The 50,537-nt window shown below is 69.5% G+C and carries 32 protein-coding genes and 5 pseudogenes; 24 read left to right on the top strand and 13 right to left on the bottom strand.

The window, feature by feature from the left end:
• Nucleotide 1 precedes the first annotated feature (1 nt).
• On the top strand, nucleotides 2-1,192 hold the full coding sequence (gene tuf, locus Q0V34_RS13580) for an elongation factor Tu (RefSeq protein WP_297512752.1): 1,191 nt from the start codon (nucleotides 2-4) through the stop codon (nucleotides 1,190-1,192).
• A gap of 319 nt (nucleotides 1,193-1,511) precedes the next feature.
• Here tuf and Q0V34_RS13575 read toward each other — a convergent pair.
• Nucleotides 1,512-4,839 (bottom strand): annotated as a pseudogene (locus tag Q0V34_RS13575) (TonB-dependent receptor).
• Between the two features lie 194 nt (nucleotides 4,840-5,033).
• Between Q0V34_RS13575 and Q0V34_RS13570 the strand changes: the two are divergent.
• Genes Q0V34_RS13570 through Q0V34_RS13560 form a run of 3 tightly spaced genes read left to right on the top strand, consistent with a single transcriptional unit; the run spans nucleotide 5,034 to nucleotide 10,737 of the window.
• Nucleotides 5,034-6,554: an efflux transporter outer membrane subunit gene (locus Q0V34_RS13570; protein ID WP_297512750.1), complete on the top strand. Its 1,521-nt coding sequence runs from the start codon at nucleotides 5,034-5,036 to the stop codon at nucleotides 6,552-6,554.
• Nucleotides 6,551-7,621, top strand: coding sequence for an efflux RND transporter periplasmic adaptor subunit (locus Q0V34_RS13565; RefSeq protein WP_297512747.1), 1,071 nt, complete (start codon nucleotides 6,551-6,553; stop codon nucleotides 7,619-7,621). The genes Q0V34_RS13570 and Q0V34_RS13565 overlap by 4 nt, the downstream gene beginning before the upstream one ends.
• Entirely contained in the window at nucleotides 7,621-10,737 is a 3,117-nt protein-coding gene (locus Q0V34_RS13560) for an efflux RND transporter permease subunit (protein WP_297512746.1), read from the top strand. The genes Q0V34_RS13565 and Q0V34_RS13560 overlap by 1 nt, the downstream gene beginning before the upstream one ends.
• On the opposite strand, the gene Q0V34_RS13555 is transcribed toward Q0V34_RS13560, so the two are convergent.
• Nucleotides 10,734-11,729: a sensor histidine kinase gene (locus Q0V34_RS13555; RefSeq protein ID WP_297512744.1), complete on the bottom strand. Its 996-nt coding sequence runs from the start codon at nucleotides 11,727-11,729 to the stop codon at nucleotides 10,734-10,736. The genes Q0V34_RS13560 and Q0V34_RS13555 overlap by 4 nt on opposite strands.
• A gap of 170 nt (nucleotides 11,730-11,899) precedes the next feature.
• Between Q0V34_RS13555 and Q0V34_RS13550 the strand changes: the two genes are divergently transcribed.
• Nucleotides 11,900-12,658 carry an AraC family transcriptional regulator gene (locus Q0V34_RS13550; protein WP_297512742.1) on the top strand — a complete coding sequence of 253 codons (759 nt, stop codon included), beginning with the start codon at nucleotides 11,900-11,902 and terminating at the stop codon, nucleotides 12,656-12,658.
• 82 nt (nucleotides 12,659-12,740) lie between these two features.
• Nucleotides 12,741-14,198, top strand: a complete 1,458-nt coding sequence (locus Q0V34_RS13545) for a S41 family peptidase (RefSeq protein ID WP_297512739.1) — start codon at nucleotides 12,741-12,743, stop codon at nucleotides 14,196-14,198.
• Nucleotides 14,199-14,205: 7 nt separating this feature from the next.
• Here the strand turns inward: Q0V34_RS13545 and Q0V34_RS13540 are convergent, their stop codons facing one another.
• Both Q0V34_RS13540 and Q0V34_RS13535 read right to left on the bottom strand, forming a co-directional pair.
• Nucleotides 14,206-15,327, bottom strand: coding sequence for a hypothetical protein (locus tag Q0V34_RS13540; RefSeq protein WP_297512737.1), 1,122 nt, complete (start codon nucleotides 15,325-15,327; stop codon nucleotides 14,206-14,208).
• Between the two features lie 228 nt (nucleotides 15,328-15,555).
• Nucleotides 15,556-16,782, bottom strand: a complete 1,227-nt coding sequence (locus Q0V34_RS13535; RefSeq protein ID WP_297512735.1) for a TetR/AcrR family transcriptional regulator — start codon at nucleotides 16,780-16,782, stop codon at nucleotides 15,556-15,558.
• Nucleotides 16,783-17,090: 308 nt separating this feature from the next.
• On the opposite strand from Q0V34_RS13535, the gene Q0V34_RS13530 reads away from it, so the two are divergent.
• From Q0V34_RS13530 to Q0V34_RS13510, 5 genes and pseudogenes are all read left to right on the top strand, one after another.
• The gene (locus Q0V34_RS13530) at nucleotides 17,091-18,317 is read left to right on the top strand and encodes a serine hydrolase (protein WP_297512733.1); all 1,227 of its coding nucleotides are present in this window, start codon (nucleotides 17,091-17,093) and stop codon (nucleotides 18,315-18,317) included.
• A gap of 558 nt (nucleotides 18,318-18,875) precedes the next feature.
• Nucleotides 18,876-20,966, top strand: coding sequence for a 3-hydroxyacyl-CoA dehydrogenase NAD-binding domain-containing protein (locus tag Q0V34_RS13525; RefSeq protein WP_297512732.1), 2,091 nt, complete (start codon nucleotides 18,876-18,878; stop codon nucleotides 20,964-20,966).
• A gap of 25 nt (nucleotides 20,967-20,991) precedes the next feature.
• Nucleotides 20,992-21,075: pseudogene (locus Q0V34_RS13520) on the top strand (hypothetical protein); the annotation flags it as partial.
• Between the two features lie 55 nt (nucleotides 21,076-21,130).
• Nucleotides 21,131-22,662 (top strand): annotated as a pseudogene (locus Q0V34_RS13515) (class I adenylate-forming enzyme family protein).
• Between the two features lie 128 nt (nucleotides 22,663-22,790).
• A complete protein-coding gene (locus Q0V34_RS13510; protein ID WP_297512730.1) occupies nucleotides 22,791-23,786 on the top strand; it encodes a DegT/DnrJ/EryC1/StrS family aminotransferase in 996 nt (331 codons plus the stop codon).
• A 97-nt stretch (nucleotides 23,787-23,883) separates the two neighbouring features.
• Here the strand turns inward: Q0V34_RS13510 and corA are convergent, their stop codons facing one another.
• The 3 genes from corA to Q0V34_RS13495 all read right to left on the bottom strand — a co-directional run bounded on the left by corA (nucleotide 23,884) and on the right by Q0V34_RS13495 (nucleotide 26,967).
• Entirely contained in the window at nucleotides 23,884-24,852 is a 969-nt protein-coding gene (gene corA, locus Q0V34_RS13505; protein WP_297512728.1) for a magnesium/cobalt transporter CorA, read from the bottom strand.
• A gap of 10 nt (nucleotides 24,853-24,862) precedes the next feature.
• Nucleotides 24,863-25,897: an adenosine deaminase gene (locus Q0V34_RS13500; RefSeq protein WP_297512726.1), complete on the bottom strand. Its 1,035-nt coding sequence runs from the start codon at nucleotides 25,895-25,897 to the stop codon at nucleotides 24,863-24,865.
• A 173-nt stretch (nucleotides 25,898-26,070) separates the two neighbouring features.
• On the bottom strand, nucleotides 26,071-26,967 hold the full coding sequence (locus tag Q0V34_RS13495; protein ID WP_297512725.1) for a pirin family protein: 897 nt from the start codon (nucleotides 26,965-26,967) through the stop codon (nucleotides 26,071-26,073).
• A gap of 107 nt (nucleotides 26,968-27,074) precedes the next feature.
• On the opposite strand from Q0V34_RS13495, the gene Q0V34_RS13490 reads away from it, so the two are divergent.
• Both Q0V34_RS13490 and Q0V34_RS13485 read left to right on the top strand, forming a co-directional pair.
• Nucleotides 27,075-27,527, top strand: a complete 453-nt coding sequence (locus Q0V34_RS13490; RefSeq protein WP_297512723.1) for a hypothetical protein — start codon at nucleotides 27,075-27,077, stop codon at nucleotides 27,525-27,527.
• 19 nt (nucleotides 27,528-27,546) lie between these two features.
• Nucleotides 27,547-27,627 (top strand): annotated as a pseudogene (locus tag Q0V34_RS13485) (hypothetical protein); the annotation flags it as partial.
• A 52-nt stretch (nucleotides 27,628-27,679) separates the two neighbouring features.
• Here Q0V34_RS13485 and Q0V34_RS13480 read toward each other — a convergent pair.
• Nucleotides 27,680-28,177, bottom strand: a complete 498-nt coding sequence (locus Q0V34_RS13480) for an Lrp/AsnC family transcriptional regulator (protein ID WP_297512721.1) — start codon at nucleotides 28,175-28,177, stop codon at nucleotides 27,680-27,682.
• A gap of 142 nt (nucleotides 28,178-28,319) precedes the next feature.
• Here Q0V34_RS13480 and Q0V34_RS13475 point away from each other — a divergent pair, with 142 nt between their 5' ends.
• From Q0V34_RS13475 to Q0V34_RS13455, 5 genes are all read left to right on the top strand, one after another.
• Nucleotides 28,320-31,760: an indolepyruvate ferredoxin oxidoreductase family protein gene (locus Q0V34_RS13475; RefSeq protein WP_297512719.1), complete on the top strand. Its 3,441-nt coding sequence runs from the start codon at nucleotides 28,320-28,322 to the stop codon at nucleotides 31,758-31,760.
• A gap of 194 nt (nucleotides 31,761-31,954) precedes the next feature.
• Nucleotides 31,955-32,230 (top strand): hypothetical protein, encoded by a 276-nt coding sequence (locus Q0V34_RS13470; protein WP_297512717.1) that lies wholly within the window; start codon nucleotides 31,955-31,957, stop codon nucleotides 32,228-32,230.
• Nucleotides 32,227-32,514, top strand: a complete 288-nt coding sequence (locus tag Q0V34_RS13465) for a type II toxin-antitoxin system RelE/ParE family toxin (RefSeq protein WP_297512715.1) — start codon at nucleotides 32,227-32,229, stop codon at nucleotides 32,512-32,514. Before Q0V34_RS13470 ends, Q0V34_RS13465 begins: the two co-directional genes overlap by 4 nt.
• Complete coding sequence (locus Q0V34_RS13460) at nucleotides 32,511-33,626, top strand: NAD(P)/FAD-dependent oxidoreductase (RefSeq protein WP_297512713.1); 1,116 nt, start codon at nucleotides 32,511-32,513, stop codon at nucleotides 33,624-33,626. Before Q0V34_RS13465 ends, Q0V34_RS13460 begins: the two co-directional genes overlap by 4 nt.
• A gap of 269 nt (nucleotides 33,627-33,895) precedes the next feature.
• Complete coding sequence (locus tag Q0V34_RS13455; protein WP_297512712.1) at nucleotides 33,896-37,177, top strand: S41 family peptidase; 3,282 nt, start codon at nucleotides 33,896-33,898, stop codon at nucleotides 37,175-37,177.
• Nucleotides 37,178-37,238: 61 nt separating this feature from the next.
• On the opposite strand, the gene Q0V34_RS13450 is transcribed toward Q0V34_RS13455, so the two are convergent.
• The 4 genes from Q0V34_RS13450 to Q0V34_RS13435 all read right to left on the bottom strand — a co-directional run bounded on the left by Q0V34_RS13450 (nucleotide 37,239) and on the right by Q0V34_RS13435 (nucleotide 42,819).
• Entirely contained in the window at nucleotides 37,239-38,312 is a 1,074-nt protein-coding gene (locus Q0V34_RS13450; protein WP_297512711.1) for an acyltransferase, read from the bottom strand.
• A gap of 60 nt (nucleotides 38,313-38,372) precedes the next feature.
• Entirely contained in the window at nucleotides 38,373-39,761 is a 1,389-nt protein-coding gene (locus Q0V34_RS13445) for an L-serine ammonia-lyase (RefSeq protein WP_297512710.1), read from the bottom strand.
• Nucleotides 39,762-39,890: 129 nt separating this feature from the next.
• Entirely contained in the window at nucleotides 39,891-41,546 is a 1,656-nt protein-coding gene (locus tag Q0V34_RS13440) for a M28 family metallopeptidase (protein WP_297512708.1), read from the bottom strand.
• Nucleotides 41,547-41,628: 82 nt separating this feature from the next.
• A complete protein-coding gene (locus tag Q0V34_RS13435; RefSeq protein ID WP_297512706.1) occupies nucleotides 41,629-42,819 on the bottom strand; it encodes a DSD1 family PLP-dependent enzyme in 1,191 nt (396 codons plus the stop codon).
• On the opposite strand from Q0V34_RS13435, the pseudogene Q0V34_RS13430 reads away from it, so the two are divergent.
• A pseudogene (locus tag Q0V34_RS13430) lies at nucleotides 42,807-42,953 on the top strand (hypothetical protein); the annotation flags it as partial. The gene Q0V34_RS13435 and the pseudogene Q0V34_RS13430 sit on opposite strands and share 13 nt — an antisense overlap.
• A gap of 4 nt (nucleotides 42,954-42,957) precedes the next feature.
• Here Q0V34_RS13430 and Q0V34_RS13425 read toward each other — a convergent pair.
• On the bottom strand, nucleotides 42,958-43,935 hold the full coding sequence (locus Q0V34_RS13425; protein ID WP_297512704.1) for a threonine/serine dehydratase: 978 nt from the start codon (nucleotides 43,933-43,935) through the stop codon (nucleotides 42,958-42,960).
• Between the two features lie 100 nt (nucleotides 43,936-44,035).
• Between Q0V34_RS13425 and Q0V34_RS13420 the strand changes: the two genes are divergently transcribed.
• From Q0V34_RS13420 to Q0V34_RS13400, 5 genes are all read left to right on the top strand, one after another.
• A complete protein-coding gene (locus Q0V34_RS13420) occupies nucleotides 44,036-44,659 on the top strand; it encodes an acyloxyacyl hydrolase (protein ID WP_297512702.1) in 624 nt (207 codons plus the stop codon).
• A gap of 113 nt (nucleotides 44,660-44,772) precedes the next feature.
• Nucleotides 44,773-46,059 (top strand): adenylosuccinate synthase, encoded by a 1,287-nt coding sequence (locus Q0V34_RS13415; protein ID WP_297512700.1) that lies wholly within the window; start codon nucleotides 44,773-44,775, stop codon nucleotides 46,057-46,059.
• A 179-nt stretch (nucleotides 46,060-46,238) separates the two neighbouring features.
• Nucleotides 46,239-47,915: an ATP-binding protein gene (locus Q0V34_RS13410; protein WP_297512698.1), complete on the top strand. Its 1,677-nt coding sequence runs from the start codon at nucleotides 46,239-46,241 to the stop codon at nucleotides 47,913-47,915.
• Between the two features lie 234 nt (nucleotides 47,916-48,149).
• Nucleotides 48,150-49,298 (top strand): hypothetical protein, encoded by a 1,149-nt coding sequence (locus tag Q0V34_RS13405; protein WP_297512696.1) that lies wholly within the window; start codon nucleotides 48,150-48,152, stop codon nucleotides 49,296-49,298.
• A 194-nt stretch (nucleotides 49,299-49,492) separates the two neighbouring features.
• Nucleotides 49,493-50,239 (top strand): response regulator, encoded by a 747-nt coding sequence (locus Q0V34_RS13400; protein ID WP_297512754.1) that lies wholly within the window; start codon nucleotides 49,493-49,495, stop codon nucleotides 50,237-50,239.
• Nucleotides 50,240-50,537: the final 298 nt, after the last annotated feature.

Raw genomic sequence — 50,537 nt, 5'->3', positions numbered from 1 at the left:
GATGGCCAAGGAAAAGTTCGAACGCACTAAGCCGCACTGCAACATCGGCACCATTGGTCACGTTGACCATGGCAAGACGACGCTGACGGCGGCGATCACGATCGTGCTGGCGAAGACGGGCGGCGCGACCGCCAAGAACTACGCCGACATCGACGCCGCGCCGGAAGAAAAGGCCCGCGGCATCACGATCAACACCGCGCACGTCGAGTACGAGACGCAGAACCGTCACTACGCGCACGTCGACTGCCCCGGCCACGCCGACTACGTGAAGAACATGATCACGGGCGCGGCCCAGATGGACGGCGCGATCCTGGTGGTGTCGGCCGCCGACGGCCCGATGCCGCAGACCCGCGAGCACATCCTGCTGGCCCGTCAGGTCGGCGTGCCGGCCCTGGTTGTGTTCATGAACAAGGTCGACATGGTCGACGACGAGGAGCTGCTGGAGCTCGTCGAGATGGAAGTTCGCGAACTCCTCTCGTCGTACCAGTTCCCGGGCGACGACATCCCGATCACCAAGGGCTCGGCCCTGGCCGCGGTCGAAGGCCGTGACGCCAACATCGGCGAAGAGAAGATCCTGGAGCTGATGGCTTCGGTCGACGCCTACATCCCGCAGCCGGAGCGCCCGGTCGACCAGCCGTTCCTGATGCCGGTCGAAGACGTGTTCTCGATCTCGGGCCGCGGCACCGTGGTCACCGGTCGCGTCGAGCGCGGCATCGTCAAGGTCGGCGAGGAAGTCGAGATCGTCGGCATCCGTCCGGTCCAGAAGACGACCTGCACGGGCGTGGAAATGTTCCGCAAGCTGCTGGACCAAGGTCAGGCCGGCGACAACGTCGGCGTGCTGCTGCGCGGCACCAAGCGTGAAGACGTCGAGCGCGGCCAAGTGCTGTGCAAGCCGGGTTCGATCACGCCGCACACCAAGTTCGTGGCCGAGGCCTACATCCTGACCAAGGAAGAAGGCGGCCGTCACACCCCGTTCTTCACCAACTACCGTCCGCAGTTCTACTTCCGCACGACCGATGTCACCGGCATCATCAAGCTGAAGGAAGGCGTGGAAATGATCATGCCGGGCGACAACGCCGAGCTGGACGTCGAGCTGATCACCCCGATCGCCATGGAAGAAAAGCTGCGCTTCGCCATCCGCGAAGGCGGCCGCACCGTCGGCGCCGGCGTGGTCGCCAAGATCGTCGAGTAATCTCGAACGATCTTCAGCACACGCTGAACTGAGCTAAGCGAAGGCCCCGGAGGAAACTCCGGGGCCTTTTGCTGTGAGGCGGTTCCGGAGATGTAAGACCCTCCCCCTTCGATGGGCGAGGGCAGGGTGGGGGTGACGCGGCGTCCGAGGCCGCGCGCGGCCTGACCTCCGCGGGTCACCCCCATCCCCGGCCCCTCCCCCATCAAGGGGGAAGGGAGAGCTTATCGCCTCAAATCCTCGGGCGCCGTCCGACGCGCAAGAAGACGGCGCGTCCCTGGGGGAGGACGCGCCGCAAGTCCCACACAAGACCGCCGAGGAACTAGAACTTCTTGCGCAGGCCCACCTTGTAGGTGCGGCCCAGCGGGTCGCCGGTGAACGGGTCGTAGCCCAGGTCGAGGCGGGCGTAGGACGGGGCCTTGTCGAAGATGTTGGTCACCGCCAGGGTCATGGTCGTGTCCCACGGCAGGAAGACGCGATACGAGAGGTCGGTCAGCACCTGCTTCTCGATCGTCTTGCCCGCGCTGACCGTCACCCCCGCGCCCGTGGTGTCCTTATAGGCGTTGGCCGCGAACGGCGCGGTGCGCTGGTCGGTGTAGCTGCCGATATAGTGGACCGTCAGGCGCAGGTTATGCGGCCCCTTGTTCCACTCGACATAGGCGTCGCCCTTCCATTTCGGGATCGGCACGACGGTGGTCTGGTAGTTCAAGAGGCCGACGGCGTCGAAGGGCTTCTCGACGGTGATCCCCTCCACCTGGGTGGCGCCCACCTCGTACTTCTGGACGTAGGTGGCGGTGCCGCCCAGGGTCACGTCGCCGCCCATCACGTCGCGGAAGCGATAGTCGGCCGTGAAGTCCAGGCCCGCGTTCTTGACCGCCGCGCCGTTGATATAGTTGGTCCGCAGGCGCGCGATGCTGGTCGTCGGCGTGCCGCACGCGCCGTTGAAGGTGAAGCGCGCCACCAGGGCCGCATAGGCCGGATCGGCGCAGTTGTTCGCTCCGGCCGCGCCGTTCGGATAGAGCGCGCTGACGATGCCCGCCACCGGCTCGGCGACGATCGGGTCCTTGAAGTCGAAATAGAAGTAGTCGACGCTGGCCTTGAACTCGCCGGCGTTGAGCAGCACGCCCGCGTTGAAGGTCTTGGCCTTTTCCGGCTTCAGCTTCGGATTGCCGTAGATGTCGACGGCCCGGAACACGCCCAGAATGCCCTGAAGCGAGGTCACCGAGGTGTTGGTCGTCACCGGGTCCGGCGGCCCGCGGAAGGTCGAACCGGCCGAGGCGCGGAACGCCAGCCACGGGGTGGCCTGCCAGCGCACCGAGGCCTTGGGATTGAAGGTCGAGCCGATCGCGCCGCCGTACTTCTCGTAGCGGGCGGCCAGCTGGGCCTGGAAGGTCTCGGTGATCGGGATCGACAGTTCGCCGAACCCGGCCATCACGTCGCTCTGATTGTCGGCCGGGGTGCCGACGCCCAGGAACATGAACGGGCCGTTGCGCGTCGAGCCCGTGCAGGTCGTGACGCCGAAGTCCGGCGTGTTGACGCACGGATTGATCAGGGCGTTGCTGATGTCGTTGTAGTCGGCCTTGAAATAGGTGCGGCGATACTGGACGCCGGCGGCCCAGGCCACGTCGCCGCCGGGCAGGCTGATGGTGGTCTTGCCGTTCAGCACCGCCTCGCCGACGAACAGGCGCGAGGACTGCTTGGTCGACAGCTTCTTGAAGAACCAGTCGACCAGATCCTTGTTGTTGGCCAGGGACGACGTGTAGAGCGGATTGGCCGTCCCGGTGATGGCGTTGCTGGGGATCGCGCTGGCGAAGGGGTTGTAATACATACACTGCCCGACGCCGGGCGTGCCCTGGATGCCGGGCGTGTTCTTGTCGCTGTCGCACAGCGGACCGCCCAGGCCCTGCAGCGCCAGGGCGAAGCGGTTGACCAGGGTGTCATAGCCGGTGCGGATGCCGACTTCCTGCGAATAGGTCAGGGCGACGTCCCAGCCGATGCCGTTGTCCCACTCGCCCGACAGGTCGGCCGAGACGCGGAAGGCGTCGAACGACCGCGACCCGATCGAGGGGCCGTAGCCGAACTTCGGATTGCCGCCCAGGCCGAACGGCCGGTTGGCCGCGTTGATGGCCCCGAAGGCGAAGACCGAGCTGGGCACGGTGGAGACCGAGCCGTTGACCAGGCTGGTCAGCTGCACCGTCGGATTGGCCGCCATGAAGGCGATCAGGCCGGGGTTGCTGGCCGGCACGATATAGCGGCCGGGGATCGGCGAGGCTTCCGCCGTCGGGGTCGCCAGCGCCGCGTAGGACGGCGAGGTGTTCCAGTCCGGAACGTCGGTGTGCGAATAGAGCACCTCGGCGTGGAACTTGGTCTTGGCCGACAGGTCCGCGTTGGCCTCGGCATAGGCCTGCACCGCGTTGGACTTCTCGACCAGGTTGTCGAACGGCGTGTAGTGCCAGTAGCAGACCGGCGTCAGGCCGGAGAAGCCCGGGAACCCGCCCAGGCCCGAACAGCCGGGGTCGCGCATGCCGTTGGTGGTGCTGGCCAGCGGGATGAAGGTCGAGGGATTGCCGGCCGCCGACCAGCCGGCCTCGGGGTTGCTCAGATACGGCCGGTTGGCCCAGTCGCGCTTGGCCACCGACAGCTTGGAGCGGTGCTGCCAGCCGACGCTGGCCAGGACGTTGCCGTTCTCCCAGACCTGCCCCCAGGTCAGGCTGCCGCCGTAGTCGCCCTTCGAGCCGTCGATGTGGCGGTAGTCGGCGCCCAGCTCCAGGCCCTGGAAGCTCTTCTTGGTGATGAAGTTGACCACGCCGGCGATGGCGTCCGAGCCGTAGGTCGCGGCCGCGCCGTCCTTCAGCACTTCCAGGCGGCCGATGGCGGCGGCGGGCAGGATGTTGGTGTCGACGATGCCGGCGCCGGCCGCGGCCAGCGGGTTGATGGCCAGGCGCCGGCCGTTCAGCAGCACCAGGGTGCGCTGCGAGCCCAGGCCCCGCAGGTTCACCGAGCCCGAGCCTTCCGAGCCCTGGGCGCGGCTGTCGAACTGGTTGGTGTCGCCCAGAACGCCGCTCGAGACCGACAGCGCCTTGATCAGCTCGACCGTCGAGGGCGAGCCGCGCTTTTGCAGTTCCTCGGCGCCGATCACCTTGACCGGCAGGGCCGCGTCCTCCGGCGTGCCCTTGATGAACGAGCCGGTGACGATGACTTCCTCGACCTGGGTCGGATTGTCGGCCGGCTTCTGCTGGGCCTGAGCGGCGCCGGCCATCGCGAGCACTAGAGCCAGGCCCGTGCCGCCCAACAGGGCGCTGTGTGGTTTCATGATCTTCCCTCCCTCGATTGTTGCTTGGACGGGCCTCGTTCGAGCGGGCCCTGTGACCGTGCGCGGTGTGGTGGCTAGCTGGGCGGCGACCTCCCGCGCGCGGCGGTGACGCGCCCCCGCGCGATCGCGTTGGCGACCCGCGCGAAGCGTTCGTTTTCGAAACCCGGTGATGCGTCTTCGAGCGCCGACAAGCCTTGGTTCCCCCTGGGCCGGACGTTTGAAAAGCCACGCATACTTCGTCGGTCTGGTAGCCGACGCGGGCGTCGACGATTGAGGTCGAACACCTGTTTCGATGATGGGGTATGTTTCGCGGCCGCGTCAACCGTCGCTCGGGCAGGGCGAGGCGGGCGCGGCGTCACGTCGCACGGCGACAGGGTATGGCGTCCACGACGTCCGGGACCCGACGAGACGCACACAAGCTGCGCTAAAGCGTTGCGCGGGGGGTTTTCGATCGGGGCTCGGGCGCCTAAGTGGGAGACCACTGGTCGCCAGAAGCCTGCCCGACGGCGGGGACAATTGGGTTTGAACTGAATGCGTCTCGCCAAGACCGGCGCCGCCGGGCGTCCTGGCCGGCCTGCTGGCTCCTCCGTGATCCTGCTCGCCTCGACCGTCGCCTTGGCGGGCGCGAGCCTGTCGGCCTGCACGACCCCGCCGCGCAAGGTCGATGTGCGCCTGCCCGCCGCCTATGAGGCGCCGGCGGGCCAGGCCCTGCCGTCCCAGACGCTGGACACCTGGTGGACCAGCTTCGACGACCCGGTCTTGAACGATCTGATCACGACCGCCCTGGCCCAGAGCCCCGACGCCCGCCTGGCCGCCGCCCGACTCGCGGAGGCGCGCGCCGTTCGCGAGGGCCAGCTTCGCCAGATCTATATCCCGCAGACGCCCCTGACCGGCTCGGCCAAGCGCACCGACACCCACATCATCGACCAGACCGGGGCCGGCGGCTTTACGCAAGGCGGGGTCAGCAAGAGCTACGCGGCCAATTTCGACGTCTCGTGGGAGCTCGACCTGATCGGCCGGCGCGGCGCCGCCCGCCGCGTGGTCGACAACGATCTGGCCGCCGCGCGCTTTTCCTATGAGGGCGCCCGCGCCGCCTTAGCCGCCAATGTCGCCCAGTCCTATTTCGAGGCGCGCGGCTACGCCGTGCAGCTGGAGGACGCCCGCGCCAACGCCCGCATCGCCGAGAGCCTGTTCAAGGTCGCCGACGAGAAGGGCCGCCGGGGCCTGTCGGCGACGTCCGAGGGCGACCGCACCGCGGCCGACCTGGCCCAGGCCCAGGCCCAGGCCGCCGCGCTGGAGGCGCAGCTGCGCGCGTCGCGCCGCAGCCTGCTGATCCTGGTCGGCAAGGGCGTCGACCCGCTGGCCAGCCTGCCGGTCGAGGCGACCCTGGCCAAGGCCCCGCCGGTCCCGGCCGCCGCTCCGGGCGAGCTGCTGGCCCGCCGGCCCGATGTGCGCGAGGCCGCCGCTCGGCTGGCCTCGGCCTCGGGCAATCTGAACATCAACGAGCTGGCCCTGTTCCCGACCCTGACCCTGACACCGGGCTTCGGGATCCAGAAGTCGATCAGCCCCAGCTTCCTGCAGTCGGGCGGCACGGTCTCGACGACCAGCTCGGCCTGGACCCTGGGCGCCAATCTGTCGACCCCGGTGCTGAACATCCCCAAGCTGCTGTCGGACATCAAGGCGCAGGGGGCGCGCGTAGAGCAGGCCGCCGTCACCTACGAGCAGACCGTCCAGCGCGCGTTCGGCGAGACCGAGAACGCGCTGACGCAATACGACGCCGACCAGCGCCGCGTGGCCCTGCTGGCCGCCGGCGAGCGTCGCGCCGCCGCCGCCTACGAGGCCAGCCGCAAGGGCTACGCCGCCGGCCTGACCGACCTGACCACGGCCCTGCAGGCCGAACAGGCCTGGCGCGGGGCCCGCACGGCCCTGACCGGCGCCCAGACCCAGGCGCTGCAACGCGCCGTCCAGACCTACAAGGCGCTCGGCGGCGGCTGGTCGCCCGAGTCCGTTCCCTCCAAGCCCGCCGATTTCGGCAAGCCTTCCGCCCGATGAGACCCGCCCCGATGACGACCCGCCATCTGATCGCCACCGCCCTGGTCTGCTCCGCGGTGGGCCTGACCGCCTGCGGCGGCAAGAAGGACAAGCCCGCCAGCGCCGCCGCCGCCCAGGCGCGCGCCGTCAGCGTCGGCACGGTCGAGACCCGCCCGCTCGGCAGCGGGATCGAGGCCTCGGGCCTCTTGGTCTCGCGCGAGGAGGCGGCCGTCGGCTCCGAACTGACCGGCTATCGCGTCGCGCGGCTCTATGCCGACGAAGGCGACTGGGTCCGCGCCGGCCAGCCCCTGGCCCAGCTGGACGACACCCTGCTGCGCGCCCAGATCGACCAGCAGGCCGCCGTCACCGCCCAGGCCCAGGCCGAGGCGGCGCGCGTCTCCGGCCTGGACGGCCAGGGCGTGCTCAGCCAGGAGCAGATCGAGACCCGCCGCTACCAGGCCAAGGCGCAGGAGGCGGCGCTGAAGGAGCTGCGCACCCGCGCCGGCCGGATGACCATCACCGCCCCGGTCAGCGGCCGGGTGCTGTCGCGCGGCGTCCAGCCCGGCCAGATCGCCGGCGGCGGGACCACCCCGTGGTTCAGCATCGCCCGCGACGGCCTGGTCGAACTGGACGCCGAGGTCAACGAGGCCGATCTGGCGGGCATCCGCGTCGGCCAGACGGCCCAGGTCTCGCTTCCCAGCGGCCAGCTGATCCCCGGCGTGGTGCGGCTGATCAGCCCGCGTGTCGATAGCACGAGCCGCCTGGGCAAGGTGCGCGTGCGCCTGCCGGTGCGGCCTGACCTGCGCCCCGGCGGCTTCGGCCGCGCCAATTTCGGGGCCTCGGGCGCGGCGGTCACCGCTATTCCGGAGTCGGCCATCCGCTACGAGGCCGACGGCCTCTTCGTCATGACCGTGGACAGCAACAACCGCGCCCATCAGGTCGGTGTGAAGATCGGCCAGAAGGGCGGCGGCTGGGCGCAGCTGGTGCAGGGTCCGCCGGCCGGAACCCGCATCGTCCTGGGCGGCGCTTCGTTCGTCACCGACGGCGACGTCGTTCGTCCCGCTCCGGCGGCTCAAGGCGCCCGCTAATGATCGAGGACCACAAGACCGGCGGGCTCCAGGTCTCGGCCTGGGCGATCCGCAATCCCATCCCGATCGCGGTGGTGTTCATCGCCCTGCTGATCGCCGGCATCGGCTGCTATCTGACCCTGCCGATCAAGCAGTTCCCGAACGTCGAGTTCCCCGCCGTGACCGTGACGGTCACCCAGAGCGGCGCGGCCCCCGGCGAGATGGAGACCCAGGTCACCCGGCCCATCGAGGACGCGGTGGCGGGCATCTCCAACGTCAAGGACATCAGATCCTCGGTCGTTCAGGGCGCCTCGACCACGACCATCCAGTTCAATCTCGGGGAGGACCTGCAGAAGGTCACCGACGAGGTGCGCTCCAAGGTCGACCAGACCCGCGCCATCCTGCCGCGCGAGGTGGACGCGCCGATCGTCCAGCGGCTGGAGATCACCAGCGCGCCGATCATCACCTACGCGGTCACCGCCCCAAACATGAGCCCGACCGAGCTGTCCTGGTTCATCGACGACACGGTCACCCGCGCCCTGCAGGGCGAGAAGGGCGTGGCCCAGGTGGCGCGCGTCGGCGGCGTCGACCGCGAGGTCAACGTCCTGATCGATCCCGATCGCATGGCCAGCTTCGGCGTCACCGCGCCGCAGCTCAGCCAGGCCCTGGCCAATTTCAGCGTCGACGCGCCCGGCGGCCGCGCCAATATCGGCGGCCGCGAGCAGACCCTGCGCGTCCTGGGCGCGGCGAACACGGTCGAGCAGCTGCGCGCCATCACCATCCCCGTCGGCGGCGGGCGCTACGTCAAGCTGACCGACGTGGCCCAGGTCGGCCAGGGCTCGGAGGAGGAGCGCGGCTTCGCCCGCCTCGACGGCCGCCCCGTCGTCGCCTTCCAGGTGATGAAGACCCGCGACAGCAGCGACGTCGCGGTCGAGGATCGCGTCAAGGCCGCCGTCGACCGCCTGGCCCAGAAGCAGCCGGGCGTCGCCTTCGTGAAGATCTTCTCGACCGTCGACGAGACCCGCGCCAGCTTCGCGGCCACCGAGCACACCCTGCTGGAAGGCATGCTGCTGGCCTCGCTGGTGGTATTCCTGTTCCTGCGCGAGTGGCGCGCCACCCTGATCACCGCCATCGCCATGCCGGTGTCGCTGGTGCCGACCTTCGCCTTCATGGCGATCATGGGCTTCTCGCTGAACGTCGTGACCCTGCTGGCCCTGACCCTGGTCATCGGCATCCTGGTCGACGACGCCGTGGTCGAGATCGAGAACATCGAAAAACGCGTGGCGCGCGGCCAGCGGCCGTTCCAGGCGGCGATGGAGGGCGCCGACGCCATCGGTCTGGCGGTCGTGGCCACCACCTTCACCATCGTGGCGGTGTTCGTGCCCGTCTCGTTCATGCCCGGCACGCCCGGCCAGTTCTTCAAGGAGTTCGGCCTGACCGTCGCGGTGGCCGTGCTGTTCTCGCTGGTCGTGGCTCGCCTGCTGACGCCCTTGCTGGCCGCCTATTTCCTCAAGCCCGCCAAGGCCCCGCATCCGCGCCGCGACTTCAAGGGCTTCTATCGCGACGTGCTGGACTGGGCGCTGGACCACCGGTTCCTGAGCCTGATCATCGGCACGGTGATCCTGATCGGCTCGTTCGGCCTGGCCGTCTTCCTGCCCACGGCGTTCCAGCCGGCCGCCAACAACAACTACTATTATCTGAAGGTCCAGGGCCCGCCTGGCGCGACCGTGGCCGACATGGACCGCACCGTCCAGTCGATCACCACGCTGTTCCGCAAGCGCGGCGAGGTCGCCCACGTCTTCGCCCAGGTCGGGTCGAACATCGGCAACGGCTGGGGCGGCCAGAGCGGCGCCGACATCCGCGACGCCACCGTCACCATCGTCCTGAAGGACGATCGCGACCTGACGGTCACGCAGATCAAACAGCAGGTCCGCAACAGCCTGCACGACATCCCCGACGCCCGCGTCAACCTGCTGGGCGACTGGGGCACGTCCGAGGTGCAGACCATCCTGGTCTCCGAGGACGGTCCGCTGCTGGAGCGCACGGCGGCCAAGATCGAGCGCGAGATGCAGGGCCTGTCGACGGTCGCCGACCCGCGTCCGTCCTCGCCGCCCAGCGGTCCGGAGATCCTGATCCGGCCCAAGCCCGACGAGGCCGCGCGCCTGGGCGTCAGCTCGGCCGACATCGCCGCCATCGCCCGCGTGGCCACGGTCGGCGACATCGACGCCAATGTCGCCAAGATGACCCAGGGCGAGCGGCGGATCCCGATCCGCGTGCGCCTGCCGGCCGAGAGCCGCCGCGACCTGGCGGCCCTGGGCGCGCTGCGCGTGCCGACCGCCGGCGGCGGCTCGACCCGGCTCGACACCGTGGCCGACCTGTCGTTCCAGGCCGGTCCGGCCAAGATCGACCGCTTCGCCCGCAAGCGGCAGGTGACCATCGAGGCCGACCTGAACAACGGCGCCCAGCTGGGCCAGGCGATGAGCGACGTCGGCAAGCTGCCGACCATGAAGAACCTGCCCGCCGGCGTCGGCCCCGCCTCGGCCGGCGACCAGGAGGCCTTCGTCGAGCTCTTCACCGGCTTCGCCGTCGCCCTGCTGTCGGCGGTCGGCCTGGTGTTCGGCGTGCTGGTCCTGCTGTTCCGCGGCTTCTTCAAGCCGATCACCATCCTGTCGGCCCTGCCGCTGGCGATCGGCGGCGCCTTCTTCGCCCTGCTGGTCACCGGCCAGTCGCTGTCGATGCCGTCGCTGATCGGCTTCCTGATGCTGATGGGCCTGGCGGCCAAGAACTCGATCCTCTTGGTCGAGTACGCGATCGAGCAGGAGCGGGCCGGCATGAGCCAGCGCGACGCCATCCTCGACGCCTGCCACGAGCGGGCCCGCCCGATCGTCATGACCACCCTGGCGATGATGGCCGGCATGCTGCCGACCGCGCTCGGCATCGGCACCGGCTCGGAGTTCCGCCAGCCGATGGCCGTGGCCGTCATCGGCGGCCTGATCACCTCGACCGTGTTGTCGCTGGTCCTGGTGCCGGTGGTCTATGAGATCATCGACGACATCGAGCACTGGCTGGCGCCCAAGCTCGGCCGCCTGATCACGCCGCGCGAGGCCAAGACCGAGCCGGCGGCGGAGCGGACCTAGCGGGCGAGATCGTCCCGCTTGGGCGCGTAGCGCAGGCGGCCGACGGTCCAGCCGGCCTCGCGGACCAGCTCGAAGGTCCCGCCCAGTTGCTGGGCCATGGCCCGCACGATGCGCAGGCCGAGGCTCTTCGACTGGGCGAGGTCGAAGCCCCCGGGCGGACCGGCGCCGTCGTCGGCCACCATAAGCTCGTGCAGCGGCCCGGTCTGGTCGAGCCGCACCCGCACCCGGCCGCCGCCGCCCTCGCCGAAGCCGTGCTCGAGGGCGTTGTTGAAGCTTTCCAGCATCACCAGGGTCACCGGCGTGGCCTGGTCGGGGTGGAGGGGCTGGTCGCCGCCCTCGATGGACAGGGCCACCCGCGCCCCGGCCGCCGCCGCCGCCCCCGACAGCACCCCCTCGGCGAAGGCGCGGAACGGGGCCGGATCGCCGACCGCGTCGTGCAGCTCGCGCTGGATCCTGGCGATCACGTCGATGCGCCCCCCGGCCTCGGAAAGCGCGTGACGGGCGTCGGCGTCCTCGACGCCGGCGATCTGCAGCCGCAGCAGCGCGGCCACCAGCTGCAGATTGTTGCTCACCCGGTGATGCAGTTCGCGATAGAGGAGGTCGCGGCTCTCGGCCAAATCGGCATAGCGGGCCCGCTCCTCCTCCAGTTGCCGCAGCGCGTTGCGCATGCCGTCGATGAAGAAGATGTCGACCGCCACCACGAAGGCGTAGAAGACCAGGGCCACCGCGGTCGGGAAGTTCAGGACGAAGGTGCGATACGGCGGGATGAAGAAGTACCAGGCCGCCACGCCCGACAGCACCGCGCACAGCAGGGCCGGCCGCAGCCCGGCGAAATAGGCGGTGACCACCACGGCCGGGAAGAAGGTCAGATACGGAAAGCCCGGCGGGAACCAGTCATTCAGCGCATAGCGCAACGCCCACGCGGCCAGCGCGGTGATCGCTCCGAAGACATAGCCGGCGGTCTTCCCCCGAATGATCGCGCCAATGGTCAAGCTTATCCCCTAAGAGCGCTAACCCGTGCGGCAAACCTTTGCATGCGTCAAGCCAGCGGCCCGCCAGACGGGCGCTGTCCCGCGCGAACCCCGGACGGTCGAGCTTGCGCCTTGCCATGACCAGCGCTCCCCGTTCAGAATCGTTCCCTCACGCCTTGGCGAGCCGCCCGATGAACCTCCCCGCCGCCTCCGCCCACGCCAAGGTCTCGCGGTACGCGCCGGGGGCGATGGCCGCGCACAGCCATGAGACCCCCAGCCTGACGCTGGTGCTCAACGGGCGATACGAGGAAACCATTAGAGGACGCGCCGACTGGCACCGCCCCGGCGCGCTGCTGTTCTATCCGCCGGGGGAACCGCACGCCCAGCGCTTCGCCCCGACCGGCGCGCTGAAGCTCAGCCTGTCGCCCAAGCCCGCCATGCTGGACTATCTGTCCGACCGCCTGCCGCTGGCCGAGGCGCCGGTCGCCGTCTCGTCGGAGTTCGCGCGCCTGGGGCGAAGGATGACGCGGGAGATCCGCGTGGCGGACGCGTTCTCGCCGACGGCGATCGAGGGACTGTCGTGGGAGCTGATCGCCCTGTTCGCCCGGCACGCGGGGCGGGACGAGACAGGGGAGAGCGCGATCGTGGCCAAGGCGCGCGAGGCGATGGTCGCCCATCTCGACCGACCGCTGTCGGTGGCGCGGCTGGCGGCGCTGTGCGACGTCCACCCCGCGCGGCTGGCCCGCGCCTTTCGGCGGGAAACCGGGCTTGGCCCCGGCGAGCACCAGCGCGCCCTGCGCCTGCGGCAAGCCCATCGCCTGATCGGCGAGACGGACACGCCGCTCAGCGAGGTCGCGCTGTCGTGCGGCTTCTGCGACCAGTCGCACCTCTCGCGCGCTTTCAAGGCGGCCTATGGCTGCGCGCCGATGGCCTTTCGGCGCGGTGCGTAAAATCCCAAACCTCGCCGCGATCCAAGACCGGTCCCAGGGCTTGGCCTAATCAGCCTCGGGCGAGCAGCACGAGGTTGAGACGATGACCGGCTTTCTGAGCGCCGTTCTGGCCGCCGCCGCCCTGACCAGCGCGGCCCCCGCCTATGACGCCGCCGCCTGGCGCGCCGACTTCGCGCGGATGCGGGCCGAGCTTCAGGCGCGCTACGCCAACCTGGCCTGGATGGGCTCTTACGAGAGCGGGATCGACACGCCGTCCCTGGTCCGCCGGACCGAGATCGCGCTCGACGCCGCCCACGGCGACGCCGAGGCTCGCGAGGCCCTGCGCGCCTTCGTGGCGGGCTTTCATGACGGCCATCTGTCGGAACTGCCGACGCTCGAGGCCAGGACGACGGCGTCGCCCGAACCCGACCGGCCCACGCTCGATCCCGACGATCCGGCTTCGGGCTGCGCCGCGATCGGCTACGCCTCGACCGCCAGCGTCGCCTTCAGCGTCCCGTTCGAGAGCCTGCCCGGCTTTCGCCTGATCGGCGATGGTCAGGACAGCATCTTCCGCGTCGGCCTGGCCGAGGTCGGGGGCCGCCGCATCGGTCTTGTCCGCCTGCAGACCTTCCGCGCCCGCGCCTTTCCGATGGCCTGTCGCCGCGCGTGGGCGAAGGCCCGGGCGGCCGGGACGCCGATCACCCGGTCGGCCATTGTCGAGGCGACGGGCCGTCTGTGGCTGAGCGATCTGGCCGAGCAGCTCAAGGCCTTGCGGGCGGCCGGCGCGCGGGCGGTGATCGTCGACGTCGGCGGCAACCCCGGCGGCGACGACAGCGGAGACTGGATCGCCCGCCTGTTCGCCGCCCGGCCGATCGCCTCGTCGCGCCTACTGGTCGTCGACGCCCCGGAAGGCGCCGGCTATCTCGACGAGGAGATCGACGATCTGACCGACGCGTTGGCCGCCAAGCCGGCGGGGAAGGCCAAGGCCGATCTTGAGGCCGCGCTGGCCGCGTTCAAGGCGCGCAAGGCCAGCCTCGGCGCCCAGCCCTGCGACCTGTCCTGGGTCTGGCGGGAGCGCCGCGCCTGGCGGGACGTAGCCTGCCGCCGCCTGGTCGACGCCGGCTATGCCGACGGTCCGCTGCCCGGCCTGCCGCCCCACGCCTATGGCGACGCGCGCGCCGAGCGGGCCCTGGCCTGGTCGACGGAAGTCCAGGACCTGTACGGCGCCTGGCCGGGGCCGACCTACGTCCTCACCGACCGCAGGAGCTTCTCGGCGGCCGAGATGTTCGCCGCGACGATGCGCAACAACGGGGCGGCCAAGATCGTCGGCGTTCGGACCGGCGGCGACGGCTGCGGCTTCATGGGCGACACGCCGCCCGTGGTGCTGCCCCACTCGCGCCTGCGCTTCCGCGTGCCCAACTGCGTCCGCCTGCGCGCCGACGGGACCAACGAGGTGGCGGGGATCGCGCCGGACCTGCCGGTCGAGCCGGCCGAGGGCGAAAGCGACCGCGCCCGCGCGGCGCGCGTTCTGCGGACGGTGACCGAGGACTTGAGCCCGTAAGGCGCCGTTACAGGTAATCCAGCAGGCTGGGCGGGCCGGCCAGGGTTCCGTCGGCGTTGAACATCTGGGCCAGCTTGTCGCTGGCGGTCTGCAGCTCGACCAGCTTGCCGTAGACGGCGGGGGTCCAGCCGGCGGCCTCGCGTTCCTCGCCGCTCATCGCCGCGTAGCGGGTGATCATGGCCTTGCCGAAACCGCCGTCGCCCTCCGTCTGGGCCGACTGATAGCTGGCCTTGATGGCGGCGCTGTCGCGGGCGCGGAGCTCGGCCTTGGCCTGGGCGATCTCGTGGGTCGAGAACTGGTCGTCCTTGTTCAGGGCGATGGCCGACAGCGAACGCGCGTCGAAGCGCTGGAAGTCGATGTCGCCGCTGATCCCGTCGCGCGATGCGGTCGGCTGGACGGCGAGGGAATACTGCTTGTCCAGGGCGGCGCGGACGTCGCTGGCGACCTTGCCGAAGTCGCGGGTCTTGGCCCCGGCGACCGCGCTGCCGGTCTCCTTCATATAGGCCGCGACGCTGTCGTTGGCGACGCCCGCGGGGGCGATCCCCGGCCGGGCGAGAGCCTGCTTGCGGCCTTCGATCAGGGCGGCGCGCTGGTCGGCCCAGGCGCTGGTCGCGCGCTCCTCGGGACCGGCGGTGTCCATCTGGTCCAGGGCGGTCTGATAGAGGTCGGCATAATCGCCGGTCAGCCGGGCCTGGGCGGCGGGGCCGGCCAGGGCCTGGTCGGTCTGGGCCTTCAGCGCCAGGGCCGCGACCACCTGCTGGTCCATCGGAAACTGGCCGCCCTTGTTGCTGGCGACGGCGAAGAGCGTCCGGCGGTCGAGGTTGGACACGTCGATGGCCGGATTTCCGTCCTTCAGCGCGCTGGCGGTCCCGGCGGCCTTCAGCCGCGCGGCGATCTGGGCGCGGGCGTCGGCGATCACCGTCTCGAGCGGGCGCGCGTCCGTCTGGGCCTTCAGCGCCGCCTGGGCGGCGGCCGACAGGGTGACATTGACGGCCGGCGTATTGATCGTCGGGCTCTGGTCGCGCGTCGCCGGGTTCGTCGCCGCCTGCTGGGCCTGGCGCTGCGCGGCGGTCTGGCCGGCGGTCAGGCCGGGGGCGTAGGCCGACGAATAGGGATTGATCGTCGTCATGGGCGTGACCTGGAGCGACTCGGTGGCGGCAGGGTACCGGGACGCGAGAGGTCAGGCCAGGGTATGGTTAATCGGTCGCAAGCGATCGGCGCGCGTCCTCGCCCTTCGACAGGCTCGGGGTGAGGACGATCGGGGCGCCGAGCCTGAAGAAAACCTCACCCCGAGCTTGTCGAAGGGCGGGGTTTTCGGGGGCGGGGTTTTCGGGGCGGGGTTTGCGGCTCCCCCGATCTAAGCCAGCACCCCCGTCAGCAGCGGGCGGGCGAACAGGTCGGCGGCTTCTTCCCGCGCCAGGCCCGGCGTCCAGGCGCCCAGCGAGGCGGCGGCGTTCAGCATCGAATTGATCATGTGGGCGGCGATGCTGGGGTCGACCGGGCGGATCGAGCCGTCGGCGATCCCGTCCGAGATGATCGAGGCGAAGCGCTGCCAGCCGCGCGCGTAGCCGTCGGCCATGTCGTGGCGCAGCGTGTCGGGCAGGGCGCCCATCGACGAGGCGCGCAGCAGCGGGCCGTGCTCGGAGAGCTGGTAGCTGGTCAGGCCCGCGGTGGTCGAGGCCAGCTGGGTCCAGCTGTCGGCCGCCAGCGCCCTGGCGTCCAGCTGCGAGCGGCGGGTGACGGTGAAGGTGCGCTCGAAGCACTCGGCGACCAGGGCGTCCTTGTCGTCGTGGTGGTGGTAGAACGAGCCCTTGGTGACGTTCAGCGCCGCCGAGATGTCCTCGACCGAGGCCCCGCGATAGCCGCGCTGATTGATCAGCCGGGTAGCGGCGACCAGGAAGGTCTCGCGCCATTCCAGGCCGTCGGGCGAGACCGGCGTCGGATCGGGCAGGGGCAGCGGCGCCCAGGTCCGGCCCTCGGCGGCCAGGCCGTTCAGCAGGATATCGCCCAGCCGGTCGCGCACGCGGCCATAGTCCTCGACGTCGTAGCGCCGCAGCCAGGTGCCGGACCAGAAGACCTGCTCCATCAGAAGGTGGGTGCGGGCGTTGCGCTGGCGCTTGTCCAGGTGGGCCAGGGACGGATCGTCGAAAAAGGTCCGCACCCGCCGGAAGAGGTCGTTGAACGCCCCGATCGCCGACCCTCGCAGCGGCTCCTTCAACGCCTTGATCTCGGTGAAGCTGGTCAGCGGCGTCGCCTCGCCCAGGCGGACCTGGCGGTTGAGGTCGAGATAGAGATCCAGGAACTTCAGGATCCGCGCCGCGGGAGAGGCCTGGGCGGCGGCCTCCTCGACCATGGCCTCGAAACGCTCCAGGCCGCGCATGAAGCAGGCGGCGGCCAGGTCGTCCTTCTTGCGGTAGTAGTAGGTGACGCTGGTGGTGTTGAGGCCGACCTTGGCGGCGACGTCGGCCAGGGTCATGCCGCGCACGCCCTGACGGTTCAGGATCGTCGTGGCCGCGGCCAGGATCGTTTCCTTCTTGCGGGCGTAGCGCGCCGTCGCGGCCCCCGCGATCCGACCGTCATCCATCGAAGCTACCCTTACACTCCGTCGGCGACCTGGCGGCCCCGACGCGGAACTCAATCTAGGCGTCTTTTGGCCCGCTTGAAGGCCAAGCCGTCCGTCGCGGGACGTTAGGCGGACCTAACGCTCGCTTTTGTCAGGATTGTTTCAGGCGGAGGCGGCCGGCGCGTCGTTTTCGTGGGCGCCGGCGCTTGCCCATCCCGGTTTGGTCGTCTTCAATCGAGATGCGGGGATCGCGAGGGGGGAGCAACCCGGCCCGGGTCTCGCGCCAAGCAAACTGGGGCCGGACAAGGGCCCATGGGGAGGTCACCGAGTTGAGCAAGCCCGAAGCCGTCGGCATGTCGTCCGAGCGCCTCGCGCGCATCGAGCGCTTCATCCAGGCCAAGTATATCGACAGCGGCAAATTGCCGTGCGCCCTGACCCAGGTCTGGCGGCGGGGGCAGCTGGTCCATTCGTCGGCCATCGGCCACGCCGACGTCGAGCGCGGCAAGCCGCTGAAGGCCGACACCCTGTTCCGCATCTATTCGATGACCAAGCCGGTCACCAGCGTCGCCTTCATGATGCTGGTCGAGGAGGGCCTGGTGGCGCTGGACGATCCGGTGCACCGGTTCATTCCCGAATGGCGTGACATCGGCGTGTTCGTCGCCGGCGGCCCCGGCGCCTTCCAGACCACGCGCACGGCCGAGCCGATGCGGATGATCGACCTTCTGCGCCACACCTCCGGCCTGACCTACGGCTTCCAGCAGCGGACCAATGTCGACGCGGCCTATCGCAAGCTGAAGCTGGACGGCGTCGACAGCGAGGGCGGGCTGAAAGGCTATGTCGAGACGCTGGGCACGGTGCCGCTGGAGTTTTCGCCGGGGACGGCCTGGAACTATTCGGTCTCGACCGACGTGCTGGGCTATCTGGTCGAGGCGATCTCGGGCCTGCCGTTCGACGTCTTCCTGAAGCGCCGGATCTTCGAGCCGCTGAAGATGGTCGACACCGGCTTCTTCGTTCCGGAAGGCGAGCGCGCGCGCTTCGCCGCCTGCTACGCCCTGACGCCGTCGGGCAAGGTGGTGCTGCAGGACGATCCGGAGACCAGCCGCTTCCTGCGCGATCCGTCGGTGAAGTCCGGCGGCGGCGGCCTGGTCTCGACGGCTGACGACTACATGCGCTTCTGCCGCATGCTGCTGAACGGCGGCGAGCTGGACGGCGCGCGCCTGCTCAGCCCCAAGACCATCCAGCTGATGACCATGAACCACCTGCCGGGCGGCCAGGAACTGGTCCAGGCGTCGAAGTCGCTGTTCAGCGAGGCGGTGTTCGAGGGGCTGGGCTTCGGCCTCGGCTTCGCCATGACCATCGACCAGGCGCGGACCAAGAACCTGGGCTCGCTGGGCGAGTACTTCTGGGGCGGCATGGCCTCGACGGCGTTCTGGATCGACCCGGTGGAGGACCTGGCGGTGGTGTTCATGACCCAGCTGATGCCCTCGACCGCCTACCCGATCCGGCGCGAGCTGCGGACGCTGGTGTACTCGGCGATGACGGAGAGCGGGGTCTAGGGGGCCGTTACGCTCCTCCCACTCTTGGGGGAGGGGGACCGCCGAAGGCGGTGGAGGGGGCCATCGCCGCCGCTGCCGAGTCATGACCAACCCCCTCCGTCACGGCGCGCTTCGCGGCCGCGACACCTCCCCCAAGAGGGGGAGGAGAGTCGGGTAGGACCCAAAAGAAAACGGCGCGGGATGTCCTCCCGCGCCGAGTTGCGCTTTACCAAAGCCAGACGCATTGCGAGCAATACGTCACGCTCGCGGCGATCCACCGACTTCGAAACGTCAGGACGCGTGCAAGTCGCGCCCAAAGCCCATGACTCCCCGCGAACGCCCTCCCCAGCGCGGACCATTCTCTTTGGATTTCAGATGGTCGCGGCGACGTCCTCCCCGACGCCGCCGCTTCCACCCCCACGGACGATCTCGGCTGAAACTCCGATTTCGAATTTGTAGTATGCGTCGAAATCCGTCAACGGGCGGCGAAGGGCCTCGAGGCGCCGTCGCGGAGGACTGGACATCTTCGCCGCGCCGTGCAGGCTGCTTCAAACAATCGTTCAAACCAAGAAGCGAAGGGTGGAAGCCGCCATGGCCGCGATCAACGCCGTCACCGATCTTACCGTGGAAGGCGACGTCGGCGTCGTCACGCTGAACTCGCCGCCGGTCAACGCGCTGTCGGCCGTCGTCCGCGAAGGACTGAAGGGCGCGTTCGACGCGGCCATCGCCGATCCGGCCGTCAAGGCCATCGTGCTGATCTGCGACGGCAAGACCTTCATCGCCGGCGCCGACATCACCGAGTTCGGCAAGGCCATGACCGGCCCGTCGCTGCAGGACGTGCAGAACGCCATCGAGAACTCGCCCAAGCCGGTCGTCGCCGCGATCCACGGCACCGCCCTGGGCGGCGGCCTGGAGGTGGCGCTGGTGGCGCACTACCGCGTCGCCGTTCCCTCGGCCAAGGCCGGCCTGCCGGAAGTCAATATCGGCCTGCTGCCCGGCGCCGGCGGCACCCAGCGCCTGCCGCGCATCGTCGGCGTCGAGAAGGCGCTGGAGATGGTGACCAGCGGTCAGCACGTGCCGGCCAAGGCCGCCCACGCCATGGGCCTGTTCGACGAACTGGTCGAGGAAGGAAACCTCCGCGCCGGCGCCATCGCCTTCGCCCGGAAGGTGCTGGCCGAGGGCCGGCCGCTGAACAAGGTCCGCGAGCTCTCCGACAAGGTCGAGGCCGCGCGCGGCAAGCCCGAAATCTTCGAGGCTTTCCGCAAGGCCAACGCCAAGAAGTTCCGCGGCTTCATGGCCCCCGAAAACAACATCAAGTGCATCGAGGCGGCGGTGAACCTGCCCTTCGACGAGGGGCTGAAGGAAGAGCGGCGCCTCTTCATGGAGCTGATGACCGGCAGCCAGTCGGCCGCCCAGCGCTATGTGTTCTTCGCCGAGCGCCAGGCCGCCAAGATCCCGGACGTGCCGGACGACACCCCCACCATCCCGATCAAGAAGGTCGGGGTGATCGGGGCCGGCACCATGGGCGGCGGCATCTCGATGAACTTCCTCAACGCCGGCATCCCGGTGACGATCATCGAGGCCAAGCCGGAGAACCTGGAGCGCGGCGTCGGCGTCATCCGCAAGAACTACGAGAACACCGCCAAGAAAGGCCGCCTGACCCAGGACGACGTCGAAAAGCGCATGGGCTTGCTGACGCCGTCGATGGACATGGAGGCCCTGGCCGACTGCGACCTGATCATCGAGGCCGTGTTCGAGCTGATGGAGATCAAGAAGGAGGTCTTCACCAAGCTGGACGCCATCGCCAAGCCCGGCGCGATCCTGGCCACCAACACCTCGTACCTGAACATCGACGAGATCGCGGCCACGACCAAGCGTCCCGAGAGCGTGATCGGCCTGCACTTCTTCTCGCCGGCCAATGTCATGCGCCTCTTGGAGATCGTGCGCGGCGACAAGACCGGCAAGGAGGTCATCGCCACGGCGATGAAGCTCTCCAAGACGATCGGCAAGATCGGCGTGCTGGTCGGGGTCTGCCACGGCTTCGTCGGCAACCGCATGCTGGCCCAGCGCCAGCGCGAGGCCCAGAAGCTGATCCTGGAAGGCGCCATGCCCTGGGACGTCGACCGGGTGCTGTACGACTTCGGCCTGCCGATGGGGCCGTTCGCGATGAGCGACCTGGCCGGTCTCGACATCGGCTGGGACCCGGCCAAGACCAGCTCCTCGACCGTGCGCGAAGTGCTGTGCGAGATGGACCGGCGCGGCCAGAAGAACGGCAAGGGCTTCTACGACTACGACGAAAACCGCAACGCCAGCCCCTCGCCGGTCGTGGAAGAGGTGATCCGCGACTTCGCCGAGAAGCGCCAGATCCAACGCCGCGAGATCAGCGACCAGGAGATCCTGGAGCGCTGCCTTTATCCGATGGTCAACGAGGGCGCGAAGATCCTCGAGGAAGGCAAGGCGATCCGGGCCTCGGACATCGATATCGTCTGGATCAACGGCTACGGCTGGCCGGTCTATCGCGGCGGCCCGATGTTCTGGGGCGAGCTCGTCGGCCTGGACAAGATCCTGGCCAAGATGCGCGAGTTCCACGCGACGCTCGGCGACGACTTCAAGCCCTCGGCCCTGCTGGAGCGGCTGGTGGCCGAGGGCAAGGGGTTCAAGGACGCGTAGGCGCGTTCTTCGAGCTTCACAACTAGCGTGTCATCCCGGCCGAAGCGAAGCGCAGAGCCGGGACCCAGGGGCGGCCCGCGCGGCGCTCGCGCACCCCCTGGGTCCCGGATAACGCCTGCGGCGTTTCCGGGATGACACGGATTTTGCGTTTTAAGGAAACGCCCATGACCGCCATCGCCGCCATGATGTCCGCCGACTTCGGAACGATGGGCGACATCTTCCGGGCCCGCGCCGAGGACGCGCCCGATCATCCGGCCGTGATCATGGAGACCGGCGAGCAGGTCACCTACGCCGAGCTCGACGCCCTGGTCGACCGCGTCGCCGCCGCCTTGCAGCGGGACGGCGTAGCGCCCGGCGAGGCGATCGCGGTCTGCGCGCTGTCGTCGATCCCCTACGCGGCGACCTTCCTGGGGGCCTTGCGGGCCGGCGTGGCGGTCGCGCCGATCGCGCCCTCCTCGACGCCGGAGGCCATCGCCGGCATGGTCGCCGACTGCGGGGCCAGGCTGTTCTTCCTCGACGCCGGGTGGCCGAGGCGCAAGCGCCCGCGCCGATCGCGGCGCGCCAGATCCGCCTCGACGGCGACTTCGACGCCTGGCTGGAGCCCGAGGGCGCCGCGCCGACCCCGGTCGAGATCGCGCCCGAGCACCCGTTCAACATCATCTATTCCAGCGGCACGACCGGCACGCCCAAGGGCATCGTCCAGTCGCACGGCATGCGCTGGAAGCACGTCTTCCGCGGCGACGCCGTCGGTTACGGGCCGGCGGTCAGCGTGCTGTCGACGCCGCTCTATTCGAACACCACGCTCGTCTGCTTCTTCCCGACCCTGGCCGGCGGCGGGACCGTGGTGCTGATGAAGAAGTTCGACACCGTCCGCTATCTGGAGCTGGCCCAGAAGCACCGCATGACCCACACCATGCTGGTGCCGGTGCAGTACCGGCGGCTGATGGAGCATCCGGACTTCGACCGCTACGACCTGTCGTCGACGCACCTGAAGTTCTGCACCAGCGCGCCGTTCGCGGCGGCGCTGAAGTCCGAGGTGCTGAAGCGCTGGCCTGGCGGCCTCGTCGAATATTTCGGCATGACCGAGGGCGGCGGCACCTGCATCCTGATGGCCCACGAGCATCCGGACAAGCTGCACACGGTCGGTCGCCCCGCGCCCGGCCACGACATCCGCCTGATCGACGAGGACGGCCGCGAGGTCGGCCCCGGCGTGGTCGGCGAGATCGTCGGCCGCTCGGCCGGCATGATGAACGGCTATCACGGCCGCCCGGACAAGACGGCCGAGGCGACCTGGATCTCGCCCGAGGGCCTCTCCTTTATCCGCACCGGCGATGTCGGGCGGTTCGACGAGGACGGCTTCCTGACGCTGATGGATCGCAAGAAGGACATGATCATCAGCGGCGGCTTCAACATCTATCCTTCGGACCTGGAGGCGGTGCTGGCCAAGCATCCGGCGGTGGTCGAGGCGGCGGTGGTGGGCGTGCCCTCGGACGCCTGGGGCGAGACGCCGGTGGCCTTCGTCGCGGTGCGGGGGCAGGCCGAGCCGGAAGCGATCAAGGCTTTCGTCAACGGCCAGGTCGGCAAGACCCAGCGCCTGGCCGAGGTGGTGATCGTCGACAGCCTGCCGCGCAGCCACATCGGCAAGGTGCTGAAGCGCGAACTGCGCGACTCATGGCAGAAATCGCCCACCGAATAGCCCGACGCGGCGCTTTTTGCCGCGACCGCGCGCCGCATTAGGCCGGGCGGAATCGATGAATACGGTTGCTTAACCATATGGTGCGGCCATCAGGTCGCCCGGTTCGTCGTGGATTGCGTCCAAAGCTCATGCGCTCCAAGCCCGTCGCCGCTCCGATCTCCGTTCCCGAAGCCTCGGGCGCCGCGCGCCTGTCCGCGCCCGTCGGCGGCGCGCCGATCGATTTCGACGCGGTGGCCCGGGCGCTCGGCGCGTCGGGCTATGCCTCGGACCTGGACCCGCGCCTGGCCGCCCGCTTCGCCCGGCCGGTCGCCGCGCGGGCTTTCGCCGACCGGGTCGAGACCACGGCCGCCGCGTTGCGGGCGCTGGGCGTGCGTCCCGGCGGCGTCTGCGTCGTCTCGGCCCTGGCCGATCCCGAGACCCTGGCCGGCGTCGCGCGGGCGGGGCTGAAGGCGTGGCTGGTCGATGTCGATCCGTTCAGCGCCATGTTCGACACCAGCCACCTGCGCGCCCGGCTGCCCGAGGCGCCGGGGCCGCTGGAGGCCATCGTGCCCGCCGCCGCCCACGGCCGCGCGCCGGACATGCGCGCCTGGGCCGCCTTCCGCGACGAGACGGGCCTGCCGATCCTGGTCGACGCCGCCGGCGCCTTCGACGTGATGATCGAGGCCCCCGTTCCGGTGCTGGTCGGCCTGCCCGGCGGCCAAGGCGTGTTCGTGGCCTGCGAGGACGCCATCCCGGTCAACGCCATCGACGCGGCGCCCTTCGCCGGCGACGACGGCCTGTCGGCCTGGCCGGGCCTGCGCCAGCGCCTGTGCGGCGTGGCCCAGCAGCTGCGCGTGCTGCTCTTGGACAGCGGCGTCGGCTTCCAGCCCGGCTGGGGCATGAGCTGGATCTCGCCGACCTGCGCCCTCTCCCTGCCGACCGACGACGCGGGGGCCGTGGCCTGGAAGCTGCAGGCCGCCGGCGTGCCGGCCAGCTGCGCCGTCCGCGACCGCACCCTCGCCTCCGACGAGACGCCTATCGCCGACCACCTTGCGGCCTCGACCGTGGTGGTCACCCTGGACCCGGATCTCGACGTCGAGAGCCTGGACCGGCTGTGCGACGCGCTGCGGGCGGCGGTGGGTTAGCCGGCATTGTCAGGGCGGCTAAGCGGTCAAGGCTCGCGCTCCAAAACACCGCCTATCCCCGCGTTCGCGGGGATGATCGGACGTGGGGTCTGGCCCCCTAAAGCCACCCCGTCCGCCGGAAGCGCCGGTACAGCAGGCCGCAGATCAGCACGATGGCGACCAGCGCGCCTTCGTAGCCGTAGCGCCATTTGAGCTCCGGCATGTGCTCGAAGTTCATGCCGTAGATGCCGGCGATGGCGGTCGGCACGGCCAGGATCGCGGCCCAGGCGGCGAGCTGGCGGGTGATCACGCCCTGGCGCTGCTGTTCCAGCAGGGTGCTGATCTCGAACACCGAGGTCAGCACCTCGCGCAGGCCGTCGACCAGGATCTCGGTGCGCTGGATGTGGTCGCGGACGTCGCGGAAATAGACCCGCACTTCGCTGTCGATACAGGGCAGCTCGTGATGCTCCAGCGCGCTGGCCACCTGGGCCATCGGGCCGAGCAGCTTCTTGAACTTCATCAGCGCCCGGCGGAGGTTGAAGATGCGGGCGATCTCGGCGCGGCTGAGGAATTCGTCCAGCGCCCGGCGCTCGAACGCCTGCAACTCCTCCTCGATCGTGTCGACGATCGGCATGTAGCCGTCGACGATGAAGTCCAGCACCGCGTGCAGCACATAGTCGACCCCGTGGGCCAGCAGACTGGGCGCGGCCTCCAGCTGGGCGCGCAGCTCGGTGTGGGCGCGGGCCGAGCCGTGGCGGACGGTGATCAGGTAGCGTTGCCCGACGAAGAAGTCGGTCTCGCCATAGCGGATGTGATCGCCGTCCAGGTGGGCCGTCTTGGCGACGACGAACAGCTGATCGCCATAGACATCGACCTTGGGCGTCTGCTGGGCGTTGAGCGCGTCCTCGATCGCCAGCGGGTGCAGGTGGAAGGCCTGCCGCAGGGTGCGCAGCTCGGCCGCGTCGGGCTCGGCGAGGCCGATCCAGACGAACTCGCCCTCGCGGGGGACGAGGTCGTCGGGCGCGTCCAGGCTCAGCTGGCGGACGGGCTTGCCTTCGACATAGGCGACGGCGGCGATCAGGGTCACGGGCGCGGGCTCAGTGGGCCGCGACGTAGGCGTCGAGGCGGGCGAGCCGCTCGGCCTTTTCCGCTTGGGTCAGGAACGCGCCCTCGAAGCTGTTGCGGGCCAGGGTCACGACGTCGTCGCGGGTCAGGCCGACGGCGGCGGCCGTGGCCAGATAGTTGTCCAGTAGATAGCCGCCGAAATAGGCCGGATCGTCGGAATTGACGGTGGCCTTCAAGCCCAGGTCCAGCATCCGCTTCAAGGGATGGACGTCGAGGCTCGGCACGCCGCACAGCTTCAGGTTCGACAGCGGGCAGACGGTCAGGGTGGTCCCGTCGCGCACCAGCCGTTCGGTCAGGGCGGCGTCCTCCAGGGCGCGGTTGCCGTGGTCGATGCGGTCGACCTTCACGACGTCGATGGCTTCCCAGACATACGCCGGCGGACCCTCCTCGCCGGCGTGTGCGACGACCTTGAGGCCCAGGTCCCGGGCGGCCCGCAGCACGCGGGCGAACTTGGCCGGCGGATGGCCGACCTCGGAACTGTCGAGGCCGACGCCGGCGAGCTTGTTCAGCCAGGGCTTGGCCAGTTCCAGCGTCTCGAAGGCGGCGTCCTCCGACAGGTGGCGCAGGAAGCAGAGGATCAGCTTGCTGGTGACGCCCAGCGTCCTCTCGGCCTCGTCCATGCCGGCCAGCAGGCCCTCCATCACCACGCCGAAGGCGATGCCGCGATCGGTGTGGGTCTGGGGATCGAAGAAGATCTCGGCATGGACCCCGCCGTCGGCGGCCAGCCGCCGGAAATAGGCCAGGGCCAGGTCCTTGAAGTCCTCGGCCGTCTGGAGGACGCTAGCGCCCTGATAATAGATGTCGAGAAAGTCCTGCAGGTTCGAGAAGGCGTAGGCCGCGCGGATCTCGTCGACCGAGGCGTAGGGCAGGGTGATCCCGTTGCGCTGGGCCAGCTCGAACATCAACTCCGGCTCGAGACTGCCCTCGATGTGCATGTGCAGCTCGGCCTTGGGCAGGCCCCGGACAAATTCAGGGGAGACGAAGGTGGCGAAGGCGGTGTCGGTCATGGGGGAGTTATGGGCTGTCTAGCCAAGCCCTTTCAACCGTCATCCCGCGCTTCATGCGCGGGACCCATCGTTCCGCCACTGATGCGGCGCCGATAGGCGCCTTTCACGCGGAAGCTGAACCATGGGTCCCGCGAACAGGTCGCGGGATGACGACGCGTATGAGGCGATGAGGTCTACGACATCGGATTGGCCGGCGGCGGCGGGCCGTCGGGCAGGGGGATGAACTCGTCGTGGTCGAGGTCGGGCAGCTTCATGCGGCCGGCCTTCCAGTCGGCCTTGGCCTGCTCGATGCGGTCCTTGGACGAGTGGACGAAGTTCCACTCGATGAAGCGCGGGCCTACGGATTCGCCGCCCAGCAGCATGACGGTGGAGCGTTCGAGGGCCTTGAAGACGACCGTTTCGCCCGGCGCGAAGACGGCCATCTGGGTCTCGACCAGCTCGCGGTGGTCGACCTCGACGCGGCCGGCGGCGACATAGGCGGCGCGTTCGGCGTATTCGGCGGGCAGGGCGGCGGTGGTCCCGGGCTCCAGCTCCCAGTGGACATAGAACAGCGGCGAATAGACGGGCACGTTCGACTTGGCGCCGAAGGCCTCGCCGGCGATCAGCCGCGCCTTGAGCCCGCCGCTCTCGTAATAGGGCAGGTCGGCGGGACCCTCGTGGTGCGTGAAGCTGGGGTCGATCTCCTCGAACTCGGTCGGCAGGGCCACCCAGGCCTGCATGCCGTCCATGCGCCCGCCGTGCTCGCGCAGGCCCTCGAAGCGTTCGGAGTGGGTGATGCCGCTGCCGGCGGTCATCCAGTTGACCTCGTTGGGGCGGATCACCGCCAGGGAGCCGACGCTGTCGCGGTGGGTGATCTCGCCCTCGAACAGATAGGTCAGGGTCGACAGGCCGATATGCGGGTGCGGGCGCACGTCGGCGCTCTTGGCGAAGCCCGGCTGGAAGGCGGCCGGACCCATGTGGTCGAGGAAGGTGAACGGGCCGACCATGCGATGGGCGTGGAACGGCAGCACCCGGCCGACCTCGAAGTTTCCGAGATCGCGGCGGCGGGCTTCGAAGACGAGGTCGATCATGAGGAACTCCGGACGGCGAGGCGCGCGGAGCTTAGCGGGGACTCGGCGGGGATGCTTGTCGAAAACGGTCGAAAAGCGTCTGCTGCGGCGGCGAGGGAGGAAACACCATGGAGACGCCCGAGGCGCAGTTGGCCGCGTTCGCCGCGCGCTACGATCCGATCATCGCCGAGCGCGGCCTGGCGGCGATCGAACGGCTTCGCCAGCGGATGCCGGGGGCGCATCGGCTGGTCTATGACAACTACAACGCCCTGGCCGTCGGTTTCGCTTATGGCGACCGGGCCAAGGACGCCTTCGTCTCGATCGCCTTCTATCCGCGCTGGGTGACGCTGTTCTTTCTGTATGGCGCGGGTCTCGACGATCCGGAGTGCGTGCTGAAGGGGCAGGGCGCGCGCGTGCGCCACGTGGTGCTGGACGACGTGGAGGATCTGGAGCGCCCGGAGATCCTCGCCCTGCTCGACCAGGTCCTGGCGCGCCATGGCGTGGCGAGCGGGACGGATGGTCCGCTGATCATCAAGTCGATCTCGCCCAAGCAGCGGGCGCGGCGGCCGGGGGGCGCCTAGCGGACCCACCCCTTTTCCGTGTCATCCCGGCCGGAGCGAAGCGCAGAGCCGGGACCCGGGGGCGGCGCGCACGGCGCTCCTGCACCCCCTGGGTCCCGGATAGCCTCTCCGAGGCTTCCGGGATGACACGAGGGGGGGGCGGTGGGTTGAGCTTACCCCAGCGGGCTGACATACGGGCTGATCAGGCCCAGCGGGACGGCGGTGGAGTTCTTGACGCCGCGGATGACGATGCGGCTCTCGATGTTGCTCACCAGGCCCAGCGACAGAAGCTTCTCGCGCAGGAACTCGTCGAAGGCGCGCATGTCGCGGGTGACGATGCGCATCTCGTAGTCGGCGGCGCCGGTGACGGTGGCGCACTGGACGACCTCGGCCCACTTGGCGACCGCCTGCTCGAAGGTGTCGAGGTTTTCCTTGGTCGGCAGGGACAGCTTGACGGTGCAATAGACCTCGAAGCCCAGGCCCAGCTTCTCGCGGTCCAGGATGGTCACGCGGCGCTGGATGACGCCCGCGTCCTCCAGGCGCTTGATCCGGCGCCAGCAGGGGCTGGACGACAGGCCGACGCGTTCGGCGATCTCGGCGACGGACAGTCCGGCGTCGTGTTGGATGAGATCCAGGATCTTGGCATCCACGGCGTCGAGTTGTTCGGACAAGAAATTCCTCCCCCCATCGGGCGTTGGCGCTTTGATTTTGCGCAAAGCGGCCACGAGTCGGGCACGTCTTGGGCAAACATTTTCCGCGCTTCTATAAGATATTGCGTTTCGGGCGGGAAGACCCGGGAGGAAGATTTTTGCCATGCGGCACTCGGAAGTCACGCTCGACGACAAATATGTGCTCGAAAATGGTCGCGCCTTCATCACCGGGGTGCAGGCGCTGCTGCGGGTCCTGCTGGACCGAAAGCGACTCGACCGCCAGGCCGGGCTGAACACCGGCGGCTATCTGTCGGGCTATCGCGGCTCGCCGCTGGGCGGGCTCGACCAGCAGGCCGCGCGCATCAAGAAGCTGCTGACCGCGCACGACGTGGTCTTCCAGGAAGGCCTGAACGAGGATCTCGCCGCCACCGCCGTGTGGGGCAGCCAGCAGGCCAATCTCTTCCCCGGCGCGCTCTACGACGGCGTGTTCGGCATGTGGTACGGCAAGGCCCCGGGCGTCGACCGCACCGGCGATGTTTTCAAGCACGCCAATTTCGCCGGGACCTTCCCCACCGGCGGCGTGCTGGCGGTGGCCGGCGACGACCACGGCTGCAAGAGCTCGACCCTGCCCTCGCAATCGGAGTTCGCCTTCCAGGACTTCGAGATGCCGGTCCTGTCGCCCGCCGACGTGCAGGAGGTGCTGGACTACGGGATCCTGGGCATTTCGCTGTCGCGCTTCTCGGGGCTCTGGACCGGCATGATCGCCCTGGCCGACACCATGGACAGCGGCGTGACCATCGACGTGTCGCTGGACCGCCACCAGATCGTGGTCCCCGAGTTCCCGATGCCGCCGGGCGGGCTGGGCATCCGCCAGAAGGACCAGCCGATGGAGAAGGAGCGGCGGATGCGGCTCCACAAGCTCCCGGCGGCCCTGGCCTTCGCCCGCGCCAACGGGATCGACCGGGTGGTGCTGGGCTCGTCGCACGTCCGCGTGGGCAAGGCGCGGCTGGGCATCGTCTGCCAGGGCCAGGCCTATAAGGACGTGCTGGAGGCCTTCACGGCCATGGGCATGACCCTGCAGGAGGCGGCCGACCTGGGCGTCTCGATCTACAAGGTCGGCATGCCCTGGCCGCTGGAGCCGCTGGGCCTGCGCGCCTTCGCCGCCGGCCTCGAGACCCTGATGGTCATCGAGCACAAGCGCGCCCTGATCGAGCCCCAGGCCCGCGCGGCCCTCTATGATCTTCCGGCGCAGGCCCGGCCGCGCGTGATCGGCAAGACCGACGAGAAGGGCGGGCCGCTGCTGTCGGAGCTGGGCTCGCTGTCGGTGGCCGAAATCGCCCTGGCCATCTATGACCGCCTGCCGGACGGCCCGCACATGGAGCGCGCCCAGGCGTATCTGAACCGCGTCAGCGCCGCCGGCGTCGCCGCCGTCAGCCTGGCCGCCGACCAGGCCCGCAAGCCGTTCTTCTGCTCGGGCTGCCCGCACAACAGCTCGACCAAGCTGCCGGAGGGCTCGCGCGCCCTGGCCGGCATCGGCTGCCACTACATGGCCGGGTTCAACGATCCGAACACCGACCTCAACACCCACATGGGCGGCGAGGGTCTGACCTGGGTGGGCGCCGCGCCGTTCACCTCGGAAAAGCACGTCTTCCAGAACCTGGGCGACGGCACCTACAACCACTCGGGCTCGCTGGCCATTCGCGGCGCGGTCGCGGCCGGGACCAACATCACCTACAAGCTGCTCTATAACGACGCGGTCGCCATGACCGGCGGCCAGCGGGCCGAGAGCGGCTTCACCCCCGCCCAGATCACCCGCCAGCTGGCGGCCGAGGGCGTCAAGAAGACCGTCATCGTCGTCGACGACCTGAAGCGCTACGAAGGCGTCACGGATCTCGCGCCCGGCGTCGAGATCTTCCCGCGCTCGGACCTGATGCGCGTGCAGGAGATGCTGCGCGATACGCCCGGGACCACGGTGCTGCTGTACGACCAGACCTGCGCCACCGAAAAGCGCCGCCGCCGCAAGCGCGGCGCGATGCCCAAGGCCACCCAGCGCGTCTTCATCAACCCGCTGGTCTGCGAGGGCTGCGGCGACTGCTCGGTGAAGTCCAACTGCGTCTCGGTCGAGCCGCTGGCCACCGAGTTCGGCCGCAAGCGCAAGATCAACCAGTCGTCCTGTAACCAGGACTATTCCTGCGTCGAGGGCTTCTGCCCGTCGTTCGTCACCCTGGAAGGCGCCGAGAGCGCCCAGGCCAAGAAGACCCCGGCGGCCCTGACCGCCGAGTCGACGCCGCTGCCGACCTTCGAGCCGCTGGTCGGCGTGCGGAAGATCCTGTTCACCGGCGTCGGCGGCACCGGCGTCACGACCGTGGCCTCGATCCTGGCCATGGCCGCCCATATCGACGGCCGCGCCGGCAGCGTCGTCGACATGACGGGTCTCGCCCAAAAGGGCGGCTCGGTGTTCAGCCACGTCAAGATCGGCGAGACCGAGGAGACCATCGTCGGCGGCCGCGTGCCGGCCGCCAGCGCCGACGTGCTGATCGCCTGCGACCTGCTGGTCGCCGCTTCGCCGGAAGGCCTGTCGCTGTACGCCAAGGACCGCACGCGCGCCTTCGGCAACAGCGATTTTGCTCCCACCGCCGACTTCGTGACCAGCCGCGACATCCGCTTCGACAGCGGGGCCATGGCCCGCCGCGTCAAGGGCGCCACCAACACCTTCGACGCCTGTCCGGCCCAGCGCCTGGCCGAGACCGAGTTCGGCGACGCCATCTACGCCAACATGATCATGGTGGGCTTCGCCTGGCAGCGCGGGGTGATCCCGGTCTCCAGCCGCGCGCTCTACCGGGCCATCAAGCTGAACGGCGTCGACGCCGAGGCCAACCTGCAGGCCTTCGAGCTGGGCCGCCGCGTGGCGCACGATCCGGCCTCGATCGCGGTCAAGGAAAACGAGGTCGCCACGCCCGAGACCCTGCCGCTGGACGATCTGATCGCGCATCGGGTCCGCGAGCTGACGGCCTATCAGAACGCCGCCTACGCCCAGCGCTACGCCGACAAGGTGGCCAAGGTCCGGAACGCCGAGGCGGCGGTGTCCGGCGCGGACAGCGCCCTGCCGCTGACCCGCGCGGCGGCGGTCAATCTGTACAAGCTGATGGCCTATAAGGACGAGTACGAGGTCGCCCGTCTGTATACGGACGGCCGTTTCGCGGCCGAGCTGGCGGGGACCTTCAAGGGCGGCAAGGCCAAGGTCTGGCTGGCGCCGCCGCTGCTGGCCCCCAAGACCCCCGACGGCAAGCCTAAGAAGATCGCCTTCGGCGGCTGGATGCTGGATCTGGCCTTCCCGCTGATGGCCAGGATGAAGGGCCTGCGCGGCGGGGCGCTCGATATCTTCGGCCACACCGAGGAGCGGAAAATGGAGCGCGGCCTGATCGCGTCCTACGAGGTGGCGCTGGACCGGCTGGCCGCTGGCCTCTCGCCGGAAAGCCTGCCGCTGGCGGTGAAGATCGCCGAGATCCCGCAACAGATCCGCGGCTTCGGCCACGTCAAGGACGCCTCGGTCAAGGTCGCCAAGGCGGCCGAGGCGAAGCTGTGGGAACGGTGGGGCGGCTAGGCGAGGCGCGCGCCCCTTCCCCCTCGATGGGGAAGGGCCGGGGATGGGGGTGACCTGCCGAGGCGGGGCCGCGCTCGGCGTCCACCGCCGCGCCACCCCCACCGTACCGCCTTCTTCACGGGGGAGCTCGGTCGCGCGCCCTGCTAGACGCAAGGCGTCTGGCGCGGCGGCGGGTTCATGGTAGGCTTCCCGCCATGAACAAGCCGGTTCGACCCCCTGACAGGCATTACATTCCGCCCTCGCTTGCCGAGCGCTTTCAGCCAGCGGTCGACGAAGGCGTTGTTGAAAGCATTGGTGAAGCGGTGTTCGTCGCTGCCTGTGCTTTCGCGGACAGGCTTGAGTTCGGCGTGACCGACGATGTCGAGGCTATCCGTCTTTCGATCGAGAAGTCGATCGCCGAGGATGACTACGAAGACGCCGAAATCGTCTTCGCCCGACTTCGTCAACGGTTCGGCGAGGCGGAGGATTGAGCCGCCTTCGGTTCTCGCGTCGCGCGGAACTTGATCTTGTCGATATCGGCGCCTGGATCGCCGCGGACCGACCATTCGCCGCGCGCAAAATGGTGAACCGTCTGATTGAGCGCGCCAGTGCGCTGCGGGAGCACCCTGAGATGGGGGCTCTATATCCGGTCTACGGCGCCGATATCCGGGCGCTCGCCGTACGACCCTATCTTGTCCTTTACCGCGTTTCCGGCGAGCACGTTTTCATCGAGCGGGTTGTTCATTCCGCGCGCCTGCCGAAGCATATCGCATGACCCAGGACTTCGATTTCGACGCCGTCGTGGTGGGCGCGGGGGCCGTGGGCCTGGCGTGCGGCTACGCCCTGGCCAAGCGCGGACTGGTCGTCGCGGTGCTGGAAGAGCAGGGCCACATCGGCCAGGGCGTCTCGTCGCGCAATTCCGAGGTGGTCCACGGCGGGCTCTACTATCCGACCGGCTCGCTGAAGGCGCGGCTGTGCGTCGAGGGGCGGCGGTCGCTCTACGCGTTCTGCGACGCCCACAAGGTCGCCTACAAGAAGTGCGGCAAGCTGGTGGTGGCCACCAGCGAGGACGAGATCGCCCGCCTCGACGCGATCTGGGACCAGGCCCTGGCCAACGATGTCGAGGGCATGGAACGGCTGACCGGCGAACAGGCCCGCGCCCTGGAGCCCGGCCTCAACGCCCACGCGGCGCTGCTGTCGCCGGAAAGCGGCGTCTTCGCCAGCCACGACTACATGCTGGCCCTGCGAGGCGAGATCGAGGCCGCCGGCGGGGCGGTGGTCGTCTCGACCCCGTTCGAGGGCGCCGAGCCGATCGCCGGCGGCGGCTTTGTCGTCCGGGCCGGCGGCGCGGACCCGACCCGCCTGACCTGCCTCCTGTTGGTCACCGCGCCGGGCCTGTCGGCCCAGGTGATCGCGGCGCGGATCGAGGGTTATCCCGCCGATCGGATCCCCAAGGCCCATTACGGCAAGGGCGTCTATTTCCGGCTGACGGGCAAGGCGCCGTTCCAGCGGCTGATCTATCCGCCGCCGATCCACGGGGCGCTGGGCACCCACTACCGCAACGACCTGGGCGGCCAGGCGGTGTTCGGGCCGGACCTCGAATACGTGCCGGCGCCGGACTATTCGGTCGATCCGGCGCGGGCCGAGGCGTTCGCCGCCTATATCCGCAAGTTCTGGCCCGGCCTGCCCGACGGCGCGCTGGCGCCCGACTACGCCGGCGTGCGGCCCAAGCTGCACGGCCCCGACGAGCCGCAGCCCGACTTCCAGCTGCGCGGGGTCGAGGATCATGGGCTTGCCGGCCTGATGGCGCTGTTCGGCATCGAGAGCCCGGGCCTGACCAGTTCGTTGGCGATCGGCGAGGCCGTGGCGGGGCGTTTGCTGGATTAGGACCCCGTCTCCGCAATTCCGATCTCCCCGGCGAACGCCGGGGTCCAGATCGAGCCCGCAACCGTCTTCGGAGCGGTGGAGGCGCATCTCGGATCATCCGCAGCCGCTCCGGATGAATCTGGGCCCCGGCATTCGCCGGGGAAAACGGGAGCTCAACCCCGTCTGAGCCCTGAAAAAATGGGCTAGCATGAACCTTTGTTCACGCTTGGCGGGCCCGAACCTCGTGCTAGCAAGTCCGAGTTCGGAGTTTCCGGAGCGAGGGGCGTTCCATGGGTTTCAGGATCAAGGCGCTGGTCGGCGCCGTGTCGGCGGTCGCGTTGAGCGCGGCCCTTTCTTCCACCTTGATGGTCTCTCAAGCGAGCGCGGCCGCCACCCAGGCGATCCCGTCCTTCGCCGAGCCGTCCCTGTCGCCGGACGGAAGCGAGATCGCCTTCGCCTCGGGCGGCGATCTGTGGACCGTCCCGGCCGCCGGCGGCCAGGCGCGCCTCCTGGTCACCGACCCGGCCACGGAGTCGCGGCCGCTCTATTCGCCCGACGGCAAGTCGCTGGCCTTCGTCTCGACCCGTTCGGGCATGGCCAACATCTATATCCTGACCCTGGCCACCGGCGAGGTGCGCCGCCTGACCTATGGCGACAACGCCGAGGCCCTGGACGGCTGGTCGCGCGACGGAAAGTGGGTCTACTTCACCTCCGGCGTCAACGACGTCGGCCGGCAGGGCGACATCTTCCGGGTCGCGGCCTCGGGCGGCACGCCGCTGGAGGTCAGCCGCGAGCAGTTCCTGGCCGAGTTCCAGGCCGCGCCCTCGCCGGACGGCAAGTCGATCGCCCTGATGGCCCGGGGCCTGTCGAGCTCCCAGTGGTGGCGCAACGGCGGCGCCCATATCGACGAAACCGAGCTGTGGCTGAAGCCGATCGACGGCGGCGACTACAAGAAGCTGCTGCCCGGCGGCGCCAAGCACGCCTGGCCGATGTGGACCGCCGACGGCAAGGCGCTTTGGTACATGAGCAACGAGGGCGGGACCGAGAACCTGTGGAGGCTGCCGCTGGGCGGCCAGCCCAAGAAGGTGACCGGCTTCACCGACGGCCGCGTGCTGTGGCCGACCATCGGCTATGACGGCAAGACGATCGTCTTCGAGCGCGACTTTTCGATCTGGTCGCTCGATACCGCCACCGGCAAGGCGACCAAGGTGCCGATCGCGCTGCACGGCGCCCCGGCGGCGGCGGGCGAGGAGCACAGGAACGAGACCAGCTTCGACGACCTGGCCCTGTCGGGCGACGGCAAGAAGGTGGCGATCGTCGCGCACGGCGAGGTGTTCGCGGCCTCGAGCAAGGATGGCGGCGCGGCCCAGCGCGTGACCCGCACGCCGATCGTCGAGCACGATCCGACCTGGTCGCCGGACAGCAAGCGCGTCGTCTATGTCTCCGAGCGCGACCGGGCGGCCAATCTCTACGCCTACGACTTCGCCAGCGCCCAGGAGACGGCCCTGACCACGGGCGCGGCGCGCAGCACCGCGCCGGTCTTCTCGCCCGACGGCAAGAGCCTGGCCTATGTCCGCGACGGCAAGGAGCTGCGGGTCATCGCCTTCGACCCGGCCGGCAAGGTCGCCAGCGATCGCGTGCTCTATACTGGCGCCCTGGGCGGCTATGAGGAGACCCCGATCACCTGGTCGCCGGACAATCGCTGGCTGGCCTTCACGATCACCGACCACAAGGCCTTCGACAACGTCCATGTCGTACCGATCGAGGGCGGCCCGGCCCGGCCGGTGACCTTCCTGGCCAATGGCGAGGTCGGCAGGACGGCCTGGTCGCCGGACGGCAAGTACCTGCTGGTCGACATGGCCCAGCGCAGCGAGGACGCCCGCATCCTGCGCGTCGACCTGCTGCCCAACGTGCCCAAGTACCGCGAGGACACGTTCCGCGACCTCTTCAAGCCGGCCGAGACGCCGGACAAGTCCCCCAACGACCCGAAGAGCGATCCGAAAAGCGATCCCAAGCCTGAACCCAAGGCCGCCGAGACCCCGGCCAAGCCGGTCGCGGCCGCCGACAGGCCGGCGGGCGCCAAGAAGAAGGTCGAGCCGGTGCGGATCGTCTTCGAGGGGCTGCGCGAGCGCGCGACCTTCCTGCCGCTGGGCCTGGACGCCAGCGATCCGGTGATCAGCCCCGACGGCAAGACCCTGGTGTTCAGGGCCCGCAACGCCGGCCAGACCAACTACTACGCCTACAGCCTGGACGAACTGGCCAAGGAGCCGCCCAGCCCGGTGCAGCTGACCGCCAGCCGCAAGTCCAAGACCGCGCTGGCCTTCACCCCGGACAGCAAGGAGGTCTACTTCCTGGAGGGCGGTTCGATCGTCTCGACGCCGATCGACCAGCCCAAGCCCAAGCCGCTGGCGGTCAACGCCGAGCTGGACGTCGATTTCGACGTCGAGAAGACCGTGGTCTTCGAACAGGCCTGGGGCGTGCTGAACCGCGGCTTCTACGACGCCAAGTTCCACGGCAAGGACTGGGAGGCCCTACGCCGGAAGTGGGAGCCCTATATCGCCGGCGTCCGCACGGGCGACGAGCTGCGCCGCGACATCAACCTCCTGATCGGCGAGCTGGACGCCTCGCACTCGGGCATCAGCAAGCAGCCCGAGCCGTCGGCCATGGCCCCGCGCGCGGCCAATCTGGGCCTGCGCTTCGACCGCGAGGCCTATGAGGCGGGCAAGGGCCTGGTCATCCGCGAGGTGATCGCCCTCGGTCCCGCGGCGCTGGAAGGCAGCATCAAGCCGGGCGAGACCCTGGTCGCGCTCAATGGCGAGACGCTGAGCCCCGGCGTCAACCTGGACCGCCTGCTGCGCGGCCAGGCGGGCAAGCGCACCGTGCTGACCATCGCCGACGCGGCGGGCAAGCGGCGCGAGGCGGTGGTGCGGCCAGTGACGACCGCCACGGCCTCGGGCCTTGTCTATCGCCAGTGGGTCAACGGCCGCCGGGCCTATGTCGATAAGATCAGCGGCGGGCGGCTGGGCTATGTCCACATCGCCGACATGTCGGACGGCGCGCTGGACCAGCTCTATATCGACCTAGACGCCCAGAACCAGGGCAAGGAGGGCGTGGTCGTCGACGTCCGCAACAACAACGGCGGCTATGTCAACGGCCGGGTGATCGACGTGTTCGCCCGCCGCAACTACCTGATGATGACGCCGCGCGACCGGTTCCCGACGCCCAGCCGCCAGGCGCTGGGTCAGCGGGCCCTGGGCCTGCCGACGGTGCTGGTCACCAACGAGTCGTCGCTGTCCGACGCCGAGGACTTCACCGAGGGCTATCGCGCCCTGGGCCTGGGCAAGGTGGTCGGCAAGCCGACTGCCGGCTGGATCATCTTCACCGGCGGTCGCCAGCTGCTGGACGGCTCGTCGGTGCGCCTGCCGTCCACCCGCATCGAAGACCTGCGCGGCCAGAACATGGAAGGCCATCCGCGTCCGGTGGACATCGATGTCGAGCGGCCGCTGGGCGAGACCCTGGCCGGGACCGACGCCCAGCTCGACGCCGCCGTGAAGGCGCTGCTGGGCAAGTGATCGCCAAGGTCCGCCCGGATCGCCGCCGCCGTGCGGCGATTCGAGGCGGGGTGGCGCGGGCCTATCGCTTGCCCAGCTTGGCCAGGGCGTCGCGCGCGGGCCGCTCGAAGGCGACCAGCGAGCCGTAGGCGATCGGGATCAGCAGGATCAGCCACAACAGGCACCACAGCCGCATGGCGTCGCCGTTCAGCCGCCAGGCTCCGAAGCCGACCCAGTTCAGCGCGATCTTCAGCGCGATCGGATGCAGCAGGTAGAGGCTGAAGCTGAGTTGCGCCCACGGGGCCAGGGCCCGGCTGACGCCGCCCTGGACGCCCCGCGCGTCGGCGGCCACGGCGGCCAGGCCCACCGCGTAGATCACCAGGAGCAGGCTCGTGCGCGAGGCGTGGAACACGCCGGCGACCACGAACGCCGCCAGCAGCGCCCACATGACGAGGCGCCCCAGGGGCAGCTTGGCCAGCTGGTCCCTGACCTGGAACGCCCACAGGCCCAGCACGAACCCCGGGACCGCGCGGGCGACGCCGAAGTCGTAGGTCCACTGCGAGAAGGTCTCGCCGGCGCGCGAGGCCCACAGCAGCAGGGCCAGACTCCCGACCGCGACGGCGGCGGTGGCCCAGGGGCCCTTGCCGGCGATCCAGAACAGCACGGGCAGGGCGATATAGAGGCCCATTTCGGCGCTGATCGCCCAGCTGACGAAGTTCCAGGTCTGGGCCTTGCAGGTTCCCCAGGCGTGGACGAACAGCAGGTTCTGCGGGATGCAGCTCACGTCGTAGCGCGACGGGTCGCGCTCGTTGATCACCCCGGCCCAGCCCAGGGCGGCGATGACGACGAACACCAGCAGCGTCGCCCAGTGCAGCGGCCCCAGCCGCGCGACCCGCTTCCTCAGAAAGTCCCCGTACCGGGCGAGGGTGGTCAGCCGGCCGGTATAGACCGCGGCCATCACATAGCCGGAGATCAGGAAGAACAGGTCCACGATCAGGCTGAAGTTCTTGATCGTGTCGTCCGCCGCCTGCCAGCGGCCGTCCAGATTGAGGAACCGGTTGAAGTGGAACACCACGATCATCAGCGCCCCGACGATCCGCAGGGCGTCGAGATGCAGCATCTGGTCGGAGTCGGGCTTCAACGGAGGCAGGCGCATCGCGGACTGTTGGCACGGGACACGGCGATCGTCACCTCCGCGCTGGCCCCGGAAAGGCCCTCAGCACTCCACCCGGTTGACAGACAGTCCGACCGCCAGGCCGCCCATCGAGGTTTCCTTGTAGATCTCGTTCATGTCCTCGCCGGTGCGCTTCATGGTGGCGATGACCTTGTCCAGCGACACCGAGTGCTGGCCGTCGCCCAGCAGGGCCAGGCGCGCGGCGTCGATGGCCTTGATCGCGCCCATGGCGTTGCGTTCGATGCAGGGGATCTGCACCAGGCCGCCGATCGGGTCGCAGGTGAGGCCGAGGTTGTGCTCCATGCCGATCTCGGCGGCGTTCTCGATCTGGGCGTTGGTGCCGCCCAGCGCCGCGGCCAAGCCCGCCGCCGCCATCGAGCAGGCCACGCCCACCTCGCCCTGGCAGCCGACCTCGGCGCCGCTGATCGAGGCGTTGCGCTTGTAGAGCGCGCCGATCGCCGCGGCGGTCAGCAGGAAGACCCGCACCTGCTCGGGCGCGCCCTTGTGGAACCGCACGAAGAACCGCAGCACGGCCGGGATCAGGCCCGCCGCGCCGTTGGTCGGGGCGGTGACGACGCGGCCGCCGGCGGCGTTCTCCTCGTTGACCGCCATGGCCCACAGGTTGACGAAGTCCATCGCCGCCAGTGGGTCGCTGATCTGGCGCTCCATGCGGCCCTGGATCGTCTGGTGGATCTGGCGGGCGCGGCGCTTGACGGTCAGGCCGCCGGGCAGCACGCCGTCCTGGCGCATCCCGCGATCGATGCAGGCCTCCATCGCGCCGAAGATGCGGTCGAGGCCGGCGTTCATCTCGCCCTCGCTCATCCGCGCCTGCTCGTTGGCGGCCATCACCTGGGCGATGCTCAGCCCGGCCTCGTCGGCGCGCCGCAGCAGGTCCGCCGAGCTCTCGAACGGGTAGGGGACGGCCGGGCCTTCGTCGGGCGGGGTGTTGCGGCCCATCTCGCTCTCGTCGCGCACGAAGCCGCCGCCGATCGAGAAATAGGTCCGCTCGGCGATCACGAAGCTGGTGCGGTCGTAGGCGATAAAGGTCAGGCCGTTGGGGTGCTGGGGTAGGCGTTCATGGCCCAGCCAGACGATGTCCTTGGACTCGTCGAACGGGATGTCGATTTCGCCACCCAAGAATAGCGATTGCGTCGCTTGGACCTCCAGTAGGTTCGCTTCGCCAACATCCGGGTCGAGCGTGGCCGGCTCAAAGCCCATGAGGCCGAGGATTACCGCCCTGTCGGTGGCATGACCTCGCCCGGTTAGAGCCAGGGAGCCGTAGAGCCGCACTTCCACACGCGCGACATCGGGCAGGCGCCCGGCGTTGCGCACGCGACCCAGGAACAGTCCCGCGGCCGTCATCGGCCCCATGGTGTGGCTGCTCGACGGGCCGACGCCGAGTTTGAAGAGGTCGAAGACGGAGGCGGTCATGATGGTGGTCCGCCCTCGTCCTTCGACAAGCTCAGGATGAGGGCTACTAGAAACTCAGGAATACGGGGCGGGCAGTCGAGATCCTCATCCTGAGCTTGTCGAAGGACGAGGATCTCGTGAGCGTGATCCCTACTTCCGCTGCGCGGCGGTCTTGTCGCGCAGGGCCTTGAACTCCGAGCCCGCCTGCCATTGCGGCCAGACGCGGCTGTTGGCCAGGTCCGCGCCGACCTCGTAGACGAGGCCGAGGTCCGCCGCCTGGCCCGACAGGTCCCAGTCCGCGGACCATTCGTCGGCCGGCTGGTGGTAGCGCTTGTCGGTATAGTCGGCCTCGGCCTTCTCGCCGGCCTCCTTGCCGCCGTTGACGAGGTCCGTGCCCGAGCCGATCGAGATGGCCGGTACGCCGCGCTTGGCGAACGGGAAGTGGTCCGAGCGATAGAAGTGGCCGGCCTGCGGCAGCGGGTCGGGCGTGAAATAGCGGCCGTGGGCCTTGGCCTTGGCGACCAGCATGTCCTGCAGATCGACCTTGCCGTCGCCCGAGGTGGTGATGTCCTTGGCCGGGCCGGCGGCCGAGAGGGCGTCGATATTGATGTCGCCCACCGTGGTGGCGGTCGGGAACAGCGGGTTGGCCGAATAATATTCCGAGCCCAGCAGGCCCTTCTCCTCGGCGGTGACGGCCAGGAACAGGATCGAGCGCTGCGGGGCGGGGCGGCTCTTGAAGGCGCGGGCCAGCTCCAGGATGGCGGCGACGCCGTCGGCGTTGTCGATCGCGCCGTTATAGATCTTGTCGCCGCGCGCGTCCGGCGCGCCGACGCCCAGGTGGTCCCAGTGAGCGCTGTAGATCACCGTCTCGTTCGGATACTTGGTCCCGACGATCCGGCCCGCGACGTTGTGCGAGGTGATGACCTCGTGCTTGACCTTGTAGTCGGCCGACAAGGTCAGGCCCTTCAGCTCGACGGGCTTGAAGTCGCGGGTCTGGGCCTGCTTCTTCAGGGCGTCGAAGTCGAGACCAGCCTTCTTGAACAGGTCGACGGCGGTGTCGCGCTGGATCCAGGCCTCCATCGACGTGTGGACCTTGGTCGGCTCCTTGCGGACGATGTCGAACATCACGTTGGTGTTGGAGTTCTTGACCGTGTTCCAGCCGTACGAGGCCGGGGCGGTCTCGTGGACGATCAGCACGCCCGCCGCGCCCTGGCGGGCGGCTTCCTCGTACTTGTAGGTCCAGCGGCCGTAATAGGTCATGGCCTTGCCGCCGAAGTCCCCGGCGCCGGTTTCGAAGTCCGGGTCGTTGATCAGCACGACCAGGATCTTGCCCTTCAGGTCCATGCCCTTGAAGTCGTCCCAGTTGCGCTCGGGCGCCTTGACGCCATAGCCGACGAAGACCAGCGGCGCGTCCTTGATCGCCACGGCGTCGACATTGGTCATCGCCGCCCGGACGGCGACCTGCTCGCCCTGGGTCAGGGCGATGTGCTCGGTCCCAGCCATGACGTGGGCGCGCACCGGCCCGTCGATCTGGAACTTGCCCAGCGGCACGTTCTGGGTCCAGGACCGCTTGCCGCCCTTCTGGACGTCGCCGGCGGGGGTCAGGCCCACGGCCTTCATGTGCTCGATGATGTAGGCGACGGTCTTCTTCTCGCCCTCGGTGGCGGGGCCGCGACCCTCGAAGGCGTCGGACGACAGCACCTTGATGTGCGCCGACAGCTTGGCGGGGTCGATCTTGGGCGCGTCGGCCGCGTGCGCCAGCATGGGCGCGGCGAGCAGGGCGGTGGCGAGCAGCAGGCGTTTCATCGGAGGGCCCTCATGGAGCAAATCTTGTCGTTGGCGCGGGACCCTAGTGGGGGTTGGCGGACGTGACTAGGGGGAGGGCGCGTCACGAACTCACCCGTCTCGCATCCACCGCCCAGCGCTCCAGGCGCTTCCCGTCCCAGACGTGCAGGGCGTCGTAGAGATTGATCGTCGGATCGCAGTGGCCCGGTTGCAGCCAGACGAGGTCCCCGACCTTGGGCGCGTCGGCGGGAAAGGCGAGCGCCGGGTCGGCGTCGGCCCGGTCGACGGCGTGGGCGAAGCCGAGGCGGTCGCGACCGGCGGCTTTCAGCACGTCGAGCATGGCCGGATGGGCGATCATGCCGTGTTCGTCGCCCATCGGCCGCCAAAGCGACCCCTCCGCCGCGCCGGCGACGACGCGGGCCGGCGGGCCGTCCATCGACACGGCCTTGAAGCCGGCGTCGCAGGTGACGTGGCTCTTGTGCCGCGCCGAGACCACGGTCGCGGCGACGAACAGGGCGGGCTCGAAGCCCCACGGCCCGTCCGGCCCGCCGCAGGCGTCGTACTCGACGTCCATGATCGCGTAGGAGCCCGCCTGCAGCTCGGTATAGACGCCAGAGGCCAGGTCGTAGGCGTGGGTGCCGGTGCCGCCGCCCGTAACCACCGACGGCGGCAGGCCGGCGGCGGTCAGCTCGGCCACCAGGCCCTTCAGCGTCGCGAAGGCGGCCTCGTCGGCGGACCGGCGCAGGGCCAGGTCGTCCATGTGCTGGAGGTGGCCGAGATAGGCCTGGAGGCCGGCGAACCGAAGGCCCGGCGCGGCGTCGGCGGCGCGGGCCAGGCTGAGGGCGTCCTTCGGATAACAGCCGGCGCGATGCGTGCCGAGGTCGAGGTCGACGACGAGATCCAGCGTGACGCCAGCCGCCACGGCCGCGTCCGACAGCCGGTCGATCTGGCCTTCGTCGTCGGCGACCACGCCGATCCGGGCGCCGGTCTTGGCGAGCGCGGCCAGACGCGGCGCGCCCCACGGCGGAATCGGCGCGGTCACCAACAGGTCGTCGATCCCCGCCGCCGCGTAGGCCTCGGCCTCGCCCACCGTCTGGCAGCACAGGCCGACGGCCCCGCGCGCGATCTGCAGCCGGGCCAGGGCCGAGCACTTGTGCATCTTGCCGTGGGCCCGCAGGCGCACGCCCGCCGCGTCGCACAGGGCCTGCATCCGGTCGAGATTGCGCTCCAGCGCCGCGCGATCGACGACGAGGAGCGGGGTCTGGGGGAGGTCGGCGGCGGGTGGCAGGTTCATCTCATCTCCCGGTATTCCTAGCTTGTCATCCCGGCCGCAGCGAAGCGGAGAGCCGGGACCCAGGGGCGACCGCATCGCGCCGGCCCCTGCGTCCCGGACAGCCTCTGCGAGGCTTCCGGGATGACAAGCTTTTTGTTGTTAGATCTCCCCCCGCAGCACCCGCGCGAACAGCTCCGGATCCACGTTGCCGCCCGACAGCACGATCGCCGCCGTCCGGCCCTTCAGGTCGACCTTGCCCGTCAGGGCCGCCGTCAGGGCCACGCAGCCGCCGGGCTCCACCACCAGCTTCAGGGTGGCGAAGGCATAGCGCATGGCCTCGGCGACCTCGGCGTCGGTGACCGCGACGATGCCGGCGAGGTTTTTCTGGTTGATCGGCCAGGTCAGCTCGCCCGGGGTCGGGCTCAGAAGGGCGTCGCAGATCGAGCGCGCGGCCGGGTCGACGGTCTCGCGCCGGCCGCTTTCCAGCGAGCGGCGGGTCTCGTCGAAGCCGGCGGGTTCGGCGCCCCAGACGGCGGTGTCGGGCGACAGCGCCTTGACCGCCGTCGAGGTCCCCGCCATCAGGCCGCCGCCGCCGACGCAGCAGATCACGGTGTCCAGCCGGGCCCCGCGCGCGGCGGCCTGCTCGACGATCTCCAGGCCCAGCGTGCCTTGCCCGGCGATGATGTGCGGATCGTCGAACGGCGGCACGATCGTGCTGCCGCGCTGGGCGGCGATCTCCGCGGCGATGGCGACGCGGTCCTCGGTGAAGCGGTCGTAGAGACGCACCTCCGCCCCATAGCCGCGCGTGTTCTCCACCTTGATGGCGGGCGAGTCGGACGGCATCACGATCAGGGCCGGGATCCCCAGCAGCTGGGCGGCCAGGGCCACGCCCTGGGCGTGATTGCCGGACGAGAAGGCCACGACGCCGCGCGCTTTCTCCTCGTCGCCGAGCTGGCTGAGCCGGTTATAGGCCCCGCGGAACTTGAAGGCCCCGGCCCGTTGCAGGGTCTCGGGCTTCAGGAAGATCCGCCCGCCGAGGCGCGCGTTCAGCGCCGGGCTCTCGATCAGCGGGGTCTCGACGGCCTGGCCCTTCAGGCGGCCGGCGGCGGCTTGGATGTCGGCGAGGGAGATGGTCATGGGCGCTAGGTCTAGCTCGCCCGCGTCCGCGCCGAAACCCATTGCGACCTTCGCCGTTCGGGCCATATAGCAATCGGGCTCACGAGTTCAGGACAACTCCATGAAAACCACTCTGCTCGCCGCCGCGGCGTCCTTGCTGCTGGGCGGCGCCGCGCTGGCCGCCGCCACGCCCGTGCTGGCGGACGAAGCCTTCGTGGGCGTCTACAAGCACGACGTGACCTTCATCGGCCACGCGGTGGGCCTGGGCGCGGCCGGGCGCGAGGACGGGGTGGACGTCCATCTCGGCTATCGCACCAGCAAGCTGGAAAACCTGCGCTGGCTGGGCAAGCCGCAGGTTCATGCGATGGTGTCGATCAACAGCAAGAACACCTCGAACTTCGTCGCCGCCGGCTTCGACTGGAAGATCGACCTGGGCCAGCCGGGCGGCTTCTATCTGCGCCCCGGCATGGGCCTGGCCTATACCGACGGCAAGGCCAGCCTGCCGCCGGCCAACGCCCCGAACCTGAGCGCCGACGAGCGCGCCCGCCGCACCTATCTCTATTATCATCGCATCGAGTTCGGCTCGAAGGTGCTGTTCGAGCCGGAGCTGGCCCTGGGCTATCAGGTCAGCGACAAGGTCTCGGTCGAGCTCAGCTACACCCACCTCTCCAACGGCCAGATCTTCCACCAGGGCAAGAACCAGGGGCTTGACGACGCCGGGGTCCGGCTGGTTTACGCCTTCTGACTTCGCGCTTTTCCTAAGCGCGCCGCCGTCCAAAACTGAGCGAACGTCCGGGGTCGAGTCCTGTCGAAGGACCCCGCGGCGTCACCCGGCAGGCGACAAGGCGTATCTCAATCATGGCCAATGTGACCGTTGTCGGCGCCCAGTGGGGCGACGAGGGCAAGGGCAAGATCGTCGACTGGCTCAGCAACCGGGCCGATGTCGTCGTGCGCTTCCAGGGCGGCCACAACGCCGGCCACACGCTGGTGGTCGACGGCAAGGTCTACAAGCTGGCCCTGCTGCCGTCGGGCGTGGTGCAAGGCAAGCTGTCGGTCATCGGCAACGGCGTCGTCGTCGACCCCTGGCACCTGCTGACCGAGATCGACAAGATCGCCGAGCAGGGCGTGGCCATCACGCCGGACCTCCTGATCCTGGCCGACAACGCCTGCCTGATCCTGCCGCTGCACCGCGACCTCGACCAGGCGCGCGAGGCCGCCTCGACCCAGAAGATCGGCACCACCGGGCGCGGCATCGGTCCGGCCTACGAGGACAAGGTCGGCCGCCGCGCCATCCGCGTCGCCGACCTGGCCGACCCCGAGGCGCTGGCGCCCAAGATCGAGCGCCTGCTCAGCCACCACGGCGCGCTGCGTCGGGGCCTGGGCCTGCCGGAAGCCTCGGCCCAAGCGCTGTTCGACGCCCTGATGGACCTGGCGCCCCGCATCCTGCCCTACGCCCGGCCGGCCTGGCGGGTGCTGGACCAGGCCCACAAGGCCGGCCGCCGGATCCTGTTCGAGGGCGCGCAAGGGGCGCTGCTGGACGTCGACCACGGCACCTATCCGTTCGTGACCTCGTCCAACACCGCCGCCGGCCAGGCCTCGGCCGGCTCGGGCATGGGCCCGGCCGCGACCGGCTATGTGCTGGGCATCGTCAAGGCCTACACCACGCGCGTGGGCGAGGGGCCGTTCCCGGCCGAACTGTTCGACGACGTCGGCAAGCACCTGTCGACGGTCGGCCGCGAGGTCGGCGTCAACACCGGCCGCGCCCGCCGCTGCGGCTGGTTCGACTCGGTGCTGGTGCGCCAGTCGGTGGCCATCAACGGCATCCACGGCGTGGCCCTGACCAAGCTGGACGTGCTGGACGGCCTGGAAACCCTGAAGATCTGCGTCGGCTACAAGATCGGCGACAAGGTCGTCGACTATCTGCCCGCCGGCCTGCGCGACCAGGCCGCCGCCACGCCGATCTACGAGGAAATCGCCGGCTGGACCGAAAGCACCGCCGGCGCCCGTTCGTTCAAGGACCTCAACGCCAACGCCATCAAGTACGTGCGCCGCGTCGAGGAGCTGATCGGCGCGCCGGTCGCCCTGCTGTCGACCAGCCCCGAGCGGGACGACACCATCCTGATGCGCGACCCGTTCCAGGGCTAGTTGTATATTGAAGACGTCCTTTCGGGACATCCTCCGAGTTCCAGCGGCCGAAAAGAGATGATGGGCGGCCGCGCGGTAAATACTTGTGAAACTTGTTCGGTCAAGCTTCGCGCGAATTTCACCGCGGGGGGCGGCGAGTGGGGGTCCGGGACCTGATAGACGACGGCGAGGAGGGCTCGATGCTGGCCACCAGCCGTCGAAGCCGCCTGGCGCGCCTGACCGCCGCCGCGCTCGCGGGCGTTTTGCTGACGCTGTATTTCGGACCCAAGGTCGCCGCGATCTGGGCGGCGGCGATTCTCGGCTGCGAGGCCTGGCTGGTCTTCCTGCAGCGGACCTACAAGCCGACCGGCCACAAGCTCCGCATCCGCCTCCGGCGGATCGCGCCGGCGACGATCTTCACGCTGGTCTGGGCGAGCATGGCGATGCTCAGCGCGATCCATGGTCCGCCCGCCCTGAAGTTCGCCGCCATCCTGACCCTGTTCGGCATGATCGTGGAAAGCATCCGCTACGCGATCTCCAGCCCGGCGGCGATGCTGTCGATCGGGCTTTGGCCGTGCCTGGGCCTGGCGGCCCTGCCCCTGGCCGCGCCGCGCTTTTCCATGTTCGATCGCGTGGTGGCGATGTGCGTGCTTCTGGGGCTGATCGCCTATGTCGCCGACGCGGTGCGGACCATGCGGGCGACGGCCAAGGCGCTGGAACGCGCGCAGGCCCAGGCCCAGGAGGCCAATCAGGCCAAGTCGGCCTTCCTGGCGATGATGAGCCACGAACTGCGCACGCCGATGAACGGCGTGCTGGGCGTGGCGCACGCGCTGCGGGGCACGGGCCTCGACGCCGCCCAGACCCAGCACCTGGACCTGATCGAACAGTCCGGTCACGGCCTGATGACCATCCTCAACGACATCCTCGACCTGTCCAAGGTCGAGGCCGGCAAGCTGGAACTGAACGTCGCGCCGTTCGACCTTCGCCGGTCGGCCGGGCAGATCATCCTGGTGTGGAGCCAGACGGCCCGCCTGAAGGGCGTCGAGCTGGCCCTGGACGTCGATCCGGCCACGCCCGCCTGGGTGTTGGGCGATGACGCCCGGGTCCGGCAGATCCTGCGCAACCTCGTCTCGAACGCGCTGAAGTTCACCGAGGCGGGGCGCGTGGTCATCGGCATCGCCCCGGCCGAGGGCGGGATCGTTCTGTCGGTCGCCGACACCGGTGTCGGCATGACGCCCGAGCAGGCCGCGCGCCTGTTCACGCCGTTCGCCCAGGGCGACCGCACCATCGCGCGCCGGTTCGGCGGCACGGGCCTGGGCCTGACCATCTGCCGCCGGCTGGCCGAGATGATGGGCGGAACCATCGGCGTGGAGAGCGCCCCCGGGGTCGGCTCGATCTTCACCGTCCGCCTTGCCCTGCCGCCCGCGCCGGCCGGCGAGCGCCCGTCCGACGCGTCTCCCGATCTCGACGTCGCCGGCGTCAGGGTGCTGGTGGTCGACGACAACGCGACCAACCAGACGGTGGCGCGCGCGATCCTCGAGGCCGCGGGCGTTCAGGTCGCCACGGCCGGCGACGGCCACACCGCCCTGGCGCGCCTGCGGGTGGAGGACTTCGATCTGGTGCTGATGGACGTGCACATGCCCGGCATGGACGGCGCCGAGGCCGTGCGCCGCATCCGCGCGGGCGAGGGCGGGCGCGTCGACCTGCCCGTGGTGGCCCTGACCGCCGACGCCATGGCCGGCGACGCCGAACGCTTCGTGGCCCAGGGCTTCGACGACGCCCAGCCCAAGCCGATCCAGCCCGCCGGTCTGCTGGCGACCGTCGCCGCCTTGAGCCGCGCGGCCCCTCGGGAACGCTCGCTGGCGGCGACCGCCTAGAGCCTGTCTGTTTCGAATGGGATCATTCGAAACAGATAAACAGGCTCGATTTCGAACATTTAGAGCGGGATAGCCGCCGAAACCGCTCACACTTTCGACTATCACGCTCTAGCTCGGGGTCGTCTAGTCTGCACTTTCTGGTAGAGCAATATAGTTTCAACGACCGGGGTTCGGTGAAGGTTTGTTAGCACGCGGTGCGTTACAACCGCACGTCTGGATTGTTCGGGGTATTTCGTGTCCGCACTCGCGCGCCGCCGCAAGCTGAAGCTGGTCCACAGAGGCGACCGGACGACGCGCAGCCTACGCGCGCTGGAGCGCACGGCCTCGACCAGCCGGGTGCTGAATCTGATCGCGATCGAGCTCGAGAGCGGCGCGCGCCGCGACTATGTCGAGCAGCCGCTGTTCCGCAACAAGATCCTGAACACCGCCCTCATCCTGAAGCACCGCCTGCGCAACGACGACGTCTATCTGTTCGACGAGGCGCGGCCCACGGCGACCAAGATCATCATCCCGTTCGACCGTCGCGATCTGGCCCTGGGCGGCCAGTCCGTGTTCGTGGGCCAGCGGGGCTGGGCGGACCTGCTGGCGGAGTCCTGCAACGTCTCGGGCGACACGACGCGCGATCTGACCACGCTGCGGATCATCGACATGCTGCCGTCGCTGGACCCGTTCCTGCTCCGCGAGCACCTGCGACGACACGGATTGGCGGTGGCCGACTGCTACTTCGCCCTGTCGGCGGCCGACTACGAGGCCATGCAGGGCTTCGTGACCCTGGAGATCGCGCGGCTGATCGAGCTGGCCTATCGCGACGTCGGCGGGCTGGGCCGCGGCCACGCGGCGCGGCTCGTCGAGGCCCTGCTCTCGACCGAGGTCGACGAGCGCCTGGAGCCGCTGCGCGAAACGCTGGTCATGGACGGCGAGAGCTTCAGGGAGGGCGTCTTCAGCTGGAAAGGCTTCCTCTATTACAAGTGGATGCTGACCACGCTGTGGCCCCAGCTCAATGAGGTCAGCCAGGAGATCGGTCGCATCGCCGTCACCGGCCCGCGGGATGTCGAGACCTCGCGCTATCTGGAAGACGCCCGCCGGCGCCTGCAGGGCGGCGTGCTGGTCGAGCGGAGCGCCATTCAGCGCACGCTGAAGGTCTATGACGACGCGTTCGAGAGCCTAGTCGCCAACGGCCGGCCCCAGGCCTTCCGCGACTTCCTGCGTCGCGCGCCCGAGCTGTTCCTGAGCCTGGGCGAGCGGGTGGGGGTGATCTCGCACATCACAAGTTTCTGGCGCTATAGGTTCCCGCCGGGCGACGCGATTACCGCGCATATCGACGAAGCGGTCGATATCTTCATGGATTTCGAGACAGGGCTGTCAGTGCCGATCACGGACTAGTCGTGGCGGCTTCGGCCCCCAATACGGGGTCGCGCCGTTGCAAGCGCGCCGTCTAAGCGTCATTGTTACAACGCTAAGCATATTTTTTACATTCTGGGCTTAGAAGTAAGTTTGGAGTTCCGAGGAGTCCCGCGCCCGTGTTCGATGGGAATGTCCGCACAATCCAGCGCGTGGCCGCCAAGGTGCAGCGGGTCATGGTCGTCGACCCCAACCCCGCCACCGCGCGCCTGCTGGCCGAGCACCTGCGTCCGCTGGGCGGGGTGCAGATCTTCGCCGCGCCGACGGCGGAGAAGGGCTACGCCATGGCCCGGACGACCGACCCCCAACTGATCTTCGTCGAGCACGCCCAGCCCGGCGTCGACGGCCTGGCCTTCACCCGCAAGATCCGCCGCAGCGATCTGGCCTGCCGCGAGGCGCCGGTGATCATGTGCACCGCCGAGGCGACGGCCGAGGCGATCTTCGGCGCGCGCGACGCCGGGGTGCACGAGTTCATGCGCAAGCCCTTCAATCTGAAGGACCTCGAGCGCCGGCTCGAGGCCGTGACGCTGAAGCCGCGCGACTGGATCGAGGCGGTGGCCTATGTCGGTCCCGACCGTCGGCGCTTCAACTCCGCCGACTACAAGGGGCCGCGCAAGCGCAAGGCGGACGGCGCGGGCACCCCCGCCGCGCGGCTGTCCCAGGCCCTGCGCATCGTCAAGTCGGCCGCGGCGGCGCTGGACAGCGATCCGGCCCAGGCGCGTCGGGCCCTGGCGGCCCAGGCCGTGGAGCTGCGCCGGGTGGGCGAGGCGGTCAAGGACAGCCGTCTGGTGCTGGCGGCGGCCGCCCTGGAGACCTCCACCCAGGCCGATCTGGCGGGTGCGTCGGGTCGCGCCGAGCTGGTGGCGCGCATCGATGCTCTGATGGGCTTCCTGAGTCCGGACGAGGCGGGTCGCGCGGCCTGACGAACACTCAAAACGGGTGCGTTGTCGTCAAACGGCTACAAAAGCTACACGGTAACGTTGCCTAAGCTTCGCCGTTCAGCAACGCTGCCCGGCTACCAGCCCTTTTCGAACCAGATCGCGCAGGGGCGCGGCGACGTGTTCGGGGGTGTTTCATGCATAGCATCAGCAAGACGGCGCTTCTGCGTCGCGTGAGCGCGGCGGCGCTGGTTTCGATGGCCGTGGCCGGTCCGGCCCTGGCCGCCGACCTGCGTGGCCGCGTGGTCGACAGCGCCGGCGCCGCGCTGCCGGGCGCCTCGGT

Source organism: uncultured Caulobacter sp. (genome assembly GCF_947036865.1).
Classification (GTDB): domain Bacteria; phylum Pseudomonadota; class Alphaproteobacteria; order Caulobacterales; family Caulobacteraceae; genus Caulobacter.
The sequence above is the reverse complement of the archived record's forward strand: the minus strand, read 5'-3'. Positions and strand labels throughout refer to the sequence as shown.

Coding starts and splice junctions, on each gene's coding strand:
- tuf (WP_297512752.1), top strand. CDS start 2: ATGGCCAAGGAAAAGTTCGAACGCACTAAGCCGCACTGCAACATCGGC.
- Q0V34_RS13570 (WP_297512750.1), top strand. CDS start 5,034: ATGCGTCTCGCCAAGACCGGCGCCGCCGGGCGTCCTGGCCGGCCTGCT.
- Q0V34_RS13565 (WP_297512747.1), top strand. CDS start 6,551: ATGAGACCCGCCCCGATGACGACCCGCCATCTGATCGCCACCGCCCTG.
- Q0V34_RS13560 (WP_297512746.1), top strand. CDS start 7,621: ATGATCGAGGACCACAAGACCGGCGGGCTCCAGGTCTCGGCCTGGGCG.
- Q0V34_RS13550 (WP_297512742.1), top strand. CDS start 11,900: ATGAACCTCCCCGCCGCCTCCGCCCACGCCAAGGTCTCGCGGTACGCG.
- Q0V34_RS13545 (WP_297512739.1), top strand. CDS start 12,741: ATGACCGGCTTTCTGAGCGCCGTTCTGGCCGCCGCCGCCCTGACCAGC.
- Q0V34_RS13540 (WP_297512737.1), bottom strand. CDS start 15,327: ATGACGACGATCAATCCCTATTCGTCGGCCTACGCCCCCGGCCTGACC.
- Q0V34_RS13535 (WP_297512735.1), bottom strand. CDS start 16,782: ATGGATGACGGTCGGATCGCGGGGGCCGCGACGGCGCGCTACGCCCGC.
- Q0V34_RS13510 (WP_297512730.1), top strand. CDS start 22,791: ATGCGCTCCAAGCCCGTCGCCGCTCCGATCTCCGTTCCCGAAGCCTCG.
- Q0V34_RS13500 (WP_297512726.1), bottom strand. CDS start 25,897: ATGACCGACACCGCCTTCGCCACCTTCGTCTCCCCTGAATTTGTCCGG.
- Q0V34_RS13495 (WP_297512725.1), bottom strand. CDS start 26,967: ATGATCGACCTCGTCTTCGAAGCCCGCCGCCGCGATCTCGGAAACTTC.
- Q0V34_RS13490 (WP_297512723.1), top strand. CDS start 27,075: ATGGAGACGCCCGAGGCGCAGTTGGCCGCGTTCGCCGCGCGCTACGAT.
- Q0V34_RS13475 (WP_297512719.1), top strand. CDS start 28,320: ATGCGGCACTCGGAAGTCACGCTCGACGACAAATATGTGCTCGAAAAT.
- Q0V34_RS13470 (WP_297512717.1), top strand. CDS start 31,955: ATGAACAAGCCGGTTCGACCCCCTGACAGGCATTACATTCCGCCCTCG.
- Q0V34_RS13460 (WP_297512713.1), top strand. CDS start 32,511: ATGACCCAGGACTTCGATTTCGACGCCGTCGTGGTGGGCGCGGGGGCC.
- Q0V34_RS13455 (WP_297512712.1), top strand. CDS start 33,896: ATGGGTTTCAGGATCAAGGCGCTGGTCGGCGCCGTGTCGGCGGTCGCG.
- Q0V34_RS13450 (WP_297512711.1), bottom strand. CDS start 38,312: ATGCGCCTGCCTCCGTTGAAGCCCGACTCCGACCAGATGCTGCATCTC.
- Q0V34_RS13445 (WP_297512710.1), bottom strand. CDS start 39,761: ATGACCGCCTCCGTCTTCGACCTCTTCAAACTCGGCGTCGGCCCGTCG.
- Q0V34_RS13440 (WP_297512708.1), bottom strand. CDS start 41,546: ATGAAACGCCTGCTGCTCGCCACCGCCCTGCTCGCCGCGCCCATGCTG.
- Q0V34_RS13435 (WP_297512706.1), bottom strand. CDS start 42,819: ATGAACCTGCCACCCGCCGCCGACCTCCCCCAGACCCCGCTCCTCGTC.
- Q0V34_RS13425 (WP_297512704.1), bottom strand. CDS start 43,935: ATGACCATCTCCCTCGCCGACATCCAAGCCGCCGCCGGCCGCCTGAAG.
- Q0V34_RS13420 (WP_297512702.1), top strand. CDS start 44,036: ATGAAAACCACTCTGCTCGCCGCCGCGGCGTCCTTGCTGCTGGGCGGC.
- Q0V34_RS13415 (WP_297512700.1), top strand. CDS start 44,773: ATGGCCAATGTGACCGTTGTCGGCGCCCAGTGGGGCGACGAGGGCAAG.
- Q0V34_RS13410 (WP_297512698.1), top strand. CDS start 46,239: ATGCTGGCCACCAGCCGTCGAAGCCGCCTGGCGCGCCTGACCGCCGCC.
- Q0V34_RS13400 (WP_297512754.1), top strand. CDS start 49,493: ATGGTCGTCGACCCCAACCCCGCCACCGCGCGCCTGCTGGCCGAGCAC.